Consider the following 57,671-nt stretch of genomic DNA (forward strand, 5'->3'; position numbering starts at 1 on the left):
TGATGTCGACGCTCACCGACGAGGCCGGGCGGCTGCGCGTGTTCACCAAGGGCGCCATCGACAGCCTGCTGCCGCGCTGCACTCACGTGCGCGAAAACGGCCGGGACGTGCCCCTGACCGAAGCGCACCGGGCGGCGGTGCAGCAGGCCACCGAGCGGATGTCGGACCAGGCCCTGCGCACCCTGGCCGCCGCCTACCGGCCCGTCGACCACCCGGTGCCGCCCGAGGAGATGGAGCAGAACCTGGTGCTGCTGGGCCTGGTGGGCATGATCGATCCGCCCCGCGAGGAGGTGCGCGACGCCATTCGGCAGGCCGCCAGCGCGGGCATCACCACCGTCATGATTACCGGCGACCATCGGCACACGGCCTTCGCCATTGCCCGCGACCTGGGCATTGCTGTCGACCTGGGGCAGGCCGTGACGGGCGAGGAAGTGAACCGCTACCCCGACGAGGAGCTGCGCCGGCGCATCGCCGATTACCGGGTGTTTGCGCGCGTGTCGCCCGAGCACAAGGTGCGCATCGTGCGGGCCTTCCGGGAGCGGGGCAACGTGGTGTCGATGACCGGCGACGGGGTGAACGACGCGCCTTCGCTGAACGCGGCCGACATCGGCGTGGCCATGGGCCTGAGCGGCACCGACGTGGCCCGCAACGCGGCCGACATGATTCTGACCGACGACAACTTCGCCACCATCATTTCGGCCATCGAGCAGGGGCGCAACATCTATAACAACATCAAGAAGGCGGTCATCTTCCTGCTGGCCAGCAACGCGGGCGAGGTGGTGGCCATGATTGGGAGCATCCTGGCGGGGTTGCCCGTGCCCCTGCTGCCCACCCAGCTGCTGTGGATCAACCTGCTCACCGACACGCTGCCGGCCATTGCCCTGGGCATGGACCCCGGCGACCCGGACGTGATGCAGGAGCTGCCGCGCCAGCCGCAGGAAAGCTTTTTCGCGCACGGTGCGGGTTGGCGCGTGGCCACCGGCGGCGCGCTCATCGGGCTACTCACCATGTTTGCCTTCTGGTTTGGCTACTACGAGCACGGCCGCAGCCCCTTCGACGCGGCCGTGCCCGCCGACGTGACGCTCTATGCCCGCACCATGGCCTTCATGACCATCGTGGCCTGCCAGCTGCTCTACGCCCTCACGTTCCGCCACCCCCATAAGTCCATCTTCCAGACCGGTCTGCTCACCAACCGCTACCTGGTGGGGGCCGTGCTGCTGGGCCTGGGGTTGCAGCTGCTGGCCCTGTACGTGCCGCTGCTGCAGCGCGCTTTTCAGCTCCGCCCGCTGGACGGCCCCGGCTGGCTGACGGTCATCGGCCTGGGGCTGCTGCCGGTGCTCGTCAGCGAAATCAGCAAGCTGGTGCAGCGCCGTCGGGGCGCGGCGGTGGCCGCGCCCCGGCCGCTGTAACTACCACCGGGCTGCTCCTTCTTAATCACTTGGGAAAACCGCCGCTTTACCGAGTGGCTGGCTGATTGGGGGCGCCCGCCGGTCAGGGCGGCGGAGCCAGGTACTGCGGTGTCGGGGCGCGGTTCGGCGGCGGTCGGGACGCCGATGCTTTGCTCAGGCACCCCGAAGGCTTCTTGCAAGCGCCTGCTACTGAAGCATACGGAGTCGGGCCTCCGTACTAGCCCGTAGGCCAAAATGCCGCTGGCTACGGATTGTGAGGGGGCGGGGATAAAATCAATTTTACCGCAGAAAAAACCTACTAAACCAGCAAAGCACCATGCCCCGAAAAATGGGACCGGGTGCTTCTGCGCAATGGTTCCCTGCATGCGGTATTTCCCGAAAAGCTACCTGCTGGTGGCGCTGCTTCTGACGACGCCGGCTTTGGCCCAGGACCCCGGCTCCGGGGGCCCCACGCCCGGCACCCCCGAGCCCACGGCCGTGCCCCTCGACGGCGGCGCGGTGCTACTGCTGGCCGGCGGGGCGGCCTACGCCCTGCGCCAACTCCGCCGCCCGCGTCGTCGCCGGGCCTAACCTCTCACCTGCCTACTTCACACTCCGCTTCTCTATGAAAAAGCTGTACGCTTCCCTGCTGACCGGCCTGCTGCTGGCCGCCACCACGCTGGCCACCCAGGCCCAAACCATCCGCCGCGTGAACAACTCCGGTATCACGGGCACCAACATTTACAGCACCATTCAACTGGCCCACGACGCGTCGGTGGCCGGTGACATCATCCAGGTGGAGCCCTCCAGCACCGGCTACGGCACGCTGACCTGCTCCAAGAACGTGACCATCGTGGGCCCGGGCTACTTCCTGGGTTCCAGCCAGAATGCCGGCCTGCAGGCCAACCCGACCTCGGCCCAGCTGGGCACCGTGTACTTCAACACCGGCAGCGCGGGCGCCTCTATCGCGGGCCTGACGCTGAGCGACATGTACATCGGCACCAGCAACGTCACCGTGCAGCGCAACTACTTCACCAGCTGGCTGTACGTGGGCTACGCTACCACCGGCCAGAGCAACCTGAACATCCGCCAGAACTACCTGTATGGCCTGAGCTACTACAACTACGTGGCCAACAACGTCTTGGTAACCAACAACATCATCTACGCCACCTCGGTGAACCTGCAGGGGTGCAGCGGCGAGTTTACCAACAACGTGGCGCTGAGCTCGGTGTCGATGGACAACTTCAACGTGCGCAACAACTACTTCGCCAGCAGCTTCACGCCCAGCAACAACATCTACTCCTACAACATCAGCGCGCAGGCGGGCTTCTCGACGGCCAACAACAACCAGAACAACGTGCCCCAGGCGTCGGTATTTACGCTCGCGCCCGGCGGCTCGCAGTTTGATGCCTGGTACCAGCTGAAAACCGGCACCAACCCGGCCCGCGGCACCGGGCAGAGCGGTACCGACATCGGCGCCTTCGGCGGCAACACGCCCTACAAGCTCTCGGGCATCCCGGCCATTCCGACGATTTACCAGTTCAACCAGACGCTGAACGGCAACACGCTGAACGTGAACCTGAGCACCCGCTCGAACAACTAACCGCCCCCAGCCATGCAATTCCCTTCCCGAAACGACGCGGGGCGGGGCGGTTGGTGGGGGCGCCCGGTCGTGCTGCTGATGCTGCTCGTGAGCAGCATCCTAGGCAGCGCCTTACCCGGAGCGGCCCAGACGATCAGCCAGGCCGAGTACTACCTCGACAGCCCTGACCCCGGCTTTGGCGCCGCCACGCCCATCACCATCAGCTCCCCCGCGGCCGACCTGGCCAGCCTCTCGTTCACGCACGACGTGAGCAGCCTGAGCGCGGGCTTTCACCGCCTGGCCGTCCGCACCAAGGACGCCAACGGGCAGTGGAGCCTGAGCACCCGCCGCACCTTCTACTACGAGCCGCTGGCCGCCACCGCCAGCAACGTCAATAAGGTGGAATACTTCGTCGATGCCGACCCCGGTTTCGGCCTGGCCACCGACGTGCCCGTCACGGCCGGCGCCGACCTGGCGGGCGTCACGTTCTCGCTGAGCGTGAGTGCGCTGAGCACCGGCTTCCACATCGTCGGCGTCCGCTCGCGGGATGCCAACGGGCAGTGGAGCCTGACCACGCGCCGCACCTTTTACTACGAGCCGGCGGCGGCGACGGCCGTCAACATCACCAAGGCCGAGTACTTCATCGACACCGACCCCGGCTTTGGCAGCGCCACCGACATTCCGGTGGCCGCGCCGGGCAACGACCTGAGCGGGCTGGCCTTCAGCTACGACGTGAGCGGGCTGAGCGCGGGCTTCCACAACCTGGGCGTGCGCACCCGCGACGCCAACGGCAAGTGGAGCCTGACCACGCGACGCTCCTTTTACTACGAGCCGGCCGCCGTGGCCGCCGTGAACATCACCAAAGTCGAGTATTTCCTCGACACCGACCCCGGCTTCGGCAGCGGCACCGACGTACCCGTAACGGCCGGCCTGGACGTGGCGGGCGTGGCCATTTCCATCCCGGCCGGCGCGCTGACCACGGGCTTCCACACCATCAGCGTCCGCTCCAAGGACGCCAACGGCAAGTGGAGCCTGACCACGGCCCGGCCCTTCTACTACGAGCCGCTGCCGGCCGCCGCGCCGAACATCACCAAGATTGAGTACTACTTCGATACCGACCCCGGCTTTGGCAGCGCTACCGACGTACCAGTAGCTTCGCCGGCACCAGATATGGCCGGTTTTGGCTTTATGGCCGACGCCTCGGCCCTCTCGGACGGCGCGCACCGCTTTTTTGTACGGACGCGCGACGCGGGTGGCAAATGGAGCCTGGTGACCAACCGCAGCTTCCTGAAGAACGGCTGCGCCTCCTCAGCCAACTTCGCCGCGGGCCTGCCGAGCGTGAACTACAACTACGGCGGCAGCACCAACGGGCTGGCTGAAACGGCCTTCAACGCGGACCCGGCTGCGCCCAACACCAGCAACTCGTTCTACGGCTACAACGGCAGCCTGCTGCAGGCTGACCTGGGCAGCACTCAGACCATCAGCGAGGTGCGCTACAAGCTCACGCCGAGCAATACCAGCAACTTTACGGTGCTGGTGCAAACGGCCCTAAGCCTGACCGGTACCTACACCACGGTGGACACCTACACGGCCAGCTTCGCGGTGGGTACGACCACGCCGGTAACCCGCACCCTGGCCGCGCCGGTCAGCGCGCGGGTCGTGCGCATTGTCATTCAGAACAGCACCGGGCAGTACGCCATCATTTCGGGCGCGGGCAGCTATTACTTCAACTGCGCCGGCCCCACCATTACCAGCTTTACGCCTGCGGGCGGGGCCCCGGGCACCAGCGTGGTCATCACGGGCACCAACCTGACGGGCGCCACGGCGGTGACCTTCAACGGCACGGCGGCCCCGGGTTTCGTGGTCAATTCCGGCACCCAGATTACGGTGTCGGCCCCGGCCGGCGGTACTACCGGCCAGATCTGCGTGACCACGCCGGGCGGCACGGCCTGCTCGGCGGCCAGCTACGCGTATCCGCCGACCATTGCCACGGGCACGGTGTCGCCCGCTTCGTTCTGCGCCAGCACCTTTATTTCGGTGCCGTTCACCACGAACACCGGCGCCTACCTGGCCGGCAACCAGTTCAAGTTTCAGCTTTCGGACGCCAACGGGGTATTCACGGCCAACAGCCGCCTCTACGGCACCGGCTCGATCAACACCAACGGCGGCGTGCTGACCGACAGCATTGCCTTCCGCACCCCGGCCGGCACGGGCTACCGCATCCGCGTGGTGGCCACCAACCCGGCCGTGACGGGCACCGACAACGGCGTGAACCTGACGGTGCGCGGCGTGCCGGTGGCTACGGCTTCGGCCGCCCAGACTTCGGTGCCCTACAACGGGACTATTCAGCTGACGGCCGGTCCGGCCAGCCAGGCCAGCTACCAATGGTACGTAGCTTACACCAGCGGCGGCACCAGCTACGTGGGCAGCGGTGCGACGCTGAGCATCGGCAACGCCCAGCCCAGCCAGAGCGGCCGCTACTTCGTGTACGTGCAGAACAGCGGCGGCTGCCAGGACTCGGCCTCGGTGCGCGTGACGGTGCAGCCCTCGGCCCAGCCGATTCTGTCGATGAGCCAATTCAGCTACTCCGGCTGCGCCGGCAACTCGCTGAACATCGGCTTCTCGGTGCAGGGCAACGTGTTCGGCAGCGGCAACGTGCTGACGGCGCAGCTCTCGGACGCCAGCGGCTCGTTTGCTGCTCCCACGACCATCGGCTCGGTGGGCTTCACGGGGCAGGGCTCCGGCTCGATTTTCTCCACGTTCCCGGCTGGTACGCCCACGGGCAACGGCTACCGGGTGCGCCTGGTGGGCTCGAACCCGAACGTGACCAGCCAGACCGACAACGGCTCGAACATCAGCCTGACCCAGCAGCCAGTGGCGGTGGCCTCGTCGAACTCTCCGGTGCCGTACGGCGGCACGATTCAGCTGCTGGCCCAGCCGGTGGCCGGGGCCTCGTACCAGTGGTTCGGTCCGAACTTCGCCTCCACCCAACAGAACCCGATTATTACCAACGCCACGCAGTCGGCCAACCAGGGCACGTACTCGCTGTACGTGACGGTGGGCGGCTGCCAGAGCCCGGTATCGACCACGCAGGTGACGGTGCAGCCCTCCACGGACCCGATTCTGAGCGTGACGCAGTTTAGCGGCGCATTCTGCGCAGGCAGCAACCGCAACATCGGCTTCAGCGTGACGGGCAACAATTTCGGCGCCGGCAACGTGCTGACGGCCCAGCTCTCGGACGCTACGGGCTCCTTCGCCGCGCCGGTGAGCCTCGGCACGGTGGGCTTCACGGGTCAGGGCTCCGGCTCGATTTCGGTGACCTTCCCGCTGAATACCACGCCCGGCGCGGGCTACCGCGTGCGGGTGGTGGGCAGCAGCCCGGCGGTGCTCAGCATCAACGACAACGGCTCGAATCTGACCGTCAACCCGGCCCCGGTGGCGGCCGTGCTGACCAACAACTCGCCGGTAGCCACCGGCGCTACCGTGACGCTGACGGCCCAGGCCGTGAGCGGGGCCACTTACGTGTGGACGGTGCCGGGCTTCGGCAACGTGAGCACCGGCAGCAGCCCGACGCTGAACTTCAGCAACGCCACGACCAGCAACTCGGGCACCTACTCGCTGACGGTGACGCTGGGCAGTTGCTCGGCTACGGCTACCGCTCAGGTGACGGTGAACCCCAGCGCCCCCACGCTGACGCTGAACTCGAACGCGGCGCGCCAGACCTGCGCCGGCAACTTCCTGAACCTGAGTTTCACGGTGGACGGCAGCGGCCTGACGGCCGGCGGCACGGTTTCGGCCGAGCTGTCGGATGAAAACGGCTCGTTTGCGGCCCCGACGGTTATCGGCACGCGCAGCTTCACGGGCACGGGCACCAGCACGGTGGGCGTGACCGTACCGGCCACGGCCGTGACGGGCAGCCTGTACCGGGTGCGCCTCGTCAGCACCAACCCGGCGCTGACTTCGGCCGAAAGCGGGCTGTGGAGCATCATCAACCTGGGCAGCGTCGTGGCCTCGTCGAACTCGCCGGTAGCGGCGGGCGGCACCATTCAGCTGACCTCGGCCGGTGTGCCGAACGGCGCCACGCTGCAGTGGACCGGCCCGGGCTTCAGCTCCTCGCAGCCGAACCCGCAGATTCAGAACGCGACGCAGAGCAACGCGGGCAGCTACACGCTGAACGTGACGCAGAACGGCTGCACCGTGGAGCGCACCATCACGGTGAGTATCGGGCAGCCGATGGCCTCGGTCACGACGGGCCAGTTCAGCGGCTCGTACTGCCCCGGCTCGGCGCTGAGCGTACCGTTCACGACCCAAGGCGTATTCGGCGGCGGCAACGTGTTTACGGCTTTGCTGTCGGACGCCAGCGGCTCGTTTGCCTCGGCTACCAGCATCGGTTCGATCAGCCTGAGCGGCACCAGCGTCAGCGGTATCATTTCGGCCACGATTCCGGCCGGCGCGGCCGTGGGCACTGGCTACCGGATTCGGGTGGATGCTTCGGCTCCGGCTACCAGCAGCTCGAACGACAACGGGACCAACCTGGCGGTGCAAGCCGTGAGCTACACCTGGACGGGCGGCTACAACACCAACTGGTTTGACGGGCGCAACTGGTCGTGCGGGCAGGTACCGACGGCTACGAGCAACGTCATCATCAGCACGGGCTCGTACTACCCGATTGTGACGGGCACCGGCGCGGTGGTGAACAACATCACCGTCATCAACGGTGCCTCGTTCCAGGTATCCAGCACGTTTACCATCTACGGCAACGTGGTGAGCAACGGCACCTGGGTGACGGGCGGCTCCTACGTGTTTGCCGGCAACGGCACGCAGACGGTGGGCGGCTCGACGGCCGTGTACTTCGGCGGCGTGACGGTGAACGGCACCTCGACGCTGAGCTTGAACACCGGCATCTACGTGTCGGGTAACTGGCTGAACTACGGTGGCTTCGTGGGCGGCTCGTACTTCGTGAACTTCAACGGCACGGTAGGCCAGGTTATCGGCGGCTCGTCGGTGACCAACTTCTACTCGGTCATTGTATCGAACACCCTGGGCGGGCTGACGCTGAACCAGAACATCTACGTGCTGGGCAACTGGACCAATAACGGGGTATTCGTGGGCGGCACCTACGTGACGACCTTCGGCGGCACCGTCAACCAGATTATCGGCGGTACGCAGGTCACGAACTTCGGCGGGCTGACCATCCTGAACACCGCGGGCGGCGTGACGCTGAACACCGGCATCGGGCTGGGCGGGGCGTTTGTCAACAACGGCTCGTTCGTGGTGGGCGTGCAGTCGGTGGCCTTCAACGGCACGGTGCTGCAAACCATCGGCGGCTCGACCGTGACGAACTTCTACCACGTGACCATCAACAACACGGTGGGCGTCAGCCTGGTGTCGAACATCTACGTGCTCGGCAACTGGATCAACAACGGGCAGTTCGCGGCGGGTAATTACACGGTGGTGTTCAACGGTACGGCGGCGCAGATTATCGGCGGTACGCAGGTGACGAACTTCTACGACGTGACCTTCCAGAACCCGGTGTCGGTGACGCTGTACCAGAACATCTACGTGCTGGGCGGCTTCGTGAATACCGGCGTGTTCTACGGCTACTACCTCACCGGCGGGGTGCCCACGGGCCACTTCGTGCGCTTCGGCGGCACGGCGGCCCAGGTCATTTCGGCCAACGCCACGACCTACTTCTGGCACTTCTACGTCGACAACGCGGCGGGCGTGAGCCTGGCCTCGAACATCTACGTGGCGGGCAACTACTACCTGTATTCGGGCTCGTTCACGCCGAGCACCTACACGGTGTTTTTCAACGGCCTGGGCGGCTACGTGCAGACGGTGGGCGGCTACACCGGCCTCTCGTTCTACGGCTGGAACATAGGCAGCAATACTGAGGTGCGCATCCTGCAGAACGTAAGCTGGCTGGGCTCGTTCGTGAACAACGGCACCTTCTACGGCTACGACCTGGTGGGCGGCGTGTACACGGGCTACACCTGCTTGTTCAACGGTACGGCGGCGCAGGTTATCGGCGGCGCGGGCACCTACAATTTCTGGCACGTGACCTGGAACAACCTCGTTTCGGTGACCTTGCAGACGAACGTGTACGTGCTGGGCAACTGGCTGAACTCGGGCGGCTTCGCGCACGGCGGCTACACAGTGTTCTTCAACGGCACGGTGGCCCAGACCATCGGCGGCGTAGTCAACACCGTTTTCCACCATGTGAGCGTGGGCAACCTGGTGTCGGTGACCCTGGCGCAACCGATTACGGTGCTGGGCAACTGGCTGGGCACCGGCGTATTCCTGGGCGGCTCGTACCTGGTGTACTTCAACGGCTCGGCGGCCCAGACCATTACCGCCTCGGCCGATACGCGCTTCTACAACGTCCGCTTCCAGAACCCGGCTTCGGTGACGCTGCTCTCGCACCTGTACCTGACCGGTAGCTGGGTGAACGACGGGGGCTTCGTAGCCGGCGGCTACGGGGTGTACTTCGTGGGCTCGGTGCTGCAAACCATTGCCGGCTCGGTGCTGACGCAGTTCCACCACGTGACCATCGGCTCGGGTGCCAACGTGCGCATCGACCGGGCCATTACGGTGCTCGGCGACTGGACGGCCAACGGCACCTTCCTGCCTAACGGCTTCGTGGTGACCTTCGCCGGCACGGTGAACCAGATTATCGGCGGCACGGCGGCAGTGATACCCTTCTACGGCATCGTCATCACCAACACGGTGTCGGTGACGCTGGCCCAGGACATCCGCGTCCGCGGCGGCTGGGTCAACAACGGGGTGTTCGTGCCGGCTACCTACACAGTGTACTTCGACGGCACGGTGGCCCAGGTTATCGGCGGCTCGGCCGTGACGACCTTCCACCATTTGAACATCGTCAATACGGTGGGCGTGACGCTCGGCGGGCCGATTTTCGTGACGGGTAACTTCGTCAACGACGGCCTATTCGCGGTGGCCGGCTACCTGGTGACCTTCAACGGCACGGTGGCCCAGACCATCGGCGGCCTGGTGGTGACGGCCTTCCAGGGCATCACCTTCAACAACACGGCCGGGGTGAGCCTGCTGAACGACATCCGGGTGCGCGGCGACTTCCGCAACCTGGCTTTGTTCACGGCCGGCGGCTACACGGTGTACTTCGACGGCACGGTGGCCCAGGGCATCTACTGCCCGAGCGGCACGCTCAGCTTCCACCACGTGACCTTCGCCAACGCGGGCGGCGTGACGCTCTACAACAACGTCTTCGTGACGGGCAACTGGCTGAACAACGGCGGCTTCCTGGCCAATGGCAAGCTGGTGACCTTCAAGGGCTCGGTGCTGCAAACCATCGGCGGCTCGGTGGCTACCACCTTCCACCACCTGACCCTGGCCTCGGGCGCGAATGTCCGCATCGACCGCGCCATTACGCTGCTGGGCAACTGGCTGAACAACGGCGCGACCTTCGTCGCCAACGGCTTGGCGGTGCTCTTCAACGGCACGGTGGCCCAGACCATCGGCGGCACGGCCCTGACGGTGTTCCACCACCTGACCATGACCAACCTGGCGGGCGTGAGTCTGGACTACGACGTGGATTTGACCGGCAACTTCGTCAACTCGGGCATCTTCTGCGGCTGCGGCAAGAAAACCCGCTTCATCGGTACCACGGCGCAGACGATTACCTGCACCTCGGGCAACACCCGCTTCCACGACGTCACCTTCGACAACGCGGCCGGCGTGACCTTGCTCGACGCCATCGGCGTGACGGGCAACTGGGTGAACAACGCTGGGTTTATTGCCAATGGGCAGCTGGTGCTGTTCAGCGGCACGGTGCTGCAAACCATCGGCGGCACGGCGCTGAGCACGTTCTTCAACTTGCAAATCACCAACGCCGTGAACGTGCAGCTGCTCCACGACATCGTGGTGGGCGGCTACTGGCTGAACTCGGGCATCTTCTCGGGTAACGGCTACCTGGTGACCTTCAACGGTACGAGCCAGCAGACCATTACCACCACCGGCTCGACGGCGAAGACCACCTTCCACCACGTCACCTGGGCTAACCCCGTGGGCTGCGTGCTGGGCGGCGACATCTACGTGATGGGCAACGGGCTCTGCAACGGGCCCTTCAACCCGGCCACCTACACGGTGTACTTCAACGGCACGGTGGCGCAGACCCTCGGCGGCTCGGCCCAGATTCGCTTCTACGGGCTGAACGTGCAGAACACCGTGGGCCTGACCTGCAACGGTCCGGTGTACCTCTACGGCAACCTCACCAACGGCGGCCTGGTGAACGTGGGCAGCTACCCCTGGTACTGCGTGGGCACTTCCGCCCAGACGCTCGGCGGCAGCACCACCACGCCCATCCGCTTCTACGACCTGCTGATTCAGAACAGCTCGGGCGTGACGCTGGGCAGCGCCGCCGGCGTAACCCACGTGCTGACGATGACCTCGGGCAACCTGGCTTCGGCCGGCTTCCTGACCCTGCACTCGAATGCTTCGGGCACGGCCATGGTAGTCAACCCCGTGGGCGGGGGCCTGGTGACGGGCCGCAGCACGATGGAACGCTACATCAGCGGCCCGGTGAGCGGCTACCGCCACTATTCCTCGCCGATGCAGCTGGGCTCGGCCACCGTCAGCGAGTTTGCCGACGACCTGCCGGTCTTCGAGCTGAACCCGGCCTACAACACGGTGGGCAACACCGCCAACCCGTTCCCGACCTTCTACCAGTACGACGAAACCCGCCTCAGCGCGGCGGCCAACGTCTTCGACCGGGGCTGGATGGTGCCCACCGCAACGGATAACCTGCTGCCGATGCGCGGCTACTCGGCCATGACCGACCCGACGACGACCGTCGACATCAGCGGCGTGCTGCAGAACGGCGCGGTGAGCATCCCGCTCAGCCGGGGTGGGCAAACGGGCGCGGGCTGGAACCTGCTCGGCAACCCCTACCCCGCCCCCATCGACTGGGACCTGGTGCCCGGCGCGGCCGGCCTGGACAAGGCCATGTACGTGTACGTGCCCTCGGGCCGCTACACCGGGGCCTACCGCTCGTACGTGAACGGCGTGGGCCAGAACGGCGGCAGCAAGGACCTGGCCGCCATGCAGGGCTTCTTCGTGCGGGCCACGGCGGCCGCGGCCACGGTCACCCTGACCAACGCCGTGCGCCACACCGCCTACCTGAGCCCGGCCTTCGAGCGGCAGGCGCAAACGAGCCCGGCCACCGCGCCCAAGCCCCTGCTGCGCCTGGAAGCCCGCAACGCCCAGGGGGCCGCCGACGAAACGGTGCTCTACTTCGATCCGCAGGCCGGCCAGGGCTACCAGGCAGGCTACGACGCCTACAAGGTGCAGCTCAACGGCAACGGCCGCCCCAGCCTCTGGAGCAACACCGCCACCGACGCGCTGAGCATCAACGGCCTGCCCGCGCTGGCCACGGCCGGCGTGGTGCCGCTGGGCTTGCGCGTGAGCCAGAACGGGGCGCACACGCTGGTGCTGACGGCGCTGCAGCACCTGCCGGCCGGCACCCAGGTGCTGCTGGAAGACCGCCTGCTCAACCGCCGCCAGGACCTGGCCCTGGATTCGGTGTACGCCTTCACGATGCACCCCGACTCCACCCGCCAGCGCTTCTTCCTCTGGTTCCAGCCCCGCATAACCAGCACCAGCAGCGCCCAGCCGCAAGCCAGCGTGAGTTTGTTCCCGAACCCGACCCACGGCGTGGCGACGCTGACCGTGGCCGGCCTGCGGGAGACGACGGGCACGGTCCGCGCCGAAGTGCTGAACACGGTGGGCCAGGTGGTGCGCACGCTCAGCCTGCCAGTGCGCCAAGGCGTCATCACACAGGAGCTGAACCTGCGCGAGCTGCCCACCGGCGTGTACACCCTGCGCCTGCACTCGAATGGCGGCACGGTGGTGCGCCGCCTGGTGAAAGACTAATCACCGAAGCACCACGAGCAACTCAGTCAGACACCCCGGTAGGTTTCCTGCCGGGGTGTTTTCCGTTCCGCTGCTGCCGGGCCTGCGCCCGGTTCGCGGGGCTGCAACAATAGATTCCTTTTCCCTCTCCTTCCGCTTCATTCCATGTTTCGCTTGCTCCTCTGGATTGGATTGGTGGGTTTGGCGCTGGCCAGCCAGGCTCAGCCCGTGCCCCGCAATGCCCGCCTCGATTCGCTGGAAGCCCGGCTGCCCCAGCTCAGCCGCCCCGATACCAACCGCGTCCGGCACCTCAACGAGCTGGTGTGGGAAAACCGCGACAGTAACCCCCGCCGCGCCCTGCGCCTGGCCGCCGAAGCCGAAGCCCTGGGCCAGCGCCTGCGCTACCGGCGGGGCCTGGCCAAAACCTACATTCTGCGCGGCATCATCTACGCCACCACCGGCCGCTTCGCCGAGGCCATTGCCGATTTCGACCGCTGCCGCCGCGAGCGGGCCGCCCTGGGCGACTGGCAGGGCGTGGCCGGTGCCATCAACAACATTGGGGAGGTGCAGGCCAGCCAGGGCCACTACCAGCAGGCCGTGGCCACCTACGTGCGGGCCCTGCGGCTGGAAGAAAAGTACGGCACCCCGGAGCGCATTGCCGCCGACCTGGCCAACCTCGGCGTGGTGTACTACCAGCTGGGCCGCTACGCCCAGGCCCTGCGCTACCACCGCCGCTACCTGCACCTGCCCGGTCGCACCCCCGATGCCCACAACGACGCCCAGGCTCACTACCTGCTCGGCCAGGACTTCGCCCGCCTCGGCCCGCCCGACTCGGCCCGCCACCACTACCAGCAGGCCATTGCCATCAGCCACGCCCACACCGACCTGCACACCGAAGCCCAGGCCCAGCTCGGCCTGGGCGAGCTGCTGGTGGCGCGCCGCGACTACGCGGCGGCGGCCACCGCCCTGGGCACGGCCCTGCTGCTGGCCACCCAGGTAGACGACGCGGCCACCCGCGCCGGCGCCCTCAGCGCCCAGGGCCGGCTGCTGCTGGCGCAGCGACAGCCCGCAGCGGCGCAGGCCGCCTTCGAGCAGGCCTACGCACTGGGGCGGCGCATTCAGGCGCGGGAAGTGGTGCGCGGCGCGTTGCAGGGCCTCAGCACCGCCCACGCCCGCCAGGGCCGCTACGCCCAGGCCCTGCGCTACAGCGAGCAGACGGCCGCGCTCAAGGATTCTTTGCTGAACGAAGCCAGCACCCGCCAGATAACCGAAATGCAGGTGCGCTACGACACCGAGCGCCAGGCCGCCCGCAACCGCCTGCAGGCCGCCCAGCTGCGGGCGCAGCAACAGCTCATCCGGCGGCGCAACACCCAGCTGATTGGCGGCCTGGTGGTGGCCGCGCTGTTGGCGGGCCTGGCTTACCTGCTCCACACCCGCCGCCGCCTGCAGCAGCGGGTGGCGTTTGAGCAGGAGCGGCAGCAGCTGGAGCGGCAGCGGGCGGCCGCCGTGCTGGAGGCCGAGGAAAACGAGCGCCGCCGCATCGGCTCCGATTTGCACGACGGCATCGGCCAGCTGCTGACGGCCGCCAAGCTCAATCTGCACGCCCTGCAGCAGCAGCTCGGCCCCGGCCGGCCCGGCCACGAAAACCTGCTCGACAACGCCCTGGCGGTGGTCGACGAGTCGTTTCGGGAAGTGCGCGGCATCTCCCACAACCTGATGCCTAACGCCCTGATCAAGCGCGGGCTGGCCGCCGCCGTGCGCGACTTTCTCGACAAGCTGCCCTCCGACAACGGCCTGCGCGTGGAGGTGCAGGCCTACGGCATCGACGCCACGCAGCTGCCGCCCCACGCCGAAAGCGTACTGTTCCGGGTGATTCAGGAGCTGGTGCAGAACATCATCAAGCACGCCCAGGCTACCGAAGTCACCATCCAGCTGGTGCAGAGCGCGGCCGAGCTGACGGTGACGGTGGAAGACAACGGCCGGGGCTTTGATGCGCAGGGTCTGGAAGCCGACGTGGGCATCGGGCTGCGCAACGTGGCCACGCGCATGACCTACCTCGGCGGCCGGGCCGAACTCGATACCGCCCCCGGCCGTGGCACCACCGTCACGCTGGAAGTGCCGCTGACGGCCCCGCCCGCGCCCGCGGCCTGAGTGCCGACGGGCGGCCCTGGGCCGGCCGCCCGGCCGCCCCGGCTGAAGTAGCTGAGGCTCAAATGTCCGATGCATTGTAGTGCATGCAACAATCTGTATGTTTAAGCGGGGCCCACTGAAACGGTCCTCAGTCTCCGCCGCGCTCCGTCCATGCTGTCTATTTTCCCCTGCTGGCGCCGGCTGCTGCCCGCCTTGCTCGTAAGCCTGCCTCTGAACGCGTGGTGCCAGTCGCCCCCGCCCGACAGCCTCGACCAGCGCCTGGCCGCCGCCCCCGATTCGGCCCGGCTGCGGCTGCTGCTGGCCGACGGCGAGGCCCTGCGCCGTACCTCCCCCGACCGCGCCCTGCAGCGCGCCCAGGCCGCCGTGCGCCTGGCCCGGCAACAGCATCTACTCGCTCCCGAAATAACCGCCCGCCTGCTGCAGGGCCGCCTCTACAATGCGCTGGGGCAGCATTCGGAGGCCGCCGCGCAGCTGCACGCGGCGCAGCGCCTGGCCCAAACCAGCCGCGACACGCTAAGCCTCGCCACGGCCTACCTGCTGCTGGGCACTACCTACAAAAACCTCCAGCAGTACGCGCCTTCGCTCCAGTATGCCCAACAGGCCCGCCGCTACTACGCCCGCGCCGTGCGGCAGGGCCGGCCCGAGGCCCGCCGGGGCGTGGCCGTATCCTACAACAACAGCGGCACGGTGTACCTGGAGCAGCAGCAGTACCTGCTGGCCATGGCCGATTTTCAGCAGGCGCTACGCCAGGGCCGCGCCCTCGGCGACTCGGGCGTGGTGGTGCTGGCCCTCTACAACCTCGGCGCCATTGCCCTGCAAACCAAGCAGGCCGCCGCGGCCGAGCGCTACTACCGCCAGACCCTGGCCATCGACCAGCAGCAGGGCAACCCGCAGGGCCAGGCCGAATCGTGGCTGAACCTGGGCGACGCGCGGCTGCAGCTCAAGCGCCACCGCGACGCCGAGCAGGCCTACGGCGCGGCCCTGCGGCTGGCCCGGCAGGTGGAGGCCCGCCCGCTGATCCGGGTGATTTACGACGGCTTCGCCTCGCTCTACGAAGCCACCGGCCGCTACCAGGACGCGCTGCGCTGGCGCACCCGCTTTCAGAACCTGAACGACTCGCTGTACCAGGCCGAAGCCGCCGAACAGGTGACGGAGATGCGCACCAAGTACGAAACCGAGCAGAAGGACGCCCAGAACCGCCTGCTGCGGCAGCAGAAGCAGCTGCAGCAGGCGCAGCTGCGGACCCAGCAGCAGGTTATCCGGCGGCGCAACACCCAGCTGCTGACCGGCCTGGCCCTGGCGGGGCTGCTGGCCGCCGTGGGCTGGCTGCTCTACACCCGCAACCGCCTGCGCCAGCAGGTGGCCTTTGCCCAGGAGCGGCAGCTGCTGGAGCGGCAGCGGGCGGCCGCCGTGCTGGAGGCCGAGGAAAACGAGCGGCGCCGCATCGGCTCCGATCTGCACGACAGCGTAGGCCAGCTGCTCACCGCCGCCAAGCTCAACCTGCACGCCCTCGGCCAGCAGCTCGGCCCCCGGCTCGATGGCCAGCAGGTGCTGCTCGACAACGCCGTGGCCACCGTCGACGAGTCGTTCCGCGAGGTGCGCGGCATTTCGCACAACCTGATGCCCACGGCCCTGCTGCGGCGCGGGCTGGCCGCCGCCGTGCGCGACTTTCTCGACAAGCTGCCCTCCGACAACGGCCTGCGCGTGGAGGTGCAGGCCTACGGGCTGGACGATATCCGCCTGCTGCCGACGGTGGAAAGCGTGCTGTTCCGGGTGATTCAGGAGCTGATGCAGAACATCATCAAGCACGCCCAGGCCACCGACGTAACCCTGCAGCTGGTGCGCGGCGCGGACGACCTGACCGTGACGGTGGAAGACAACGGCCGGGGCTTCGACCCCGGCGCGCTGGCGTCGGATGAAGGCATCGGGCTGCGCAACGTGGTCACCCGCATGGCCTACCTCGGCGGCCAGGCCCACTTCGACGCGGTGCCCGGGCGCGGCACCACCGTCACGCTGGAAGTGCCCCTGCAGGTGGCGGCCGTCGTCGATTAGAGGCTGGTGCGCCTGCCAGAAGCATGCCGAAACGAGCGGGGCCGGCTGCCTTCTCGCGTAATGCGGGAGGCGGCCGGCCCCGCTCGTTTGGCTGGGTACCGAACCTGCGTTTAGAGCAGGATGAGCTTGTGCTTGAGCGCGTACTGAATCAGGCCGATGATGGATTTGGCCTTGGTCTTGGTGAAGATGTTCTTGCGGTGCGTCTCCACGGTCCGCTCGCTGATGAAGAGCTTTTCGGCAATGGCGGCGTTGGAATACTCGCCCGCAATGAGCTGCAGGATTTCCCGCTCGCGCGTGGTGAGGGGCACGGGCCGCTCGGAGGTGTCGCGGTTGGCGGGCACGTCGAGATGGTCGAGCAGGGTGGCGCCCACTTCGGCGTTGAAGTAGGTGCGCCCGGCCGCTGCCCGCCGAATGGCCGTGCTCAGCTCGTCGGCGGTGGTGTTCTTGAGCAGGTAGCCCGAGCCGCCGGCGCCCAGCACTTCCTGCACCGAGGCGTGGTCGTGAAACATGCTCAGGGCCAGCACCCGCACCTGCGGAAACTGCTCGCGGATGGCCCGCGTGAGCTGCACGCCCGACATCTGCGGCATGTTCAGGTCGACCACGGCCACTTCTATTTCGGGGTGTTCCCGCAGGCGTAGCAGGGCCTCGGCGCCCGAGTTGGCCATGGCCACCACGCGCAGGCCCGGGTCGTGCCCCAGCAGCACCCGCACGCCCTCCAGCACCAACTGGTGGTCGTCGACGAGCAGGAGCGGGATACTGGTGGCTGGCGGGGATGCGAAACTCATGAAAGGCGCGGCTAGACGGGCGGTAGCACGAAGAAACAACATTGAACGGGAAAGACAAGGTAAACAAGTGGTTAGCGCCGGCCACCCCCGAAGCAGCTCTTGGGCTACTCCCGGACGACCGGCGCCGTAAGCGCGCCCGGTGGGCGCGGGGCATTGGGGCAAGGGTAAGTCAGCCGTGTTTTCCCGGTGCACCCGCGGGTTCTACCAGCTCCGGCAGCGGAGTGCTGGCAGCGGAATCCTTGGTTGCGGGGCGCGGAGCAGCCGGTAAACAGTGACGGGTAGAAAGCATCGGCAGCACGGGAAATCGACGAAGCGGATTTACACAAAGAAAACCCGCTGCCACACCGGCGGCAATCCGCGCTGCCGGGCAATTTGCCCTACCCTCCGCCCCTGAGTGGTTACTGCGTACTGGTACGGATGCCCGCGCTTTTTCTCAGCCCGGGCGCCCCCCTGCCGAACTGCGGTGCTGCCGGCCGAAAACCAGTCCCCGGTTATTCTTACTTTACTCTATGCTTGAGCCCGTATCATTTCTTTACTCCTTCAAACAGCACCACACGCTCCCCATCCGCCTTATCGCGCCCGGCTTCGGCCACCTCCCGGCCGAAGTTGTCGCTCAGTACGGGCTGACCCACCGCAAGTCCCACTACTTTCTCTTCTTCATGCTGGAGGGCCGGGCCCACCACGGCGTTGACCTGCAACAGTTCAACATAGCCCGCACGAACTGCTGCTGATCCTGCCGCACCAAATCAACCAGCTGCCCGCCTCCGGGCACGGCACCGACTACTTCAAGCTCGGATTCGACGACCACTGCCTGGCGCTCCTGCCCCGGCAGTACCCGTTTCTGGTCAATCCGCTGAACCAGCAGAAAATCCGGTTCGCGCCAGCGGCGGCCCGGCCCAGGGCCGTCTTCGAAATACCGCTTTCTGCTGTCCACTTCTCCCCTGCTGCCCTAGCTATTCCCTCTTCTGCTACCGCTGAGCTGCTGATTGCACACTGGCGGGAGGCATGTGGTGGCCGGGCACCGCAGGTCTGCCAGCCCACGGCTCTGGTTTTCAGAAAGTCCGTCCTCCGGTCCCGCACTGCTTGCTGCGCTGCATCCGTTCCGCACCTTTTGCTCGACCAGATCAGCGAAGCCCACCGGCTCATGGAGAGCAACCAAGCCGGCGGCAAGATTATCGTGACGACCTGACAACCCGCAACCTCCCGGGCGCAGCCAAGGAGCGTCTGCTGACTCCACTACCGGAGCCCGCCGGACACCAAACAAAGAGGGCTCTTTCCTATCTGGAAAGAGCCCTCGTGGCAGAGCAAACGATGCAGGGGGAAGCCGCGGCTTAGCGGGCAGCTACGCCGCCAGCCTTGGCAATGACGTTAAAATTCAGCGTGAAGTTGTCGTCGATGGCCTTGTCGGCGGCGGCGCCGAACAGGGTTGAGCCGTACTTCACATCATACTTGCTGCGGTCGATGGTGGCCGTGCCCGAGGCCGATGCCACGCCATTTTTCACGCCTACTTTGGCCGGGAAGCTCACCGGATTGGTCTTGCCCTTGATGGTCAGGTTGCCCGTGACGGTGGCGTTATTACCGTTGGCGTCGCCCTTCAGCGGCTTGATGCTGGTGATGACGAAGGTGGCGGTGGCATATTTATCCACACCGAAGAAATCGTCGGACTTGAGGTGGCCCACCAGCTTGGCGTTGTAGTCGGCGTCGGTCAGGTCCGTGTTTTTAATCGAGGCCATGTCGGCCACGAAGGTGCCGCCCACCAGCTGGTTGCCTTTTACCTGCACCGTACCGCTTTGCAGTGCGATGGTGCCGCTGTGCTGGCCGCCGACTTTCTTGCCCACCCAGCCGAGGGTGCTCAACTGCGGCTGCACTTTGTAGGTTTCCGTAGCGGCTTTGGTTACAGCCGGTTTGCCAGCGGCCGGGCCGTTGGCAGCTTGCAGGGGAGCCGACAGCACGGTGGCGGCGAACAGCAGGGGGAAGAGGATCTTTTTCATGGTTTCTGTGTGAGAGTTGACTTGGACCGAGGTTGGGCGGAAGTCGAAATCGGGAGCGGAAGCAACTGCCTGCCGTTCATATGTACATACATTTAATGTATATACATAGTTTCATGGCAATGAAAATTCCTTACCCGCTCAGTAGCTGAACCGGGCGAATGAGCGTCGTTAGGCTATTGCTGCTGGGCGAGCCACTGGCGGACCGCGGCCAGGCTGCCGGCTGTGATTTCGTGGCCGCCCGCGCAGGGTTCGTAACGGGGCCGAATGCCGAGCGTCTGCAGGAAAGCCACGGCCTGGTCGGCGTAAAAGGCCGGCAGCTTGTCGTCGTGGCTACCGTGACTGATGAAGAACTCAACCCGCTGCACCTCGGCGGCCGGCGCGTGGTGTTGCTTCGATTCTTCCAGCAGCCGGCCGCTAAAGGCCAGTACGCCCCTCACCTGCGCCGGGTGGGTCAGGGCCAGGTCGTAGGCCATGATGGCACCCTGGCTGAAGCCGAACAGGTATACCTGACCGGCCGGAATGCCGTAGCGGGCCGTGGCCTCGCCGAGGAAACGCCGCAGCAACCGCTGCCCGTCGAGCTGCTGGGCCTGGTTGAAGACGGGCTTGCCCGTCGAGAAATCGACCTGGTAAAAGCCGAAGCTGGCCGGGCCGAACACCAGCGGGGCCCGCACGGCCAGTACCAGCGTGCGGTCATCGGCCAGTTGCTCGCCCGCCGGCAGCAGGTTCAGCTCGTTGCCGCCCACGCCGTGCAGCAGCAGCACGAGGCGGCGGGCGCCCTGCGCCTGCGCCGGGTTGACAAGGCGGTAGTCCAGGGACAAATCAGTGAGCAGCGGGGGCTGCGGCGGGTTGGCGACGGTCATGGTCGTAAAAAGCGAACAAGTGAGAAGCAAGAGCCACCAGCTCCGGCTGGGGGGCCAATTCATACCCGGGAAGAGGCCTCGGCGCGCAGCAGCAGACGGATGCCCCAGGCGTCGGTGGCGAGGACGCCTTCGGGGAGTTGCGCCACGGTGTAGCCCGCAGCTTGCAGGCGGGCGGCGGCCGCGTCGCGGGTAGCCGTATCGGGTAGCCACATTTCCCAGCGCAGCAGGCGGGCGTCGGCCTCCGTCGCGGCGGGCGAGTCGGCCGCCCACACGTTCAGCCCCAGGTGGTGGTGGTAGCCCCCGGCGCCCACGAACAGCGCCCCCGGCAAGCTCCAGGTTTCGATGTCGAAGCCCAGGGCCTGGTGGTAAAACGCGGCCGCTTCGGGCAGGCTACCGGTGTAAAAGTGCAGGTGGCCGATGGTGGTGCCCGCCGGCAGGCCTTGCCACGTTGTGTCGCCGGCCGCTTGCAGCACCCCGGCCTCATCGAGCGGGTCGAGAGCCGACTGGATTTCGCCCTCGGCCGTCACCCACCACTCCGCGCGCGGCCGGTCGCGGTACACCTCCACCGTGAAGCCGTCGGGGTCGGTCAGGTAGGTGGCTTCGCTGTAGCGGTGGTCGGATGCGCCCAGGTGTACTCTCTGCGCCCGTACGTGCCGCACGAAGCGGCCCAGGTCGGCGCGGGTGGGCAGCAGCAGGGCAAAGTGGTAGAGACCCAGCCGGCCCCGCCGCGGGACGGCATTCGCACCGGGCTGCTCGTGCAGACGTACCAGCACCTGCGGACTCCCGGCCACGCCCAAGTCGGCCCCGGCCGCCTGCCCTGCGCCAGCCGGCGACTGGCCGAGCAGCGCAAAGCCGAGCACGCGCTGATAAAATTCCAGCGAGCGGGCCAGACTGGCCACCGCCAGGTGCACCGTACCCAGGCGAATGGCGGCCGGCAGCGCCGTCGGCGGATGCACCCCGATGCGTTCGGCGGGCAGCGAAGAATAGGCAAGCAGGGCAGGTTTCATAAGCAGATGAAGTAGAGCGGGCAACGGCAACCAGGGCGCGGGGCAGCAGGAGCTTTTGCATGGCCGCACTTTGGCGGTGAACAAGTAAGTCAAAGGTCCGCCCCCGACCGGCCTTCGCGCATTATCCTAGGATAAGAAAGTACTGAACTGGCGCGTTTTCCGGTGCTCGATAATAGAAAGCACGGCCGCGCTGTCCGCGCTTCGGGTTTCTCGCCCGTTGCTGGTATTCGATACTCTGGAGGCTGCCATTTCACCATTCCCGGCCTGATCCGCTGCATCCAAGATCAACCCCGCATTAGCACCCTGTCGCACAAATCCTATTTCCATGGGACACGTGGGCACGCTACCAGACAATGCGGTAACCGGCCATAACTAGTACGCCTTATCCGGAAATGACTCGCAAATAATTTTCAGCCAGCCGTGTGCAAAGGCGAAATCCGCTGCATCTGATTCACGAGCGACCAGCCCCTGGCAAGGTGCTTTCCGCTTGCTAAACTCAATCCGCTTTTCGTATGAAAACACATCTGCTCATTATCCTGCTGCTGCTCCCGTGGTTGGTGCGTGCCCAGTCCTTTACCGTAAGAGGAGTTGTTCGTGCCAGCACCGACCGGGCGTTGCTGGCCGGCGCCAGCATTGTGGAGAAGGGTACCGCCAACGGGGCCGCTGCCGATGCCCAGGGCCGCTTCACGCTCGTGACCACCCGTCCCACCCCCCGCCTGGTGGTTTCGTCCATTGGCTACGTAACCAAGGAGGCCGCCATCACCCGCAACACCGATTCGTTGGTGGTGTTTCTGCAAGAAGACACGCGGGCCCTTTCCGAGGTGGTTGTCACGGGATACGCCGCCGCGCCGAAACGAAGCGTGACCGGAGCCGCCTCTGTGTTGGCGGGTAAAACGTCGGGAGTCATGATACGCGGCCTCAGCAGCGTTGCGGCGGCACCCCGCGCAGACAAAAAAGCCGCGCGTAACGAAACGCGGGTTGGAGCTGGGATTCTCACCGCCGGGGAAATAAACGATTTCAGCAAATGGAAGCTGTGGCCGGATGTTGCCCAAAAGGATTTGAGCGAGTGGCGCCAGCGCTGGCAAATCAGCCCGCTGCAACGCTACACGGCCCAGCTGGTGACCGAAGACGGCTTTCCCGTGGTGGGGGCTACCGTACTGCTAAAAGACAGTCGGGATTCCCTGATCTGGCAGGCCGTGAGCGACAACACCGGCAAATGCGAACTATGGAACGCCCTGTTTGCCGGGGCTGAGGCGCCAAAAGTCGCCGCCTTGCAAGCGGTAGTGGACGGAAAAATCTATTCGGTCGGCCACCCTACCCTCTTTCCCGAAGGCATCAACATCGTCCGGGTCAAGGCACCTTGCCGGGCACCTTCAATGGTAGACATTGCGTTTGTAGTAGATGCCACCGGCTCGATGGGCGATGAAATTCAGTACCTGCAAGCTGAACTTGGAGCCGTCGTCGCCACAGTGAAGGATTCGCTGGCGTCCTCCACCGTTAACCTGGGAAGTGTTTTCTACCGGGATGCCGGGGATGAGTACGTGACCCGCACCTCCCCCATCAGCGCCACCATTCAGCAAACCCTGGACTTTATCCGCCGCCAGCAGGCCGGAGGTGGCGGGGACTTTCCCGAGGCCGTCGATGAGGCCCTTGCCGTGGCAGTAGACGAACTTGCCTGGTCCCCCCAGGCCAAGGCCCGCCTGTTGTTTTTGATTCTGGACGCGCCGCCCCATGAAAATCCGCAGGTGCTGGCCTCGCTTCAGCAGTCCATCCGCAAAGCGGCGGCCAAAGGCATCCGAATCATCCCCATTACGGCCAGCGGCATCGACAAAAGCACGGAGTACCTGATGCGGTCGATGGCCCTGGCCACCAATGGTACCTACGTGTTTCTCACCGACGACAGCGGCGTGGGCGATGTTCACATCAAGCCGACCACGGACAAGTTCGATGTAGAATTACTCAATTCGCTGTTGTTCAGACTCATTGTCCAGTATGCTTACTCGCCCGACTGCCAGCCCCCCAAAGCCAAGGCGCTATCCAACCAGCACCATCCGGCACCGGATACGGCAAAGGTGACGGCCAGCGCGCCTCGACGCGGAAAAGGATATGCCTGGAAGTGTTACCCCAATCCCACCCCCGATATCCTGCACGTGGAGCTGGAAGGCGGAATAACGGAACTATTTGTCACCGATGTGACCGGCAAAATAGTGCTTCGGGAGGCTCCTGCTCACAACAAGGCTACTATTCAGCTAGGCAGCTTTCCTACCGGTATCTATTTTTTAACCTTCTACACGGGCAAAAAATGGGAAAAAGCGAAATTCCTAGTGAGTAGGTAGTCGCCGAGTACTGCTGCCAGAGTACTTATGCCAAGCCTGGGGGCTTTCGCCCCAAAGCCGGAGTTTGCATACTCGCTAAAGAAAAAGCCCCACTTGCGCAGTGCAAGTGAGGCTTTCAGTGATTCCGCTGGGATTCGAACCCAGGACCCGTACATTAAAAGTGTACTGCTCTACCAGCTGAGCTACAGAATCGTTTTCTTTGTGGTCGGCGACCTGCTGTCGTCGATTGTGGCACAAAAGTAGTTGGCTGCTCATCTAATGCCAAATTTTCAGGCAAAAAAAATTGCAGCGTATGGGCTGCTGATTGTGTTTTTAGCGCAATGTGCTATTCTTCAGGCAGCTCCTCCTCTCCCATCCGCCGCTGACTCGCTCTTCACCGGCGGGCGGCCGCTGGAAGCTTATCAGCAATACCGCCAACTGCTGCACCGGCGCCTGGTGAGCCGGCAGCAACTGCTGCGCATGGCCGCGGTGCAGGAAAGTCACGACCAGTACCCGGCCGCGCTCTACTACCTGAACCTGTACCAGCAGTACTACCCCAGCCCGGCGGTGTGGCGCAAAACGGCCGAGCTGGCCGCAACCCACCGCCTGACGGGCTACCCCGACAACTGGCGGCAGCAGCTGGGTTTGTCGCTGCGGCGCTACTATCCGACCGTGCTGCAGGGCCTGCTGGCCATTGGCGTAGCCGTGGGCACACTGCTGCTGGTGCGGCGGCGCGGGCTGGCGCGCGGGTGGTGGCTCACCTACGGCTTCTATCTGCTATTCGTGCTGGCGTTCCTGAACATCTTCGATACCAGCACCGTGGGCCTGGTGTGCCGGCCCCGGGCAGCGCTGATGAGCGCGCCCAGCGCCGGCGCGGCCTGGCTGACCACGGCCGCCGCCGGTGACCGGCTGCTGGTACGCGGACAGCAGGACATCTGGTACAAGGTGTTGTGGCGCGGCCGCACGGCCTACATCCGGCAGCACGACCTGCTACTGGTGCAATAGGCGCTGGCTAGCGCACCGGCGAGTCTTTCTCCTTGCGAAACTCGTTGAGCACCAGCCGGTCCATGATGCCGGCGGGCAGCCATTTGTTCAGGAACACCGTCAGCTTGCCCTTGCCCGTCAGCACCAAGGTGGGGCTGCGCTGCTGCACGGCCCGCAGAATGTGCTGGGCCACTTCCTCGCTGCTCATCATGCTGGCCTCGTCGCGGGGCGACTCGCCCTGCTGCGAGCCGTCGGCGGCCAGGGCGGTGTTGCGGATGTTGGAGGCGGTGAAGCCGGGGCAGGCCGTGAGCACGTGCACGCCCTGCGGGGCCAGCTCGGTGCGCAGGGACTCTAGGAAGCCGTTCATAGCAAACTTGGAGGCCGAATAGCCGGTGCGGCCCGGCAGGCCACGGTAGCCGGCAATGCTGGAAATGCCCGCCACGCTGCCGCGGCTGCTGAGCAGGTGCGGCAGGGCGTACTTGGTGGTGTAGACGGTGCCGAAGAAATTGGTTTGCATCAGCCGGCGAATGACGTCGAGCGAGGCATCGGCGAAAACGGCGCGCATGGAAATGCCGGCGTTGTTGATGAGCACGTCGAGGCGGCCGAAGGCCTGCACGGTTTCGGCCACGGCGCGCTGACAGTCGGCTTCTTCGCCCACATCGGCGCGGATGGCGAGGGCCTTGATGCCCTGGGCGGTGAGTTGGGCGAGGGTTTGCTCCAGGCGGGCGGCGTCGCGGCCGGTGATGGCGACGCGGGCACCGGCACGGCCAAATGCGACGGCGCAGGCCTGCCCGATGCCGGAGGTGCCGCCCGTAATCAGTACTACTTTTTCGTGCATGTGCAAAAACGCGGAATGAAGCCGCGGCAACGGCCGGGGCTAGCGGGCAAAACTACGGGCTTTTTCGGCAGGCCCGGAACCCGCCGGGCGTTGGTCGACAAAACTGGCGGAACCGTCGATTCCGGCGGTTAAAAGTTGGATTGAGGGGTGTTAAGCCTTGGATTTCCTCGCTACATTTAAGGCGGTGAATTCCCTCCCTACCGTCGACTTTATGACGCAGCATCTACGATTTGGGCGCCTGGCGCCCTTGTTTATTGTATTGGCCGGCTGGCTATCAGCCTCATCGGCGGCGGCGCAGTGCCCGGCCACCACCAGCATCTGCACGCCGGGCTCGGCGCCCTTGTCGTCGTTTCCCTTCGCCATGGGCATTTTCAACGTGACGCTGGGCACCATCAACAGCAACACCTCGGGCGTGGCCGACGGCTTCAAGGACTACTCCTGCACGGTGGGCACCTCGCTCACCATCGGGCAGAACTACACCATGCAGGTGCGCACCAATGCCTCGGCCGACGAGAACGTGCGCGTATGGATTGACCTGAACAACGACGGGCAGTTCAACAACACGGCGCAGAGCAACGGCGGCGAACTGGTGTTCAGCTCCTCGGGACGCGGCACGCAGTCGGGCACGGTGCGCCTCAACGCGGGGGCCACCACCGGCGTGGCCCTGCGCATGCGCGTGGCCGCCGATTACGTGAATGTGGCCGTGCCCACGCCCTGCTCGACGCCGCAGTACTCGCAGACCGAGGACTACCGCGTGACGCTGCAGGCGGCCACGGCGGCCCCGGTGGCGGCCTTCGTAGCCGACCAGACGCTGACCTGCTCGGGCTGCGTGCAGTTTACGGACCAGAGCACCAACGGCCCGACCAGCTGGCTGTGGGACTTCGGCGACGGTACGACCAGCACCCAGCAGAACCCGCGTAAGTGCTACGCCACGGCCGGCACCTACACCGTGGCGCTGACGGCCACGAACACCACCGGCTCGAACACCAGCACCCGCACTGGCTACATCACCTACAACAGCCAGGTGCCGGTGGCGGCCACCTGCACCCCGGCCACGCTCAACTACTGCTGCAACTACGGCATCACGGGCGTCACGCTGAGTACGCTCAGCAACACCTCGGCCAGCGGCACGGCCGGCTACCAGGACTTCACCTGCACCAACCGCGTGTCGCTGACGGAGGCCACCCGCTACCCGATTACCATCATCACCAGCAGCAACCGGCAGGATACGCGCGTGTGGCTGGATATGAACAACGATGGGCAGTTTGCCAGCACGGAGCAGCTGCTGCAGTCGCTCGACCAGGCTTCGCCGGTGACGGGCTTCGTGACCATTCCGAACACGGCGGTGAAAAACACGCCCCTGCGCCTGCGCATCGTGTCCGACTACGTGGGCTCGAGCTTTACGGCCTGCACCGGCGTGCAGCAGGGCCAGGCCGAGGACTACACCGTGACGGTGCTGCCCAATACCCAGCCGCCGACGGCCGATTTCACTTCCAACTACACCAGTACCTGCACCAACCCGGTGCAGTTCACGGACCAGAGCTCCAACGCCACCAGCTGGGCGTGGACTTTCGGCGACGGCGGCACCTCGACCCAGCAGAGCCCCTCGCACACTTACGCCGCCTCGGGAGTGTACGACGTGGTGCTGACGGCCACCAACGCCTACGGCAGCCAGACCATGACCAAGCGCGCGTACATCGCCGTATCGGTGCCCTGCCTGACGTACTGCACGTCTACCGGCACCAACCTCAACACCTGGATTACCTCCGTGCAGATCAGTGGCGGCTCGCTCGCTACGCCCTTCGCCAACAATTCGGGCGCGGATGCCGGCGGCTATGGCAACTACACGAACCGCGTGGCGGAACTACGCCTGGGCACCACCTACACGATGAGCGTGGCGACGGGCAACAATTTCCAGCGCGCGACGACGGTCTGGATTGACTACAACCGCAACGGCTCCTTTACCGACGCGGGGGAACAGGTGCTGAACGTGACGGGCACCACCACCATGACCAGCCTGCTTACCCTGCCGACCACGGCCAGCGCGGTGGGCTTTACCCGCATGCGCGTACTGATGCGCCTGAACGGCAACACCCCGCAGCCCTGCCTGCAAAACCAGGTGAATGCCGAAACGGAAGACTATTCCGTCAACATTTCGCCCGCGCTGGCTACGGCCGCCGCCCGGGAGCTGCCCGGCCTGGAAGTGTACCCGAACCCCACGGCCGACGGCCACCTGCAGCTGCGCCTGCCCGTAGCGGCGGCAGGCACCTACGAGGCTACCGTGGAGAACCTGCTGGGGGCCGTGGTGCTGCGCCAGCCGCTGCGCCTGGGCGCCGCCACTGATGCGGCCCTGAGCCTGAGCCAGCTGCCGCAGGGCGTGTACGTGCTGCGCCTGCGCGGAGCCGGGGGCGAGCAGGCCGCCCGCCGCATCGCGCGAAACTAAATTTATCCGCCAAGATTCTCGCCCGGCCGGAACCAGCGTTTCGGCCGGGCTTCACTGCCTTTTCTCCCCCATTTATATGACCAAACTTTTCCTCCGCTACGGGTTGCTCCTGTTGCTGCTGCTGGGCCTGGCGGCTCCGCAGGCGCAGGCCTCCCACTTGCTCGGCGGCGAAATGACGTACAGCTACCTCGGGGCCCTCGGCACTGGGACCACGCCGTTTCGCTACCGGGTAACGGTGCAGATCTACGTCAACGCGGCGCTTACCGGAGCCAACCCCTCCAGCGTGCCCGATGGCCGCCCCCAGATTACCGTCAACTTCTACAACAAGTCGCAGAACGGGGCGCTGATCCGCACGGTGAACATCAACCGGCAGAGCAACCCACTCATCGTGCCGCCGGGCTGCACCTCGGCCGGCACGCCGGTGCCGGTGCGCCTGTGTACGTACACCACCACGGTGGACTTGCCCGTGTCGTTTGACGGGTATTATGCCGCCTACACGGACGGCACCCGCAACCGGGGCATCACCAACCTGGCCAACCCCTCGGACTCGCAGCAGCAGACCATCTACATGGAAATGGCTCCGCCGCTGCTGCCGAATACCTCGCCCACGTTTTCCGACACGGCGGTGGTGGTTATCTGCCAGGGCGACACCAGCCTGTTTCTGAACAACGCCGTCGACGCGGAAGGGGACCGGCTCGTGTACTCGCTGGTCACACCCTACGACCGGCTGGCCAACAACAACGTGTTTACGCCGCCGCCCGTGGCGGTGCAGTACGCGGCGGGCTACGGTCCGACGACGCCCTTCGGGACGGCGCCGGGCAACTTCGCCGCCCTGAACGCCAGCACCGGCTTGGCCACCTACGCCGTAACCCAACTGGGCAACTACGTGGTATCGGTGGAAGTCAAGGAGTTCCGCACCATCAACGGGCAGCAGGTACAGGTGGGTGCCACCCGGCGCGAGGTGCAGCTGGTAGTGCGCACCTGCCCGCCCAATAACTCCCCGCAATTCACCGCCAGCTCCGTGGCCCAGCACCTTTTCACGGTGGAGGAAGGCCAGACGCTGAACTTCACCATCGGCACCACCGACGCCGACGGCAATACCGTCACCCTGAAGGCCAACAGCGTGCTGCTCGACGGCACCGGGGGCTACAACGCGACCTTTGGCGGGCAGGCGGGCACGGTGCTTCCGGGTGCCCTCACCGGCAGCGCCTCGGTGGTGGGCGCGGGCGGCAACGCCAGCGCGGCGTTCCGCTTCACCCCCCGCTGCGGCGACGCCCGCGCCAACCCCTACGACGTGGCCATTACGGCCACGGACCAGGTGAACTGCAATTCCAAAACCATTGCCGACGTATTCCAGATTCAGGTCACGCGTACAGCGGCGCCCACGGCGCTGAGCGGCGACAGCGTGGTGTGCGACGCCTCGCAGGTGCGCACCTACACCGCCACCGGCCCTACGCCGGCCGGCGGCTACAACTGGCGCGTGCAGGGCGGCACCATCCAGGGCTCGGCCACCGGCTCGGCCATCCAGGTGCGGTGGAACAGCACCGGCCAGGGCCGCGTGACGGTGCGCAACATCTCGGCCTTCGGCTGCCAGAGCGACTCTGTAAGCCGCAGTATCAACATCCGCCCGGCCAGCACCCTGGCCGTGACGGCGTCCGCGCCCAGCATCTGCGTGGGGCAATCGGTGACGCTGACGGCGACGAACGGCACGACCTATACCTGGACCGGCGGCACCGGCACGCTGCCCAGCGGCGGCAGCATCACCGTCTCGCCGACGCAGACCACCACCTATTCGGTAACCTCCAGCGACGGCGTGTGCACCACCACGCGCACCATCACGGTGACGGTAAACCCCTTGCCGCAGGCCAACGTCGGCGCGACGGCCACCCCGAGCGTGTGCTCGGGTGAGTCCATCATCCTGGGCGCGGCACCGGTCGCCGGGCTGACCTACCAGTGGAGCCCGGCGACGGGGCTGAGCAGCACCACGGTGGCCAATCCGACCCTGACGCTCACCAACGCCAGCGGCAACTCTATCGCCCAGACGTATACACTGACGGTTACCACCACCAGCACCGGCTGCACCAGCACGGGCACCGTGACGGTGAGCGTGAAGCCCGGCGCTACGGCCAACGCGGGCACGGCGCCCACCTTCTGCTCAGGCGAATCGGCCCAGCTGGGGACGGCGGCCGTGACGGGGCTGACCTACCAGTGGAGCCCGGCGACGGGCCTGAGCAGCGCCACGGTGGCCCAGCCGACGGTGACGCTGACCAACACCACCGGCGCCCCCATCACCCAGACCTACACCGTAACGGCCACCACGGCCCTCGGCTGCCAGGCGACCAGCCAGGTGGTGGTGACGGTGAATCCGCTCATCGAGGCCCTGCCCGGCAACAATGTGGCCATCTGCTCGGGCGCTTCGTCCCAACTGGGCGCGGCGGCCGTGACGGGTTTGACGTACCAGTGGAGTCCCGCCACGGGCCTGAGCAGCGCCACGGTGGCGAATCCTACCGTCACGCTGACCAACACCACCGGCGCCCCCATCACTCAGACCTACACGCTGACGACGACCTCGACCAGCACCACCTGCTCGGGCACCGCCACCGTGACGGTGACGGTGAACCCGCGGCCGCAGGTGAATAGTCCCGGCACCCCGATTACCTGCTCAGGCACGGCGATAGTGCTGAACGGGGCCACGGCCACCCCCGGCGTAACCTACGCCTGGACTTCGGCCACCCTCAGCGACCTGAACAACCCCAACTCCCCCACCCCGGTGGCCCTGGTCACTAATACGGGCACGGCGCCCATCGTGCGCACCTACACGCTAACGGCCACTAATCCGGCTGCCGTGGGAGGTTGCACCAGCACCACGGTCTTTACCCTGACGGTCAACCCCGCGCCGATTGTGCCGCCCGGTACCACCGTGACCGTGTGCTCGGGCAGCACTCCGCCGCAGTTGGGCGCCGCTCCCCAACCGGGCTACACTTACCAGTGGGTACCCGCCACGGGCCTGAGCAGCGCCACCGTGGCCAACCCCACCTACATCCAAACGCTGGCCCCAGGTGCCGGACCGCTGATTACGACGTATACGCTGACGGCCACCACCCCGCAGGGTTGCGCCGGGTTCAGCCAAACGACCGTGACGCTGAACCCGGCCGCCCGCGCCGTAGCTGGCAACGACACGACCGTCTGCACGGGCAATATTGCCCGGATCGGCCGGCCGGCCGTGGCGGGCTACACCTACCAGTGGAGCCCGGCCACCGGCCTGAGCAGCGCCACCGTGGCCAACCCCACCGTGACGCTCCCGAACCCGAGCACCACGGCCCTTCTTACCCAGCGCTACATCCTGACTGTGCGCAACAGCTTCGACTGCCAGGACCGCGACACGGTAGTGGTGACGGTGAATCCGACCGTACTGGTGACGCCCGGTGCCTCGCCCCGGAGCGTGTGCTCGGGTGACCCGATTACGCTAGGGGCCCCGGCCGTGGCGGGCTACACCTACCAGTGGAGCCCGGCCACCGGCCTGAGCAGCGCTACCGTGGCCAATCCTGTGTTCAACCAGACGCTGGCCCCTGGCTCGGCCCCGCTGACCATTACGTATACGCTGACGGCTACTTCGCCGCAAGGCTGCCCGGCCACCGCGCAGGTGGTGGTGACCCTGAACCCCGGCGTGGACGTGCAGGCTGGTCCGGACGTGGCCATCTGCGCGGGCAAATCGACGCGCCTGGGCACGCCGGCCCGCACCGGCTACCAGTACCAGTGGACGCCGGCTACCAACCTGAGCAGCGCCACCGCCGCCCAGCCCACCTTCAGCACCCCGCTCAACAGCGCCGCCCAGACGCTGCGCTACGTGCTGCGGGCTACCACGCTGCAGGGCTGCTCGCTCACCGATACGGTAGTGGTGACGGTGAACCCGCGCCCGGCCAACGACAGCATCCAGGGCACGGCTTCGGTGTGCCCCACGGTGCAGGGCGTGGCCTACAGCATCCGCAACCCGCGCAACACGGCCTACCAGTGGATTGTCAACGGCGGCACCATTGCCAGCGGGCAGGGTACGCCGAGCATCACCGTGAACTGGGGCGCCGCCAGCAGCACGGCCAACGTGCGCGCCTTCCAGCTGAACGCCGCCACCGGCTGCTCGTCCGACACGGTGACTTTCCCGGTACGCATCAACTCAATTCTGCTCACGCAGAAGCCCACGGGCCCGCTGCGCGTGTGCCAGGCCGATGGCCCCTACACGTACCAGACCCTGCTGACTGCCGGCTCGGTGTACGGCTGGCAGATCATCGGCGGCACGCAGGTGAGCACCAGCGGCGCCGCGGTGGTGGTGAACTGGACGCGCGCCGGCATCGGCAAAATCGTGGTGACGGAATCGAGCAACCCGGCCGGGGGCCGCTGCCTCGGCACTTCCGATACCCTGTTCGTGACGGTGCTACCCTCGCCGGCCGCCCTGACCGTCAACGGTCCGGCCCGCGTCTGCACGGGCACCGCGGCCACGTTCCAGGTGCCTTCAATTGCCTCCCCAACTTACCAGTGGACCCTGAACGGCACGGTGGTGCCCGGCGTGGTGACCAACAGCGTCACCTTCCCGACGCTGGCTCCCGGCCCGTACACGCTGTCGGTAGTGGCCACCAGCAGCGGCGGCTGCGCCAGCCCCGCGGCCACGCGCACCTTCACCGTCGATCCGCTGCCGGGGGCGCCCACCGTCACGGGCCCGCGCTCGGTGTGCCCCGAGGGCCTCACCGGCGTGACGTACAGCATCGGCAGCGCCAGCAGCACCAGCACTTACCAGTGGACGGTCGTGGGCGGTACGGTCGCCAGCGGCCAGGGCACCGGCACCGTGCAGGTGAACTTCTCGGCCACGGCTACTACTCGCAGCGTGGCGGTGACGGAAACCTCGCAGTTTGGCTGCGCCGGCCCGGCCACCACCATCATCCTGCCGCTCGACAACGCGACGGTGGCCCTGAACGCGGCGTCGGTGGACCAGACCACGGACCGCAAAATCACGCTGGCCCTCAGCGTAGCCGACCGCACCAACAACGCGGGCCAGGTGCGCATCCTGCGCCGCAACGCGGGCAGCACGGCCGCCTTTGCGCAAGTGGCCACCGTGGCCAACGCGGCCACCAGCTACGATGACACCAGCGCCGATGCCGACGCCACCGCCTACGAGTACCGCCTGGAGCTGCTCAACAGCTGCGGCACGGTGCTCAACAGCGCCAACCACACCACCATGCGCCTGGAGGTGACGGGCACCCAAGCCGGCGCGGGCCGCGCCCAGGATGCGGTGAGCCTGCGCTGGAATGCCTACCAGGGCTTCGCGGTGCAGCGCTACGAGGTGTACCGCCAGGCCGACGGCGGCGCGGCCGAACTGGTGCAGACGATGACGCCCACCACGGCCCCGGACTACACCGTGAGCTTTGCCACCAGCGCCGCCGGCTTCGACCAGCACTACCGCGTGAAAGCCGTGGGCGCTTCGCAGGTGTCCTTCTCCAACGAAGCCGGCCGGGCCTTCACCAACGAGCTGGAGTTCTACAACGTGATGACGCCCAACGGGGACAACCTCAACGACCAGTTCACCATCAAGAACGTGGCGCTGTACCCGGGCAACGCGCTGGGCATCTTCAACCGCTGGGGCAAGCAGGTGTACCAGACCCGCAACTACCAGAACACCTGGACCGGCGACACCCAGCCCGCCGGCACCTACTATTTCCTCTTCACCGACGGCAATGGCAAGGTGACCAAAGGGTGGTTTGAAATCATCCGGTAACCACCGCGTACGATTCGCTGCAAACGGCCGTTCGGAGCACATCCGGGCGGCCGTTTTGCGTTACCTTCCGGCCGCTTTATTTCCCTTGTCGTTATGCGTTTTCTATCGATTCTGGTCCTGCTGCTGGCCAGCCTGACCGCCCACGGCCAGGCCATTCTCAACCTCGACTTCGAGCCCGAAGCCAACCACCGCCGCCCGCTGCTGCTCTGGTCCCGCCGCCAGCACCCCGACGACCTGCTCATCCGCCTCGACACCACCAGCCGGGCCCAGCACGGCCGCGGCAGCCTGCTCATCGATGCCTCGCGGGCCGAAGAGCCGGAGGGCACTTTCGTTTCGGCCTCCTTTCCCGTCACCGATTCGCTGCGCGGGCAGATTGTCACCTTCACCGTTTGGGTCCGCACGGAGGAGTTTGTGGGCCACGCCTCGTTCCAGGGGTATTCCGGGCGCCAGAACGAAAACCTCTCCAGCAACCGCAACGACGTAGCCGCGCTGACGCCCACGGCCGACTGGCAGCCGCTGCGCACGCAGGTACCTGTGAGCCGGGAAGCCGAGTCGGTATCGGTTTCGCTGTACGTGAACGGGCGCGGCCGCATCTGGCTCGACAACTACCAAATGCACCGGCGCGGCCAGCCCTACGTGGATGCGCCCCTGCCCGGCACCGAGGCCCTGCTGCTGCCGCCCGGCACGCCCCTGCCCGACTGGGACTTCGAGCGCCGCGGCCCGGCCGAAGTGCGCGGCCCCCAGGCCTGGCCCCGCCGCTGGCAGCTCGATTCGGCCGTGGTACAGCACGGCCGGCGCAGCCTGCGCGTGCCGGCCGCCAGCCCTGATGCCGCGCCGGTGTACCTGGGCGTGGTGCCCCTCGATTCGCTGCAGGACAAGACGCTGACCATCCGCGGCTACGTGCGCTACGCGGCGGCGGCGGGCGCGCCGGCGCAGCTGCGCTACCGGCTCATCAGCAATAGCGACCGGCTGGCCTTTCCCTACGACCGGTTTAAGTGGATCGGCCAGCTCGCCGCCGCGCCCCTACCCGCCCCCGCCGCCACGCCCGGCTGGCAGCCCTTCGAGCTGAAAATCCCCGTTGCCGAGAAGTACAACCTCTCCGAGCTGACGCTGTTGCTGCAGCCCGGCGCCACCGCCGTGTGGCTCGACCACCTGGAGCTGCTCGTCAACGGCCACGGCTTCACCCCCACGGCCCCGCCCACGCCCGGCCTGCCCACGGCCGCCGAGCTGGCCTGGCTGCGTAAAGCCGCCGTGCCGCTGCGCACCACCGCCCCCGACGGCGGCGACCAGAAAGACCTGGCCGCCTTCGGGCAGCTGGTGGGCACGAGCAAGGTCATCGGGCTGGGCGAAGTCACGCTGGGCTCCCACGAGCAGATGCAGCTCAAGCACCGCCTCTTCCGCTACTTGGTGGAGCAGAAGGGCGTGCGCCTGCTGGCCCTCGAAGCCGACCTGGGCCCCTGCCTCGCCCTGAACGACTACCTGCAAACCGGCCAGGGCGACCCGAAAGCCCTGGTGGCCGAGCTGCCCGCCTGGGATACCGCCGAAATGCTGGCCCTGGTGCAGTGGATGCGCAGCTACAACCAGCGCGCCCCCGGCCCCAAGCTGCAGCTGCTGGGCCTCGACCTACAGGAAGCCCCCGCCGGCCTGCGCTACCTGCGCCCGCACCTGCCCGCCAGCCCCAACTACCGCACCGACAAGCTAACCGAGCTACAGGCCCGCCTGCGCGAGCTGGAAGCGGCCAACGTCCGCCTGCACCTGCTCAAGCAGCCCGACGCCCCCGCGCCCCTGCTTACCGACGTGCGCCGGCTGCTGGCCGAGCTGCGCACCGCCTACGAGTTGCCGGCCAAGCTCAGCAGCCGCTACCAGCCCTTCCCCGGCGAAGCCGTGCTGCTGCCCCAGCTGCTGCGCGTGGCCGAGCAATTCAGCCTCTACCACACCCTCGCCGCCAGCCTGCGCCCCTCCTACCGCGCCGCCTGCCTGGCCGAAAACCTGCAGTGGGCCCGGCAGCAGACGGCCGGCGGCAAGGCGGTGGTCTGGTCGCACAACGAAAGCCTCACCACCTACAACCGCGACGACGAAACCCTGGGCATGCAGCTGCGCCGCCAGTACGGCCCCGACTTCCTCGCCGTGGGCCTGGCCTTCCACGAAGGCACCTTCCGCGCCCTGCGCGCTGAGGAGCCGCCCGCCTTCGTCACCGCCACGGCCGCGCCTTCCGCCGTGGGCAGCTACGAGCATTACTTCCGGGCCGCCGCCCTGCCCGCCGCCCTGCTCGATATCCGCACGCCCGAGCTACTGCCCGGCACGCAATGGCTGTATGAAAATCTGCAGTTCCGGGAAGGCACCCTGAAAGCCTACATCCAGCCCTTCGGCCGCCACAGCCTCCGCCGCGAATTCGACGCCTTGCTGTACCTGCCGAAGTCGACGCCGGCCCAGGCGGTGCAGTAGGTAGCCGGCCAGGCCCCACCAATGCCCGTACCCGTTGCGCTGCAGCAGCGGGCACGGGCGTTTCCAATCACCGCTGGCCCGGTTGTATCAGCTACCGTCCCCGAATACACTACTCGACTTCGCTCCAACACCTCCCGACTTCGCTTCAACACTACCCGACTTCGCCCCAACGCCTCCCGACTTCGCTCCGACACTACTCGACTTCGCTCCGACACCTCCCGGCTTCGCCTCAACACCTCCCGACTTCGATTCAACGCCTCCCGACTTCGCCCCAACGCCTCCTGACTTCGATCCAACCCCATCAGACTTCGATTCAACGCTTCCCGACTTCGCTCCAACGCTACTTGACGGCGTCCAAACAGGTCTTGACTACGGCAAAACACCTCCCGGCTTCAGCAAAACCCTGCCCGCCAGCTACATCACGGCACCGCTCCACCCCGCGCCGTCCACAAAATCCGTGACATCCGAAAAATCCGCACGAATCCGTGGTCTATCTTTGCGCCCGTGAATCCCGTCATGCCGAACCCCAAGAAAATCCCGGCGGAAGACCTCCGCCACGTGGAAATCCAGGATATGGTCGCCGAAGGCAAGTGCCTGGTGCGCCACAACAACCTCGTCATTTTCGTGTCCGGCGTCGCGCCCGGCGACGTGGTGGACCTGCGCATCACCAAGTCGAAGAAAAGCTACCTGGAGGCCGAGCCGGTGTTCTTCCACAAGTACTCGGACCTGCGCGTGGAGCCGTTCTGCCAGCACTTCGGCACCTGCGGGGGCTGCAAGTGGCAGCACCTGGGCTACGAAACCCAGTTGCTGTACAAGCAGCAGCAGGTCAACGATACGCTGCAGCGCATCGGCAAGGTGGAGCTGCCCGAAATCCAGCCCATCATGGGCTCCAAGGAGACGACCTACTACCGCAACAAGCTGGAGTACACCTTCAGCTACCAGGGCTGGCTGACCTCGGAGCAGATCAAGGACGAGACCAAGCAGTACGACCGGCGCGTGCTGGGCTACCACCTGCCCGGCCGCTTCGACAAGATCATCGACATCGAGCACTGCTGGCTGCAGCCCGACCCGTCCAACCAGATTCGCCTGGCTTTCCGCGACTACGCCCGCGAAAACAACCTGCGCTTCGGCAACCTCTTCAAGCACACCGGCCTGCTGCGCACGCTCACCATCCGCACCGCCAAGAGCACCGGCGAGCTGATGGTGGTGGCCATGTTCTACCGCCAGCACCAGCTCATCCCGGTCATCCTGGATTACCTGCTGGAGCAGTTCCCCGGCGTCACGTCGATGAACTACGTGCTCAACGACAAGGGCAACGACTCGCTCGACGGGCTGGAGGTAATCTGCCACCACGGCCTGCCCTACATCCACGAGGAGATGGAGGGGCTGCGCTTCCGAGTGGGGCCGAAGTCGTTCTACCAGACCAACTCCGAGCAGGCCTACGAGCTGTACAAAGTCGCCCGCGAATTTGCCGGCCTCACCGGCCAGGAGCTGGTGTACGACCTCTACACCGGCGCCGGCACCATTGCCAACTTCGTGGCCCGGCAGGCCCGCGAGGTTATCGGCGTGGAATACGTGGAGCAGGCCATCGAGGACGCCAAGCTGAACTCGGAAATCAACGGCGTGCAGAACACCAAATTCTACGCAGGCGACATGAAGGACGTGCTCACCAAGGACTTCACCGCCGAGCACGGCCGCCCCGACGTCATCATCACCGACCCGCCCCGCGCCGGCATGCACGTCGACGTGGTGAACCGCCTCATCGAGCTGCGCGCCCCGCGCGTGGTGTACGTGAGCTGCAACCCCGCCACCCAGGCCCGCGACCTGGAGCTGCTGGCCGATACCTACCGCGTAACCCGCGTGCAGCCGGTGGATATGTTCCCGCACACCCACCACGTGGAGAATGTGGTGCTGCTGGAGCTGAAGTAACGACGGTAGTTGAAATTGTCTGTCATGCTGAGCAAAGCGAAGGACCTTATCACGGTATATAGTAACCTTAGGTCACCTATCGTTCAAACTTGGTAAGGTCCTTCGCTTTGTGTATGCCAGATGAAAGCCGACACGTTAAACAACGATATCCTAACCAAATATGGACCAAGCCAGCGTAAAAGAGCCGAAAGACAGAAAATGGTTTGGCGTCCGAATCATTTACCGATTCATCATTTCCGGTGAACCAGTCCCATCAACTATTGACGCCTTCTATACAGCCGATTACGCGGCCTATGAGGAGAGTATCATTCTCGTCCAGGCCAGCTCCTTTGACGAGGCCTATGCTGCAGCCGAGCATATAGGCCGTCAAAACGAATCGACCTATTTGAACCGCTACCACCAAACCGTTACGCAGTCATACTACGATTACATTGATTGCTTCTGGCTGCCGAATTCGACGATAAAATCCGGCACAGAAGTATACTCGAATATTGTAAGTACCACCCGGAGCATAACCGCAGAGGCGTTTATTGAGTCTATCCCGCTGTCTGCTGAAGGCCCCAAACACATGCTCATGCACAAATAGGCGGAGCTGCTTAACTCATCCCTTTCACATGGACTACGCCAACGACCCCGAGCTGAGCGGCAAGTACCTCGGCACCATCACCAAGGACTTCGCCATTGTGGCCGATACGCTGAAGGAAGCCTCCTACCAGATCCGCCGCAACGACATCAAGTACCCCATTTTCATCTTCTCCCGCGTCCCGGTGCCCTTCGGCTCCCTGCTCCTCTCCCCCGAGGAAGTAGCCACCGAGTGGTACGTGCTGGCCTCCTACCTCGACGTGTTCGTGCAGCAGGGCCTGGTGGCCGAGGAATTGGTCGAAGATTTCCAGCGCGCCTACAAAGACCCCGACGAGTTCTGCTGCCTCTTCGTGGTCGACGGCGAGTTTACCAAGTTCGTCTTCGTGCCCTACCCGGAGGACTAGGCCGAAGTGGTACTACGACTCAAAAGTCGTAGTACCACTATCGTTGCTGACGTTGAACGGTTATATTGGCTCAATAACAGAGGTAGTACCAAGCCTTCGGCAATTGGTACTACCTCTGCGCTAACTACCCTTATCGATTATGTCAGCTCTCAATCTACAGCCGCACAAGCTGTATCATATCTACAATCGAGGCAACAACCGCGAAGCTATTTTCTACTCGCCGGAGAACTATCGGTATTTCCTCACCAAGCTCCGCCGCTACCTCACGCCTCACCTGCGCATCCTGGCCTGGTGCCTAATGCCGAATCACTTCCATTTGCTGGTGCAGGTGCGCGAGCGAGCCGATCTGCCCCGCTGCAGCATTGACTTACGTCTGCTGCTTAGTTCGTATACCCGAGCCATTCAAAGCCAATATGGCCGCACCGGTTCGTTGTTTCAGCAGCACACCAAAGCCAAGGAACTGGACAACAACGAATACGCGCTGGCCTGCTTTTGCTACATCCACCAGAATCCGCTGCGGGCTGAGCTGGTCAGGGAGCCGGCACAATGGGTCTGGTCTTCGTACCAGGATTACGCCGGCCTGCGTAGCGGCACATTATGCGACCGGGCAGCCGCAATAGAGGTGCTGAATTTGCCGACTGAAGCGGCGCAAATAGCATAGCTTATCCGGCAAACGCTGCCAGCTGATGTAGCGGCAGCGCTGTATTGATCCGGATTGTTCAACGTCAGCAACGACAGCGGTACTACGACTTTAAAGTCGTAGTACCGCCCCACTTCACTACCGCCCGAAGTGCGACCAGCCCTGGGCCCGCAGCGGCACGGCGTTGCCGCCTTTCGTCGCCAAAATAGCGCCGTCCGCGGCCTCGGTGATTTTGCCGATGATGGTCACGTCGGGGTGGTTCTTGAGCTTGTCGAAGTCCGACAAGGGCACCGTGAACAGCAGCTCGTAGTCCTCGCCGCCGTTGAGGATGCACATCACCGGATCGAGCCGGAACTCGTCGGCCACGTCGTACACCTGCTGGTCGGCGGGCAGGCGGTCGGAGAAGATGGTGGCGCCCACGCCCGAGGCGGCGCACAGGTGCATCACCTCCGAGGCCAGCCCGTCCGATACGTCAATCATGCTGGTGGGCGTCACGCCCAGGTCGCGCAGCATGTGCACCACGTCCATGCGGGCCTCGGGGCGCAGCTGGCGCTGCACCACGTAGTCGTAGGCTTCCAGGTTGGGCTGGGTTTCGGGGTCGGCCAGGTAAGCCTGCTTTTCGCGCTCCAGGATCTGCAGGCCCAGGTAAGCCGCGCCTAGGTCGCCCGTCACGCAGATCAAATCATTCACCTGCGCGCCGGAGCGCCGCGCCGCCTGCCCGCGGGCCACCGTGCCCAGGGCCGTGACGGACACCACCAGCCCGCCGCGCGAAGCGGTGGTGTCGCCGCCCACCACGTCGACGCGGTAAGCTTCCGAGGCCAGGCGCACGCCGTCGTAGAATTCCTGCACCGCCTCCACCGAAAAGCGGCTGGGCAGGGCCAGGCTCACGGTAATCTGGGTGGGCAAGGCGTTCATGGCGGCAATGTCGGAGACGTTGACGGCCACGGCCTTGTAGCCCAAATGGCGCAGGGGGCAGAACGCGAGGTCGAAATGCACGCCTTCCACCAACAGGTCGGTGCTGACGACGATTTCGTGCTCGGCGGGCGGGGCCAGGATGGCCGCGTCGTCGCCGATGCCGAGCACGGTGCTGGGCTGGTGCAGGGTGACGGTATCCTGAATCAGGCGAATCAGGCCGATTTCGCCGACTTGATTGAGCGGAGTTACTTGTTCGGACATAGCAGTAGGCACTACGGTGCGCGGGCCGCAAAGGTAGCGCCCCGCAGCCCCGAATCCATGATTACTCTGCCTGCTCGATGCCGTCGGGGTAAATGGTTTCAAGGCGGGCCGAATCCTTGGCGGCCACCCAATCCAGCACCAGCCGGCCGTTGCCGGGCAGCTGCACCCGCGCCTGCCACTGCCCCGCGCCGGTTTCGGTGGCCGTAATGCGGCCGGTGGCCAGCGCCGCCGCCACTACCTTTTCGGGCTGCGGGGTGTATAGAATCCAACCGAAGCCGAAGCCCACTGGCGGTCCGTAAGCCTGGCGGGTGCGGCGAAAATCGGCGTCACGGCGCCGGAACTGCTGGGCCTGGTCGCGCACGAACTGCGGCGTAAACCAGCCGGCTTTGGTCAGGTAGTCGAGGTAGCGCTGCGCCCGGGCATAATCCACCTGGTAATGCGCGGTGTCGCCGCGGCCCTGCTTGCTGACGGTGGCAGTCAGCAGCCGGTCCAGCTCGGCCTGGTGGCCCTGGTACCACCGCAGAAAATGCCGCACGGAGCCCGCGTAGCGTGCCGCTTCCGGTGAGTTTGGTGTTGCCGCTGCCACGGGAGTCTGGGTCTCCTCCGAAACCGAGGGCGCCTGTTCGCCGCCACAGCTACTTAGCAGGAGCAGCAAAGCCCCCAAACGTTTGCGAAAAACCATATGAGAATGAAAAAGATAGTCGTAATATCGACCACCAAACTTCGGCAACGCGAAAGAAAACCACAACCATTGCTTGCTAACGAACGTTAGGAACCAGTATATTTGTTTGCCGTTACGCCCCTTATGGAATCTACGACGCCCACCCTCTCCCGCAAAGCCCAGATCGACCAGACGGCCACCGCGCTGTTTCGGCGGCGCGGCTACGCGGCCACCAGCATGCGCGAGCTGGCGGCGGCATTGGGCATCGAGGCCGGCAGCATTTATTCCCACATCCGCTCCAAGGAAGAGCTGCTGCACCGCATCTGCTTCCGGGTAGCCGACGAGTTCATGGCCGGCCTGCGCGCCGCCACCGCCGACGACCTGGCACCCGCCGCCGTGCACCTGCGCCTGGCCATCGACAGCCACGTGCGCGTGCTCATCCGCGACACCGACGCCTCGGCCGTGTTTCTGCACGAGTGGCGCCACCTGAGCGAGCCGGCCCTGTCGGAATTCGTGCAGCTGCAGCGCGGCTACGAGGCCGCCTTCCGCGACATGATTGCCCGGGGCGTGGCCGATGGCGCCCTGCGCACCCCCGACCCGGCCTTTGCCACTCTGACCTTGTTTGCCAGCCTGACCTGGCTGCCCAACTGGTACCGCCCCGACGGCAAGCTGAACCCCGACCAGATTGCCGAGCGTCTCACCGACCAGCTGCTGGGCGGTCTGGCTACCGACTACAATCCCACAACCTGAGCGCAGCGGGGCCCTCGGATGAGCATTCCCCCCTGCTTTTCCCCGTTATCCGGGTGCCCTGCTGCTGCTCTCGTTTTCTTCCCTGCTTCCCGCCCCATGCCGCCCCGCTCTCCTGCGTGGGGCGGCATGTTTTTTCCCTCGTTGCCATACTGTTCGCGGGCGCGGCACCACTTTAGCGGCAAGCGGGCCTGAAATTTGTGGTTTTTCGGTTTCCGCGGGAATATCCCGCGCCGCTCCTGCGTTTGAAGGTTGTCATGCGAAAACTGCTGTTATACTTCCCGCTGCTAGTCCTGCTGGCCGCGGCTTCCTGCCGCAAAACCGGCGACAACGCCGTCGTCGACCCTACTTCTCCTACCGCCGCTAAGGCCCAGCTCGCCGTGCTGCGCGACACCGTCGACGGGCGCTGGCAGCGGATGATTGACAGCGACAATCAGAAGCTGGTGGCCACTACCGCCGTGCTCCAGACGCTCAAGCAGCTGCCGGGCACCGACAAAACCCAGGCCGACCAGCTGCGCCAGGCCAACGACCAGCTGCTTGGCCTGCGCTACGACCAGAAAAGCATGGGCGAATCAACAAAAATCGATGCCTACGACAACGCCCAGACCCAGGTGCTCAACGCCGTGTATGACCTGGCTCGCCCGCAGCTGGAGCGCAGCCAGGACGTGGAAGCGCTGACGGAAACCATCAAGGAGGCCGACAGCCAGGTTATCGGCTTCCGGGTGCGCTACGACCAGGCGGCCAAGAAATACAACCAGTACCTGCAGCTGCATGCCGCCACGCTGAAAAAGGCCGGCCGCAAATATTCCAAGCTGCAGCCGCTGCCCCTGTTTGAGCTGCAGCCCTGATCTGAAACGGCCCTGCTCACTGACGCCCGCGGAGATTTCCGCGGGCGTTTTTTTGTGCCTTCTGCTGCCGATGCCTGCAACCTCCGGCGGCTATCGGCGCTCTGCCTTCTATACGCTAACCCGCCTGCCCTATGACGCGCCGCCTACTCTCGCTGCTTGCTGCCGTGGCCCTGCTCCCGCTGGCCTTCGGCTGCCAGGACTCCCAGAACGAGCCCAACCCCGATTGCAAGACCTACGCCACCATCCGCGACCTGACGGGGCTGGACGGCTGCGGCTTCGTGCTGGAGCTGGCTGATGGCAAGCGCCTGGAGCCCCACGGCGAGCTGTGGCAGAAATACGCCAAGCACGACGGCGAGCGGGTGACCATCAGCTACGTGAGCGAGCCGGCTGCCGGCATCTGCATGGTAGGCGAAGGCGTCAAGCTCACCTGCATTCAGCTTCAGGTCGGTTGGTGCGGCACGCCGGCGGCCAACCAGGGCCGTTAATCCTACTGACTTCACTGTCTCTTATGCGCCCACTCCTGCTATTTCTCGCCACCGCTACCACTGGTTTACTGACTGGCTGCTCCACGCTCTGGTGCACCGACCCGGACGAGCCCGAACCGGCCTGCAGCACTCCTGCCACCGTGCGCTACCCGATGTGCAATGTGGCCAACTGCCCCGAGCACCCGATCCTGCTTGTGCTCAACGACGGGCGGGAGCTGCGCCCCTTCGGCACGGACTGGGATGCCTTTCAGACGACCAATGCCAGCGCCCTGCCCGATCAGGTTATGATTTCCTACACGCCCGAGGCCACGCCGGCCATCCACACCTGGCAGAACGCCACCATCACCTGTATCAGCGCCGCGCAGTAGGCCGCAGGATTGTTTTTAAGCCCAACGGCCCGACTGGTTTGTCACCAGCCGGGCCGTTGCCTTTTGGGGCTTTATCAGTTTATAGCTGCGCCATTTCCGTGCGCACGAAGTCGGCGAGGCTACGCAGGTAGTCGGTGCTGAAATCGAAGCGGATGCCGGCGGCTTCGTAAATCTCGCCGATGGTGGCGGTGTAGCCCAGGGCCAGGGCGCGCTTATAGGCATCCAGACCGGCCTGCGGGTTCTGGCGGAAGTTGCGCCACACGGCAATGGCGCCGAGCTGGGCCATGGCGTACTCGATATAGTAGAAGGGCACTTCGTAGAGGTGCAGCTGCTTCTGCCACAGCCAGGGCTTGTAGTTTTCCAGCCCCTGCCAGCTCACGGTGCGCTGGTTGAACTCGTCGAAGACCTCCGTCCAACGCTGCTGCCGCTCCGTGGAGTTGTGCTCGGGGTTTTCGTACACCCAGTGCTGGAATTTGTCGATGGTGGCCACCCAGGGGAAGGTTTCCAGCACCGATTCCAGGTGGGTTTTCTTGGCCCGGCGCAGCTCGTCGGCGTCGGCGAAGAACACGTCCCAGTGGTCCATGGAAATCAGTTCCATCGACATCGAGGCCAGCTCGGCTACCTCGCTCGGCGGGTGCTTGTCGGCGCCCATGGGCAGGCGGCGGGTGAGGAAGGAATGCACCGCGTGCCCGCCCTCGTGCAGCATCGTAATGACGTCGCGCAGCGAGGAAGTGGCGTTCATGAAGATGAACGGTACGCCGGTTTCGTCGAGCGGGTAGTTGTAGCCGCCGGGCGCCTTGCCCTTGCGCGACTCCAGGTCCAGGTGGCCCATGTCGCGCATGGTGGTCAGGCAGTCCCCGAGGAAGGGGCTGAGGCGCTGGAAGACGGTAATGGTCTTGGTCAGCAGCTCCTGCCCGGTTTCGAAGGGGCGCATGGGCGCTTTGCCGGAGGGGTCCACGTCGAGGTCCCAGGGGCGCAGCTCGGGCAAGGCCAGGTCCTGGCGCCGCTCCAGGTCCAGCTCGTCGATGAGCGGCACCACGGTTTCGCGGATGGCGCGGTGGAAGGCGAAGCAGTCCTCGGGCGTGTAGTCGAAGCGGCCGAGGGCGGCGAACATGTAGTCGCGGAAGTTGGCAAAATCCGCATTCCGGGCCATTTGGTGGCGCAGGCCGATGAGCTGAGTAAAGAGCACATCCAGCTTCTGCGAATCCTGCAAGCGACGGTCCTGAATGGCGCGCCAGGCCTGCTCGCGCTTGGCGCGGTCGGTGTCCTTGAGGCGGTCGGCGGCGCGCTGCAGGGTCATTTCCTCGCCGTCGAGGGTCACCGTCATGGCGCCCACCGTGGCGGCGTACTCCTGCTGCTTGGTGCTGATTTCCGTTTTGAGCGGAATGTTCTCGGCCCGGTAGATTTCCAGGGCCCGGCGCACCGAGCGGAGGAAAATGCGGTATTTCTGCTGGTCCAATTCGCCGGCATAGGGCGAGGCCACCAGCTTCTCGTTCAGGGCGTGGTCGTGGGGCGCCACCTGGGGCTCAATCTCGCTCACGAAGTACTGAAACGCCTCGGCGCGCTGCTGGTCCTGGGTGTCGCAGGTCATGCGGATGTAGCGCCACGCGAGGTCTTCGCTGAGCACCGCTTCCAGCTCGGAGCGGTCGAGCAGCCACTGCTCCAGCTCGGCGCCGGAGCCGATGGCCCGGTCGCGCAGCTCGACGAAGTACGGCTCAATCTGCGCCCAATCGGTGACGGTGAAGGCCTCGGGCAGGTAGTGCCGGGCCGGCCGTTGGGACGACGTCACGTCGGCGGAAATTTCCAGAGGAGAATGAAGCATGGACTAGGGTGCGGCGGGCGGAAAGGTTGGAACCACTATGCTACGCAGCAGCGCGCAGAAAGGCAGAACGTACTGGCAAAAAAGGGTTAATCAATTTCAATGACCACGTCGTCGGTGAGCGGGTGGCCCACGCACATGAGCACGTAGCCCTGCTGCAGCTCGCGGTCCGACAGGCCTTCGCGCTCATCCAGGTGCACCTTGCCGGTGAGGCACTTGCCGCGGCAGGCGGTGCAGAGGCCGGCCTGGCAGCTGTAGGGCAGGTCGATGTCCTGGTCGAGGGCGGCCTCCAGCATGGTCTGGTTGGGCTGCACTTCCACCACGTACTCGGTGCCTTCGTACTGAATAGTGACCTTGCGGGCCGAAATTTCGTCTTTGTCGTCGGCCAGCACGGTGCCGTGGCCGTCGGGCTGGGCGGCGGCGGCTTCAGCCGAGTCGGCGGAGGCCACGAAACTCTCGCGGCGGATGCGGTCGGCGGGCACGCCCAGCAGCTCCAGGGCGGCTTTGGCCTCGGCCATCATGCCCTCGGGGCCGCACATGAAGTATTCGGCCTGCGCGGCCGGCGCCGGGTGGCGCTGCTCGAGCACGCGCAGCAGCATGGTGCGGTTCAGGCGGCCAGTGTGTTGGTGCTCGGCCGCTGGCTGCGGGGCCGGCGTGCCGCCCCCGAACAGGCGCGAGAACATGCCGCCGCTGGGCTTAGCGGCCTGCTTGGGCTGGCTGAACACGTGCTCGACCTGGAAGCGGCCGGCGTACTGCTGCTCCAGCCGCTGCAGCTGCTCGCGGAAAATGGTGGTTTCCTCGTTGCGGTTGCCGTAAATCAGCAGCACCTGGCTGCCGGGCTCCTGCTGCAGCACCGTCTTCAGGATGGACATCAGCGGGGTAATGCCCGAGCCGGCGCCGATGAGCACCAAAGAGCGGGCCGCCTGCGGGTTGGTGTCGGTGGTGAAGTTGCCCAGCGGGGCCAAGGCCTCGATGGTCTGCCCCACGCGCACGGTGTCGAGCAGGTGGTTGCTGACTAGGCCGCCGGGCACGCGCTTCACCGTCACGGAGAGGCGCGGGGCGTCGGCGGGGGTGCTGCTGAGCGAGTACGAGCGGCGCTCGGGGCGCTTGCCGCTGCCGCAGGGCACGATGAGTGTCAGGAACTGGCCGGGCTGGCTGGGCACGGGCTGCCGGTCGGCGCGTTCGAGGTGGATGGTGATGGCGTCGGCGGTTTCGCGGGTCAGCTCGACGACGTTCAGCGTCAGGTAAGGGCTGTTGCTCATGCGGTTCTCGGCCGGCCGCAGCCGGCGCACGAAAACTTAAGGTTCGGGGTGGGAAAAACGGGCCCGGCCGCCTAGGCAGCAACGGGTCTGCAAAATACGGCAAAACCGAGGGAAAGGGTAAATCCGCTGCATCTTCGCGGCTGATAGTTGTCAGTTGGGAGTCACGGGCTGTCAGGCCGTTGGGCCGAAGCCCTGATTTGACACTCTAACCTGACAACCGGCTACCAACCATTGACCACCAACGAATGTCTGCTTCTCCCCTCGCCGAGCTGCTGCGCCGCCACGCGGCCGATTTCGGCCCGGTGCTGCCCGTCGACCTGAACGCCGCCGACGTAACCCGCCTGGACTTCACCGCCGCCAACCCGCGCCTGGCCACCGCCGACCTGCGCGACACTGTGGCCTTCGACCAGCTGGTGCAGGAACTGCTGACGGCCCAACAGGCCCGCATCGGCGTGGGCGGCTACCTCGAAAACCGCGTCATCTACCGCCGCAGCCCCGGCCTGTTTGGCGACCCGGCCGTGCCCGCCCGCTCCCTGCACCTGGGCGTGGACGTGTGGCTGCCCGCCGGCACGCCGGTGCTGGCTCCGCTGGCCGCCACCGTGCATAGCCTGGCCGACAACGACAACTTCGGCGACTACGGCCCCACGGTGATTCTGCAGCACGAATTAGAAGGCGTTACGTTCTACTCGCTCTACGGCCACCTCAGCCGTGCCGGCTTCGGCGACCTGCAGGCCGGGCTGCCGCTGGAAAAAGGCCAGGCCTTTGCCACCGTCGGGCCGTGGCCGGAGAATGGCGACTGGCCGCCGCACCTGCACTTTCAGCTCATGGCCGACCTGCAGGGCCGCCGCGGCGACTTCCCCGGCGTGGCCCTGCCCGGGGAGCGGGACTACTGGGCCGCCTTGTGCCCCGACCCGAACCTGGTGCTGCAGAGCCGCTGGCTTAGTTAGCCTGCTGACGATGACACCAGCTGTCATTGCGAGCGAAGCGACGCAATCTTTCCTCTAGTAGTACCACCGACGCAATACTTACAAACTAAAAACAGCCCCGCCCAAAACTGGTATCTGCAGTTTCGAGCGGGGCTGTTTTTGGGCAGTGCCAGTTGGGCCGTCGTGCCGCGAGGGGAAAGATTGCGTCGTCGTGCCTCCTCGCAATGACAGCTGGTGCTGCCGCTTAGTCGAACTTGATGGCTACCACCGGCTTGATGCGGGCAATCAGGTAGGTGGGCACCAGCACGGCCAGCTGGGAGGTGATGAACACGGCCAGGTTGATGAGCAGGATGACCTGCCAGTCCCAGTGAATCGGCACCCGGTCCATGTAGTAGTTCTCGGGGTCGAGGGGGATGGGGTGGAAGTAGTACTGGATGGCGCAGAAGCCCAGGGCCACCACGTTGCCCCAGAGCATGCCTTTCAGGGTCAGGTTCAGGCCGCGGAAAAAGAACATGCGGCGGATTTGGTTGTCCGTGGCGCCCAGGGCCTTGAGCACCCCGATCATGTTGGTGCGCTCCAGGATCATGATAAAAATCGTGGCGACCATGTTGAACGTGGCCACGAAGATGATCAGGATCAGGAAGATGATGACGTTGCGGTTGAGCAGCTGCAGCCAGTCGAACAGCTGGGCGTACTGATCAGTAATCTTGTCCAGCTTCAGGTCGTAGGGCAGGCTGCCGAGCACGTTGTCGTACACCGGGTCGAGCTGGCGGAAGTCGCGCAGCACCACCTCGTAGCCGCCCACCAAGGAGTCGGGCCAGGCGTTCAGCTCCCGAATCTGGCGGATGTCGCCCATCACGTACACCTCGTCGAACTCGTCGAGGCCCGTCTGGTAGATGCCGGCCACGTTGAAGCGGCGGATGCGCGGCGGGTTCTGGATGAAGTAGAACAGGGCCTCCTCACCGACTTTCAGGCGCAGCTTGTCGGCCATCTTGCGCGAAATCAGAATGTCGTTGGAGGCCGCCGAGTCGGGGAAGCTCAGGAACTTGCCCGCCACCAGGTTGGTGCGCATGGGCGAGCGGCCGTTGTGCTCGTCGATGCCCTTGAGCACCACGCCCATCACCTCGTCCTTGGTCTTGATGATGGCCGTTTTGCGGGCAAAGGGCTGCATGCTTAGCACCTGCGGGTAGTGGCGCATCTCCTGGCTGAGCTTGGGCCCGTTGATGGGCTCCACCTCCAGGGAGTTGTTGTTGTCGTACTTGCTGACCGTCAGGTGCGCCCCGAAGGAAAAAATCTTGGCCTGGATTTCGTTACGAAACCCTTCCAGAATGGCGAACGAGACAACCATAACGGCCAGACCCATCGCGATGCTGATGATGGCAATTTTGGTTACCGACGAAGTAAAGGACCCCGAATCGGAGCCTGCAATCTTCTGGGATATGTACCGCGAAACGTTCACTGGGCGTAAAGCTACGCGAAGCCGGCTAGTTTTGTGAATCTCCCACCCTCTCGGATGACAACTATGATTTCCCTTGCTCTGCCCGTGCTCGGCACGCTGCTGTTGCTGCAAGATGCGGGCTGTACGCGCCCGCAGCCGGCAACGTTGCCACCTGCTCCTACCGCGACCGTAACTTCTTCACCGGCCGCATCTTCCAGTTCCCCGGCCGCAGCGGCCCAGTTACAGGTCGGGGCCGCGCAGTTCGATAAGTACCTGCCGCTGCTCAAGGGCAAGCGCGTGGGCGTGGTAGTCAATCAGACTTCCACCGTGGGCCGCGCCCTGCTGCCCGATACGCTGCTGAGCCGGGGCGTCAACATCACCGCCATCTTCGGGCCCGAGCACGGCTTTCGGGGCGAGGCGGCCGACGGGGCTACCATCAAGGACGGCAAGGACGCGCGCACGGGCAAGCCGGTGCGCAGCCTCTACGGGGCCACCAAAAAGCCCACCGCCGAGATGCTGCGGGACGTGGACGTGCTCATTTTCGACATCCAGGACGTGGGCACGCGTTTCTACACCTACATCAGCACCATGCACTACGTGATGGAGGCCGCCGCCGAGCAGGGCAAGTCCGTCATCGTGCTCGACCGGCCCAACCCCAACGGCTGGTACGTCGACGGGCCGGTGCTGGAGCCGGCGCACAAGTCGTTCGTGGGCATGCACCCGATTCCGGTGGTCCACGGCCTGACGGTGGGCGAGCTGGCGAAGATGATCAACGGTGAAAAGTGGCTGGCGGGCGGCAAGCAGTGCCCGCTCACGGTGGTGCCCGTGGCGGGCTACACCCACAGTACCCGCTACAACCTGCCGGTGCGCCCCTCCCCCAACCTGCCCAACCCGCACGCCGTGTCGCTCTACCCCACCATGTGCCTGTTCGAGGGCACCGACGTGAGCGTGGGCCGCGGCACCGATACGCCCTTCGAGGTCATTGGCGCGCCCACCCAGCCCAGCACCCGGCCCTACTCCTTCACGCCCCGCCCCAACGCGGGTTCGACTTCGCCGCCCCAGAACGGCAAGCTCTGCTACGGCCAGGATTTGCGCCAGACCGGCAACGACGTGGGCTTCACGCTGAAGTACCTCATCGATTACTACCAGCAAAGCACGGCCAAGGACAAGTTTTTCGGCAAGTACTTCGAGGAGCTGACCGGCACGCCCACCGTGCGGCAAATGATTGTGGCCGGCAAGTCGGAACCGGAAATCCGGGCCGCCTGGGAGCCGAAGCTGGGCCAGTACAAGCTCATGCGCAAGAAGTATCTGCTGTACCCGGATTTCAAGTAGATAGAAGAGTCAGTGAGTGAGTTTCTTGACATCTTAGCTGACCGCCAGCTCAGCGCGGTGGTGTTCGTGCAGGACTACTTGCAGCTGCAATTCGACGGTGACTGCATGACGCTGTATGTGTGGCCAACTTTGCTGCTGCCGCAAGGCAACTGCGGCTTCGGCGAAGTTGCCTACCGGAACGAACTGTGTTCGTTCATAGCGCGAATAGTACAGAGCGTTGAATTGCTGGATCAGCAACACCTGCTGCTGCATTTTCAAGACACCAGCGCCGTCATTCGTATTCCGCTGGATACCGGCCGAGAGGCTGTGTATTTTACTGAGTACGACAAAACTTCCTGGCTTACTCTCTAGGCTGGCCCCACTCAATTGTAGCTTCTGGCTAGTTTTGCCTGCTCTACCTCGACTCTCATGCCCGAAACCGCCCCCCTCCGCATCGTCTTCATGGGTACGCCCGAGTTTGCCGTGCCTACCCTCGAAGCCCTGCTCACCTGGCCCGGCTGCCAGGTGGTGGCCGTGGTGACGGCGGCCGACAAGCCGGCGGGGCGCGGGCAGAAGCTGGCCGAATCGGCAGTGAAGCAGGCGGCGGTGCGGCACGGGCTGCCGGTGCTGCAGCCGACCAACCTGAAGGCCCCGGAGTTTCAGCAGGAGCTACGCGGCTACGGGGCCGATCTGCAGGTGATTGTGGCCTTCCGGATGCTGCCCGAGGCGGTGTGGAACATGCCGCGCCTGGGCTCCATCAACATTCACGCCTCCCTGCTGCCCCAGTACCGCGGCGCGGCGCCTATCAACTGGGCCATCATCCACGGCGACCGGGTCACCGGCGTCACCTCGTTTTTCCTGCAGCACGAAATCGACACGGGCAACCTGATCTTCCAGGACGAGGTGCCTATTGAGGACGCCGACGACTTCGGCGCGGTGTACCTGAAGCTGCAGCACGCCGGCGCTGCCCTGGCCCTGCGCACGGTGCAGGCCATTGCCGCCGGCATCGCCCCCAGCATTCCGCAGCCCGACCGCGGCGACCTGCGCCCCGCCCCCAAGCTGCAGAAGGAAACCGGCCGCCTCGACTTCCGGCAGCCCGCCGCCGCCCTGGCCAACCTGGTGCGCGGCCTCTCGCCCTGGCCCACGGCCTTCACCCAGCTGCCCGATGGCCGGGGCCTGAAGGTATTCCGCGCCCACGCCCTGCCCGGCGCCCCCACGGCCGAGGCACCCACCGGCAGCTGGCTCAGCGACGGCCGCACGTACCTGCGCGTACAAACCCCCGATGGCCAGCTCGACCTCGTCGACCTGCAGCTCGAAGGCAAAAAGCGCATGCCCGTAGCGGACTTCCTGCGCGGGTTTAATGTTTCATTGCTAAATGGTTGAATGGCTAAATGGTCGAATGGCTGATCGGTTTGACAAACAGTGAACTGTCAGCCATTTGACCATTTAGCAATTTGACAATTACTCTTCCATGACTGCCATCGTAGTAGCCCGGGCCGACAACGGCGTGATTGGGCGCGACAACCAATTGCCCTGGCACCTGCCGGCCGATTTGCGCCACTTCAAGCAGCTCACCAGCGGGCACCCCGTGGTGATGGGCCGCCGCACCTTCGAGAGCATCGGCCGGCCGCTGCCCAACCGCCGCAACATCGTGGTAACGCGGCAGGTCGACTGGCGGGCCGAGGGAGTGGAAACCGCCCACTCGGTGCTGGCGGCGCTGGAAGCCGCCCGCGCATCGGACGCGGAGGTGTTCGTCATCGGCGGGGCCGAAATCTACCGCGAAGCCCTGCCGGCCGTGGATACGGTGTACCTCACCGAAGTGCACCACGCCCCCGCCGGCGACGCCGTGCTGCCCGACTTCCCAGCCGAAACCTGGCGCGAGGAAAGCCGGGAGCGGCACGAGCCCGACGAGAAACACGCCTACGCCTTTAGCTTCGTGACGCTAAGGCGGCGGTAAGCGGCCACTCGCGTTTGGCCCCAACAAAAAAGCCTGGTCCGTCTGAACCAGGCTTTTTTGTTGAGCATAAGCAGCGTTAGCGCAGCAGCACCAGCTTGCCCCAGCCTTTCTTGAAGGCCTGGTCGGCGGCGGTGCGGCGGTGCTCGTACTGGCCGTCGGGGTCATCGAGCACCACGCGGTAGAGGTAGGTGCCGTTGGCCAGCCGGTCACCGTATTCGTCGGTGCCGTCCCAGGCGTAGCTGCTCACGTTGTTGCCGATGCGCAGCGGGCCCAGCTCGCTCTGCATGATTTCGCGCACCACCTTGCCCGTCACCGTCAGGATCTGAATCTTCATGTTGCGCGGCGGGGTCGAGCCGGTGAGCGTGAACACGAAGCGGGCCTTGCTGGTGATGGGGTTCGGGTACGGGAAGACGTTGGTGATACTGGTCTTGTTCACCACCTCAAACGTGACGCCGTAACGCTGCGCCGCCACCTGGTTGTCGCCCATGTCTTTGGCCTGCACTTCCAGCTTGTAGACCCCGTCCGGGAGCGTGCCGGGGGTGTAGTACACGCGGGTGCGGCCGGCCGAGGAGTCGTTCACGAAGCGAATCAGCGCGCTGTTCGTCATCGGCACTACTTCTGGGGCAGCGTTGGGCCGGGTGAGCAGTAGCTGCACTTTAGTCGGATCGATGAGCGGACGGCGCTTGTCCTCGTAGCGCACGTCCACGAGCACCTCCGGATTGGGCGACACGATGTCGCCGTTGAGGATGTGGGTGCCGTCGAAGGCCACGTCAAGCACTGGCGGCACGCTGATGTCGGGCGCGGTAAAGCTTAGGTTCAGCTCGTTGTTGTAGTACACCTGCTCGGGCAGCTCCTGCGAGTTGGCAATCAGGCGCAGGGTGGCCGGTCCGCGCACCCCCGCCACGTTCAGGCGGAAGTTGTAGACGGCCGTCGAGTCGGCCCTGGGGCGCAGGGAGAAGCCCGCCGCCCGCGTGGCCCGGATGGAAACCGTATCGACGCGCCCGCCGTTGCGCGTTTCGGTGATAATGGCCTTGGCGCGCGTCCGGGCCAAAAAGTCAACATCCGATACGTTTTCGAAGTACACCGGAATGGTCAGGATGCCCGTATTGGCGGCTGCGCTCAGCGTGGCAGCGTCGTAGGCCCCGGCCGGGATGCCGGGGTGGTCACGGCGCACCACACCCTCCGGCACGCCCCGGTAGGTCACCAGCCACTGCTTCAGCTGCGGGGCCGTGAGGTTCACCGTGTCGCGCAGTTCGGCTTCCAACTGCAGGTAGGGATACTGCTGGGCGCTGACGGCCGTCAGCGCCTGAGCCGGGTTAGTTACGTTCGGCAGGAGCACCTGGCGCTGGTTGTTCGCGTCGTAGCCGATCAGGCGCAGGGTGTAGGCGTCGCTGGCTTCCGGCCGCTTGATGGTGTGGTACAGGGTCTGCCACTCCTGGGCCGGGCCGATACGGGTGCTGACCACCGTGCCGGCGCCTTCGCGGCTGCGCAGGGTGTAGTTCAGCGCCACCACCTGGCTGTCGCGCGGCGTGGGGCTGGCGGGCGAGAAGGTGGCCTCCTGGGCTTGGGCCGGGAAGCCCTTGCGCAACACCATCACCAGCGGGTCGCCGTCCTGGGCCGAATTGATGAGCTGGGAGCCCATGGCCGCCAGTTGGGCTTTCAGGTCGGCGCGGAAGGAGCTGAAGTGCACCCGGTTCATCGATACGAGCGCCACGTACGCCCCGTTGGGAACGTTTTGCAGCAATGCCAGCAACTGCCCCTGCCGCCGGCTGGTGTTGATATTGTCCAAGCCGAGGCTGTCGCGACGATTGGCAGTGGTGGCAAAGTGAAAATACGTATCTCGGCCCACGTCGCCGCAGCGCGAGTAATTGCCGCCGGGAATCGTGTTCAGCTGCCGCAGGCGTTTGCCCTCAAACACGGCGACCATGATATTGGCCGGGGAAATCGTATTAGCGTTGGTCGGGTTGAGCCCGGGCCGGCCGCAGTTGTCGCCCTGAATGAGCCTGCCGTCCACAGTCATGCCGTACGCCGTCAGAAAAGTATTCTGCGACAAGTCATCCGTGGGGGCGCCGACCGTTTGTAGCCGCAACGACCGGGTAATTTCGTTGAACTCCCAGCGTCCACCCGGCACCGTCTGGGATACTTTGGTTTTGGCAGCGCTGGCCATCTGGCCGTAGTGGCTCTGCGACCAGCCCTTGGGACTACCATTGATGAAGCGGAAGGAACTGTTCACCCAGGTGGTATCGAGCCCTGCCGGCGCTCCTGCCGGCGAAAAGCGCACGCGCCAGTAGTACACCACCGAGTCGCGGCCGGCCACGGGGGCAGGCAGACCCGGCGTCCAGGTGACCAGGTCACGGGCCTGCACGGTGTAGGTGCGCGCGAAGCGCGAGCTGAACGCGGGGATGGTATCCAGTTGGAACTGGTAGTTGAGCGGCTGAGACAACGGGCTGTTGCTCTGCCCCACCAATCGGACGTTGGCGCGGCTAGCAATGGCGTACTCGTTGGGCGCCAGAATCGTGATGCCCCCGTTGAGGAAATTATAGTTGAGCGTCGCTACGTTGTTGGTTTCGTCCCGCTCGTCGATAACGTTCGGGTTGTCGAGCGTCACCGTGAAGGTGTTGTTGCCGAACGCCGCACCGCTCACCGGATTGGTCATGGCCACGACGATGGTGGTGTCGCGGCGGTAATACGGGATGGTCACCACCGTTTGGGGCAACGCGGTGGTCGAGCCGGCGGCCGTGGCCGTGCGCCCGATGGTGATGCGCAGGGGAGTGCGCACGATCTTGCCGTAATTACTCAGCTGCAGACGCAGATTGAAGCGCTGCGACGACGCCAGGATGGGGCCCGGGCTCACGGCTTCGATGCTAACCTGCGCCGTGGCCGGCGTAAACTGGTAGTCCGGCTTGTCGGGCGAGAACATGGCCAGGGCCGGGTCGCCCTGCCAAGTGATGTTCATGAGCATGGACACGCGGTAAGCCGTCAGGCCTTGCGCCCACTGCGCCTGCAGGCGCTGGAGCACTTCGCCCTGCACGGCGGCAATGGGCTTGCCGTACCAAGTCGCATCGTTGAACATCAACTCGTACACGCGCCGCAGGTAGTTGTCCTGGTCGCTTTCAAGGCCAAAGTCCGAATCGGCCATCCAACCCACGGCACCCTTGTCGGGCAGCAGCAACCAGTTTTCCCCGATGGAGCCAAAACCGCCGTACGTGTTGCCAATGGCGCAGCCGCCGGCCATGAATACGGGGTACTTATTGATGTTGCGGTAGTTGCTACTCGACAATTCGATAGGCAACGGATTGAGTTCGAGCACGGAATTTGAGCCGTGGCCGAAGTACGTAATCAAGGCCAGCCCGGCATTGACCTGCGGGCTGATATCTACCGTTGACGTCCCGTCGACTGTGTTGTTAACGGTATCAACGTGGCCCCCGAAGAAAGGCTTTTCGGCCAAGCGTTGGTATTCGCGCAAGTAGCCCCGAAACCATTGGTGTTCCATGGCATTCTGGCCACCTTCCATGTGCAATACATTCTTACGCCAAGGGGCCAGGGTGGGCACTTCGTGGGCCTGCAGTTTTTTCAGGTAGTTGACCACCTGCTCGGGCGTTTGGGCCGGCACCCGGCCGGTAACCATGCGCGGCACGTAGCTGCCGCTGGGCCAGTCGGCGGTAAAGAAGACGTCGGAACCGCTACGGGTAGTGGCCGGTACCAAATCGGGTACTGACGCGCGCTCCGTTGCCGAAGCCTGCCGGTAGAAGCCGTACTGGCCTTTGTCTTCCGAGAGCATCACCCCTTTACCAAGCAGCAGCAGGTAGCGGTCGGCGCGGGGAGCCGTGCGCATGTACTGGGCGAAGTGCCGCACCGCCAGCGGCGACCGTTCGCCGTAGTGAAACTGGTCGTATAGCAGGTCGGAGGTTACGACCAGCGTGTCGTAGGCCAGCCGACCGGGGGCCGCTGTTGCCCGATAGGTGGCGTAATCACGCACCGGATTGGCCACTGCGCCCGCCGGCCGCATCAATGCTTTGCTGGTGACAATCAGAAAGTTGTAACTAGCTGGATTCAAAGCTCGGAAGTACACGCGCTGCGCCCGGCCGGGAACCAGGGCCCGTGCGCCGTCGGCCAGCAAGAGGCGGCGCGTGCTTCCTGCGGCACTAGCAAAGCCGTAGGCCCGCTGCTGCCCGCTCAGGGCCACGCCGGCCGTGCGGCGGACGTTGGCTGGGTCGGTCACGTCGTAGCCGCCGACGGTGGCCGGAATACTATCGAGGACGTAATAGGCCGGGCCCGCCTGCGTGGAGTCGTTCCAGAATTGCAGTGCCCGCTGGCCGCTACGCCACCGGGTAGCCTGCGAGCTAACCACGCGGATGTAGCCAATGCGGAACCGGTCCGTTACCGGATTGGTGGGGGATGGCACGGCAGCCCGGATGCCCACGCGTCCGTTGGCCCCAATGTCGCCTGGCTGCAAACGGACAACGACCTTACGGCTGGAAAACTGCGGGTAGTTAACCGTGGTCAACTGCCGCGGCGCTCCCGTACCGCCCGGCAGCACCGACAAGGTGGTCGAATGCGTAACGGCCAAGCGCGAGGAACCAATCAGTAGGATTTCCAGCCAGGTCTGCGCCCCGCTGCCACCGGAG

The 57,671-nt window shown here is 65.4% G+C and carries 36 protein-coding genes and 1 tRNA gene (2 of these 37 running past the window's edge); 25 read left to right on the forward strand and 12 right to left on the reverse strand.

The genetic code is table 11. The features are described 5' to 3' along the window. The 6 genes from FDY95_RS19585 to FDY95_RS19610 all read left to right on the forward strand — a co-directional run. Positions 1-1,409 carry the 3' portion of a cation-translocating P-type ATPase gene (locus tag FDY95_RS19585; protein ID WP_138080220.1) on the forward strand. 1,273 nt of this gene lie to the left of the window's left edge, so only the last 1,409 of its 2,682 coding nucleotides appear in the window; its start codon lies off the left edge, out of view; its stop codon occupies positions 1,407-1,409. Between the two features lie 363 nt (positions 1,410-1,772). Further along, positions 1,773-1,979 (forward strand): PID-CTERM protein-sorting domain-containing protein, encoded by a 207-nt coding sequence (locus tag FDY95_RS19590; protein ID WP_138080221.1) that lies wholly within the window; start codon positions 1,773-1,775, stop codon positions 1,977-1,979. A 34-nt stretch (positions 1,980-2,013) separates the two neighbouring features. Then, the gene (locus FDY95_RS19595) at positions 2,014-2,991 is read left to right on the forward strand and encodes a hypothetical protein (protein WP_138080222.1); all 978 of its coding nucleotides are present in this window, start codon (positions 2,014-2,016) and stop codon (positions 2,989-2,991) included. Positions 2,992-3,003: 12 nt separating this feature from the next. After that, complete coding sequence (locus tag FDY95_RS19600) at positions 3,004-12,876, forward strand: discoidin domain-containing protein (RefSeq protein ID WP_138080223.1); 9,873 nt, start codon at positions 3,004-3,006, stop codon at positions 12,874-12,876. Between the two features lie 144 nt (positions 12,877-13,020). After that, entirely contained in the window at positions 13,021-15,006 is a 1,986-nt protein-coding gene (locus tag FDY95_RS19605) for a tetratricopeptide repeat-containing sensor histidine kinase (protein ID WP_138080224.1), read from the forward strand. Between the two features lie 150 nt (positions 15,007-15,156). Then, entirely contained in the window at positions 15,157-17,058 is a 1,902-nt protein-coding gene (locus tag FDY95_RS19610) for a tetratricopeptide repeat-containing sensor histidine kinase (RefSeq protein WP_138080225.1), read from the forward strand. 110 nt (positions 17,059-17,168) lie between these two features. Here FDY95_RS19610 and FDY95_RS19615 read toward each other — a convergent pair whose 3' ends face one another. Next, positions 17,169-17,843 carry a response regulator transcription factor gene (locus FDY95_RS19615; RefSeq protein WP_171025757.1) on the reverse strand — a complete coding sequence of 225 codons (675 nt, stop codon included), beginning with the start codon at positions 17,841-17,843 and terminating at the stop codon, positions 17,169-17,171. 509 nt (positions 17,844-18,352) lie between these two features. Between FDY95_RS19615 and FDY95_RS19620 the strand changes: the two genes are divergently transcribed. Further along, the gene (locus tag FDY95_RS19620; RefSeq protein ID WP_138080227.1) at positions 18,353-18,574 is read left to right on the forward strand and encodes a hypothetical protein; all 222 of its coding nucleotides are present in this window, start codon (positions 18,353-18,355) and stop codon (positions 18,572-18,574) included. Between the two features lie 600 nt (positions 18,575-19,174). Here the strand turns inward: FDY95_RS19620 and FDY95_RS19625 are convergent. The 3 genes from FDY95_RS19625 to FDY95_RS19635 all read right to left on the reverse strand — a co-directional run bounded on the left by FDY95_RS19625 (position 19,175) and on the right by FDY95_RS19635 (position 21,701). Beyond that, positions 19,175-19,834 carry a YceI family protein gene (locus FDY95_RS19625; protein ID WP_138080228.1) on the reverse strand — a complete coding sequence of 220 codons (660 nt, stop codon included), beginning with the start codon at positions 19,832-19,834 and terminating at the stop codon, positions 19,175-19,177. Positions 19,835-20,007: 173 nt separating this feature from the next. After that, on the reverse strand, positions 20,008-20,694 hold the full coding sequence (locus tag FDY95_RS19630; RefSeq protein WP_171025758.1) for an alpha/beta hydrolase: 687 nt from the start codon (positions 20,692-20,694) through the stop codon (positions 20,008-20,010). Positions 20,695-20,753: 59 nt separating this feature from the next. Next, a complete protein-coding gene (locus FDY95_RS19635; RefSeq protein ID WP_138080230.1) occupies positions 20,754-21,701 on the reverse strand; it encodes a VOC family protein in 948 nt (315 codons plus the stop codon). A gap of 512 nt (positions 21,702-22,213) precedes the next feature. On the opposite strand from FDY95_RS19635, the gene FDY95_RS19640 reads away from it, so the two are divergent. Beyond that, positions 22,214-24,037: a carboxypeptidase-like regulatory domain-containing protein gene (locus FDY95_RS19640; protein ID WP_138080231.1), complete on the forward strand. Its 1,824-nt coding sequence runs from the start codon at positions 22,214-22,216 to the stop codon at positions 24,035-24,037. 119 nt (positions 24,038-24,156) lie between these two features. Here the strand turns inward: FDY95_RS19640 and FDY95_RS19645 are convergent. Further along, positions 24,157-24,229: transfer RNA gene (locus tag FDY95_RS19645), tRNA-Lys, on the reverse strand. 243 nt (positions 24,230-24,472) lie between these two features. Between FDY95_RS19645 and FDY95_RS19650 the strand changes: the two genes are divergently transcribed. After that, positions 24,473-25,021 carry an SH3 domain-containing protein gene (locus FDY95_RS19650; protein ID WP_138080232.1) on the forward strand — a complete coding sequence of 183 codons (549 nt, stop codon included), beginning with the start codon at positions 24,473-24,475 and terminating at the stop codon, positions 25,019-25,021. 7 nt (positions 25,022-25,028) lie between these two features. Here the strand turns inward: FDY95_RS19650 and FDY95_RS19655 are convergent, their stop codons facing one another. Continuing rightward, the gene (locus FDY95_RS19655; RefSeq protein WP_171025759.1) at positions 25,029-25,838 is read right to left on the reverse strand and encodes an SDR family oxidoreductase; all 810 of its coding nucleotides are present in this window, start codon (positions 25,836-25,838) and stop codon (positions 25,029-25,031) included. 211 nt (positions 25,839-26,049) lie between these two features. On the opposite strand from FDY95_RS19655, the gene FDY95_RS19660 reads away from it, so the two are divergent. The 7 genes from FDY95_RS19660 (at position 26,050) to FDY95_RS19690 (ending at position 40,066) form a co-directional block, all read left to right on the forward strand. Further along, positions 26,050-28,281 carry a GEVED domain-containing protein gene (locus FDY95_RS19660; protein ID WP_138080234.1) on the forward strand — a complete coding sequence of 744 codons (2,232 nt, stop codon included), beginning with the start codon at positions 26,050-26,052 and terminating at the stop codon, positions 28,279-28,281. Positions 28,282-28,357: 76 nt separating this feature from the next. After that, complete coding sequence (locus FDY95_RS19665) at positions 28,358-34,045, forward strand: gliding motility-associated C-terminal domain-containing protein (protein ID WP_138080235.1); 5,688 nt, start codon at positions 28,358-28,360, stop codon at positions 34,043-34,045. Between the two features lie 93 nt (positions 34,046-34,138). Further along, complete coding sequence (locus FDY95_RS19670; protein ID WP_138080236.1) at positions 34,139-36,490, forward strand: erythromycin esterase family protein; 2,352 nt, start codon at positions 34,139-34,141, stop codon at positions 36,488-36,490. A gap of 516 nt (positions 36,491-37,006) precedes the next feature. Continuing rightward, positions 37,007-38,419, forward strand: coding sequence for a 23S rRNA (uracil(1939)-C(5))-methyltransferase RlmD (gene rlmD, locus FDY95_RS19675; protein ID WP_138080276.1), 1,413 nt, complete (start codon positions 37,007-37,009; stop codon positions 38,417-38,419). Positions 38,420-38,579: 160 nt separating this feature from the next. Further along, positions 38,580-39,005: a DUF4288 domain-containing protein gene (locus tag FDY95_RS19680; protein WP_138080237.1), complete on the forward strand. Its 426-nt coding sequence runs from the start codon at positions 38,580-38,582 to the stop codon at positions 39,003-39,005. A gap of 28 nt (positions 39,006-39,033) precedes the next feature. Next, positions 39,034-39,405: a hypothetical protein gene (locus FDY95_RS19685; protein WP_111480109.1), complete on the forward strand. Its 372-nt coding sequence runs from the start codon at positions 39,034-39,036 to the stop codon at positions 39,403-39,405. Positions 39,406-39,544: 139 nt separating this feature from the next. Further along, complete coding sequence (locus FDY95_RS19690) at positions 39,545-40,066, forward strand: transposase (protein WP_138080238.1); 522 nt, start codon at positions 39,545-39,547, stop codon at positions 40,064-40,066. Between the two features lie 117 nt (positions 40,067-40,183). On the opposite strand, the gene thiL is transcribed toward FDY95_RS19690, so the two are convergent. Beyond that, positions 40,184-41,221, reverse strand: a complete 1,038-nt coding sequence (gene thiL, locus FDY95_RS19695; RefSeq protein ID WP_138080239.1) for a thiamine-phosphate kinase — start codon at positions 41,219-41,221, stop codon at positions 40,184-40,186. 61 nt (positions 41,222-41,282) lie between these two features. Beyond that, positions 41,283-41,756 carry a hypothetical protein gene (locus FDY95_RS19700; RefSeq protein WP_138080240.1) on the reverse strand — a complete coding sequence of 158 codons (474 nt, stop codon included), beginning with the start codon at positions 41,754-41,756 and terminating at the stop codon, positions 41,283-41,285. Positions 41,757-42,026: 270 nt separating this feature from the next. On the opposite strand from FDY95_RS19700, the gene FDY95_RS19705 reads away from it, so the two are divergent. From FDY95_RS19705 to FDY95_RS19720, 4 genes are all read left to right on the forward strand, one after another. Then, the gene (locus FDY95_RS19705; RefSeq protein ID WP_138080241.1) at positions 42,027-42,632 is read left to right on the forward strand and encodes a TetR/AcrR family transcriptional regulator; all 606 of its coding nucleotides are present in this window, start codon (positions 42,027-42,029) and stop codon (positions 42,630-42,632) included. Between the two features lie 254 nt (positions 42,633-42,886). Beyond that, positions 42,887-43,477, forward strand: coding sequence for a hypothetical protein (locus FDY95_RS19710; protein WP_138080242.1), 591 nt, complete (start codon positions 42,887-42,889; stop codon positions 43,475-43,477). Between the two features lie 131 nt (positions 43,478-43,608). After that, positions 43,609-43,962, forward strand: a complete 354-nt coding sequence (locus FDY95_RS19715) for a hypothetical protein (protein WP_138080243.1) — start codon at positions 43,609-43,611, stop codon at positions 43,960-43,962. A gap of 23 nt (positions 43,963-43,985) precedes the next feature. After that, complete coding sequence (locus FDY95_RS19720; RefSeq protein WP_138080244.1) at positions 43,986-44,330, forward strand: hypothetical protein; 345 nt, start codon at positions 43,986-43,988, stop codon at positions 44,328-44,330. Positions 44,331-44,409: 79 nt separating this feature from the next. Here the strand turns inward: FDY95_RS19720 and FDY95_RS19725 are convergent, their stop codons facing one another. Further along, the gene (locus tag FDY95_RS19725) at positions 44,410-46,152 is read right to left on the reverse strand and encodes a M3 family oligoendopeptidase (RefSeq protein ID WP_138080245.1); all 1,743 of its coding nucleotides are present in this window, start codon (positions 46,150-46,152) and stop codon (positions 44,410-44,412) included. A gap of 86 nt (positions 46,153-46,238) precedes the next feature. After that, positions 46,239-47,411, reverse strand: a complete 1,173-nt coding sequence (locus tag FDY95_RS19730) for a ferredoxin--NADP reductase (RefSeq protein ID WP_138080246.1) — start codon at positions 47,409-47,411, stop codon at positions 46,239-46,241. 245 nt (positions 47,412-47,656) lie between these two features. On the opposite strand from FDY95_RS19730, the gene FDY95_RS19735 reads away from it, so the two are divergent. Next, positions 47,657-48,358, forward strand: a complete 702-nt coding sequence (locus tag FDY95_RS19735) for a peptidoglycan DD-metalloendopeptidase family protein (RefSeq protein ID WP_138080247.1) — start codon at positions 47,657-47,659, stop codon at positions 48,356-48,358. 223 nt (positions 48,359-48,581) lie between these two features. On the opposite strand, the gene FDY95_RS19740 is transcribed toward FDY95_RS19735, so the two are convergent. Next, positions 48,582-49,796 (reverse strand): ABC transporter permease, encoded by a 1,215-nt coding sequence (locus FDY95_RS19740; RefSeq protein WP_138080248.1) that lies wholly within the window; start codon positions 49,794-49,796, stop codon positions 48,582-48,584. 63 nt (positions 49,797-49,859) lie between these two features. Here FDY95_RS19740 and FDY95_RS19745 point away from each other — a divergent pair, with 63 nt between their 5' ends. The 4 genes from FDY95_RS19745 (at position 49,860) to FDY95_RS19760 (ending at position 53,043) form a co-directional block, all read left to right on the forward strand. Then, positions 49,860-51,107: an exo-beta-N-acetylmuramidase NamZ family protein gene (locus FDY95_RS19745; RefSeq protein ID WP_138080249.1), complete on the forward strand. Its 1,248-nt coding sequence runs from the start codon at positions 49,860-49,862 to the stop codon at positions 51,105-51,107. A gap of 12 nt (positions 51,108-51,119) precedes the next feature. Continuing rightward, positions 51,120-51,458: a hypothetical protein gene (locus tag FDY95_RS19750; RefSeq protein ID WP_138080250.1), complete on the forward strand. Its 339-nt coding sequence runs from the start codon at positions 51,120-51,122 to the stop codon at positions 51,456-51,458. Between the two features lie 57 nt (positions 51,459-51,515). Beyond that, a complete protein-coding gene (gene fmt, locus FDY95_RS19755; RefSeq protein ID WP_138080251.1) occupies positions 51,516-52,469 on the forward strand; it encodes a methionyl-tRNA formyltransferase in 954 nt (317 codons plus the stop codon). 88 nt (positions 52,470-52,557) lie between these two features. Beyond that, positions 52,558-53,043 carry a dihydrofolate reductase gene (locus FDY95_RS19760; protein WP_138080252.1) on the forward strand — a complete coding sequence of 162 codons (486 nt, stop codon included), beginning with the start codon at positions 52,558-52,560 and terminating at the stop codon, positions 53,041-53,043. A gap of 76 nt (positions 53,044-53,119) precedes the next feature. On the opposite strand, the gene porU2 is transcribed toward FDY95_RS19760, so the two are convergent. Then, a protein-coding gene (porU2, locus tag FDY95_RS19765) for a putative type IX secretion system sortase PorU2 (protein ID WP_171025760.1) crosses the window boundary here: on the reverse strand, positions 53,120-57,671 show its 3' portion. The gene runs 722 nt beyond the window's last position; 4,552 of the gene's 5,274 nt are visible here — the last part of the coding sequence; its start codon lies beyond the right edge, outside the window; it ends in the stop codon at positions 53,120-53,122.

It is taken from the genome of Hymenobacter jeollabukensis (assembly GCF_005771675.1).
Taxonomy (GTDB): domain Bacteria; phylum Bacteroidota; class Bacteroidia; order Cytophagales; family Hymenobacteraceae; genus Solirubrum; species Solirubrum jeollabukense.

What these genes read in the sequence shown, in the direction of transcription:
- FDY95_RS19620 (WP_138080227.1), top strand. Translation starts at nt 18,353, where the DNA reads ATGCTTGAGCCCGTATCATTTCTTTACTCCTTCAAACAGCACCACACG.
- FDY95_RS19600 (WP_138080223.1), top strand. Translation starts at nt 3,004, where the DNA reads ATGCAATTCCCTTCCCGAAACGACGCGGGGCGGGGCGGTTGGTGGGGG.
- FDY95_RS19725 (WP_138080245.1), bottom strand. Translation starts at nt 46,152, where the DNA reads ATGCTTCATTCTCCTCTGGAAATTTCCGCCGACGTGACGTCGTCCCAA.
- FDY95_RS19610 (WP_138080225.1), top strand. Translation starts at nt 15,157, where the DNA reads ATGCTGTCTATTTTCCCCTGCTGGCGCCGGCTGCTGCCCGCCTTGCTC.
- FDY95_RS19685 (WP_111480109.1), top strand. Translation starts at nt 39,034, where the DNA reads ATGGACTACGCCAACGACCCCGAGCTGAGCGGCAAGTACCTCGGCACC.
- rlmD (WP_138080276.1), top strand. Translation starts at nt 37,007, where the DNA reads ATGCCGAACCCCAAGAAAATCCCGGCGGAAGACCTCCGCCACGTGGAA.
- FDY95_RS19590 (WP_138080221.1), top strand. Translation starts at nt 1,773, where the DNA reads ATGCGGTATTTCCCGAAAAGCTACCTGCTGGTGGCGCTGCTTCTGACG.
- FDY95_RS19615 (WP_171025757.1), bottom strand. Translation starts at nt 17,843, where the DNA reads ATGAGTTTCGCATCCCCGCCAGCCACCAGTATCCCGCTCCTGCTCGTC.
- FDY95_RS19715 (WP_138080243.1), top strand. Translation starts at nt 43,609, where the DNA reads ATGACGCGCCGCCTACTCTCGCTGCTTGCTGCCGTGGCCCTGCTCCCG.
- FDY95_RS19595 (WP_138080222.1), top strand. Translation starts at nt 2,014, where the DNA reads ATGAAAAAGCTGTACGCTTCCCTGCTGACCGGCCTGCTGCTGGCCGCC.
- FDY95_RS19630 (WP_171025758.1), bottom strand. Translation starts at nt 20,694, where the DNA reads ATGACCGTCGCCAACCCGCCGCAGCCCCCGCTGCTCACTGATTTGTCC.
- FDY95_RS19730 (WP_138080246.1), bottom strand. Translation starts at nt 47,411, where the DNA reads ATGAGCAACAGCCCTTACCTGACGCTGAACGTCGTCGAGCTGACCCGC.
- FDY95_RS19720 (WP_138080244.1), top strand. Translation starts at nt 43,986, where the DNA reads ATGCGCCCACTCCTGCTATTTCTCGCCACCGCTACCACTGGTTTACTG.
- FDY95_RS19745 (WP_138080249.1), top strand. Translation starts at nt 49,860, where the DNA reads ATGATTTCCCTTGCTCTGCCCGTGCTCGGCACGCTGCTGTTGCTGCAA.
- FDY95_RS19640 (WP_138080231.1), top strand. Translation starts at nt 22,214, where the DNA reads ATGAAAACACATCTGCTCATTATCCTGCTGCTGCTCCCGTGGTTGGTG.
- FDY95_RS19760 (WP_138080252.1), top strand. Translation starts at nt 52,558, where the DNA reads ATGACTGCCATCGTAGTAGCCCGGGCCGACAACGGCGTGATTGGGCGC.
- fmt (WP_138080251.1), top strand. Translation starts at nt 51,516, where the DNA reads ATGCCCGAAACCGCCCCCCTCCGCATCGTCTTCATGGGTACGCCCGAG.
- FDY95_RS19705 (WP_138080241.1), top strand. Translation starts at nt 42,027, where the DNA reads ATGGAATCTACGACGCCCACCCTCTCCCGCAAAGCCCAGATCGACCAG.
- FDY95_RS19665 (WP_138080235.1), top strand. Translation starts at nt 28,358, where the DNA reads ATGACCAAACTTTTCCTCCGCTACGGGTTGCTCCTGTTGCTGCTGCTG.
- FDY95_RS19710 (WP_138080242.1), top strand. Translation starts at nt 42,887, where the DNA reads ATGCGAAAACTGCTGTTATACTTCCCGCTGCTAGTCCTGCTGGCCGCG.
- FDY95_RS19605 (WP_138080224.1), top strand. Translation starts at nt 13,021, where the DNA reads ATGTTTCGCTTGCTCCTCTGGATTGGATTGGTGGGTTTGGCGCTGGCC.
- thiL (WP_138080239.1), bottom strand. Translation starts at nt 41,221, where the DNA reads ATGTCCGAACAAGTAACTCCGCTCAATCAAGTCGGCGAAATCGGCCTG.
- FDY95_RS19625 (WP_138080228.1), bottom strand. Translation starts at nt 19,834, where the DNA reads ATGAAAAAGATCCTCTTCCCCCTGCTGTTCGCCGCCACCGTGCTGTCG.
- FDY95_RS19680 (WP_138080237.1), top strand. Translation starts at nt 38,580, where the DNA reads ATGGACCAAGCCAGCGTAAAAGAGCCGAAAGACAGAAAATGGTTTGGC.
- FDY95_RS19660 (WP_138080234.1), top strand. Translation starts at nt 26,050, where the DNA reads ATGACGCAGCATCTACGATTTGGGCGCCTGGCGCCCTTGTTTATTGTA.
- FDY95_RS19635 (WP_138080230.1), bottom strand. Translation starts at nt 21,701, where the DNA reads ATGAAACCTGCCCTGCTTGCCTATTCTTCGCTGCCCGCCGAACGCATC.
- FDY95_RS19655 (WP_171025759.1), bottom strand. Translation starts at nt 25,838, where the DNA reads ATGCACGAAAAAGTAGTACTGATTACGGGCGGCACCTCCGGCATCGGG.
- FDY95_RS19735 (WP_138080247.1), top strand. Translation starts at nt 47,657, where the DNA reads ATGTCTGCTTCTCCCCTCGCCGAGCTGCTGCGCCGCCACGCGGCCGAT.
- FDY95_RS19690 (WP_138080238.1), top strand. Translation starts at nt 39,545, where the DNA reads ATGTCAGCTCTCAATCTACAGCCGCACAAGCTGTATCATATCTACAAT.
- FDY95_RS19670 (WP_138080236.1), top strand. Translation starts at nt 34,139, where the DNA reads ATGCGTTTTCTATCGATTCTGGTCCTGCTGCTGGCCAGCCTGACCGCC.